Annotated in this window: 44 protein-coding genes and 1 rRNA gene; 35 read left to right on the top strand and 10 right to left on the bottom strand. The window is 54.3% G+C overall.

Annotation, left to right across the window (positions count from 1 at the left end; translation table 11 throughout):
- The first annotated feature begins 103 nt into the window (after window positions 1-103).
- The 5 genes from ftsE (at window position 104) to IDH45_RS16860 (ending at window position 6,139) form a co-directional block, all read left to right on the top strand.
- The gene (gene ftsE / locus IDH45_RS16840) at window positions 104-790 is read left to right on the top strand and encodes a cell division ATP-binding protein FtsE (RefSeq protein ID WP_190929287.1); all 687 of its coding nucleotides are present in this window, start codon (window positions 104-106) and stop codon (window positions 788-790) included.
- Window positions 780-1,697 (top strand): permease-like cell division protein FtsX, encoded by a 918-nt coding sequence (gene ftsX, locus IDH45_RS16845; RefSeq protein WP_190929288.1) that lies wholly within the window; start codon window positions 780-782, stop codon window positions 1,695-1,697. Before ftsE ends, ftsX begins: the two co-directional genes overlap by 11 nt.
- 38 nt (window positions 1,698-1,735) lie before the next feature.
- Window positions 1,736-2,920, top strand: coding sequence for a murein hydrolase activator EnvC family protein (locus tag IDH45_RS16850; RefSeq protein WP_223836722.1), 1,185 nt, complete (start codon window positions 1,736-1,738; stop codon window positions 2,918-2,920).
- A gap of 86 nt (window positions 2,921-3,006) precedes the next feature.
- Entirely contained in the window at window positions 3,007-4,461 is a 1,455-nt protein-coding gene (locus IDH45_RS16855; protein ID WP_190929289.1) for a S41 family peptidase, read from the top strand.
- A 385-nt stretch (window positions 4,462-4,846) separates the two neighbouring features.
- A complete protein-coding gene (locus tag IDH45_RS16860; RefSeq protein ID WP_190929290.1) occupies window positions 4,847-6,139 on the top strand; it encodes a PDZ domain-containing protein in 1,293 nt (430 codons plus the stop codon).
- 823 nt (window positions 6,140-6,962) lie between these two features.
- On the opposite strand, the gene IDH45_RS16865 is transcribed toward IDH45_RS16860, so the two are convergent.
- On the bottom strand, window positions 6,963-7,739 hold the full coding sequence (locus IDH45_RS16865; RefSeq protein ID WP_190929291.1) for a flagellar motor protein MotB: 777 nt from the start codon (window positions 7,737-7,739) through the stop codon (window positions 6,963-6,965).
- Window positions 7,732-8,517 carry a flagellar motor protein gene (locus IDH45_RS16870; protein WP_190929292.1) on the bottom strand — a complete coding sequence of 262 codons (786 nt, stop codon included), beginning with the start codon at window positions 8,515-8,517 and terminating at the stop codon, window positions 7,732-7,734. Before IDH45_RS16870 ends, IDH45_RS16865 begins: the two co-directional genes overlap by 8 nt.
- Before the next feature lie 167 nt (window positions 8,518-8,684).
- Between IDH45_RS16870 and uvrB the strand changes: the two genes are divergently transcribed.
- From uvrB to IDH45_RS16910, 8 genes are all read left to right on the top strand, one after another.
- Window positions 8,685-10,682: an excinuclease ABC subunit UvrB gene (gene uvrB / locus IDH45_RS16875; protein WP_190929293.1), complete on the top strand. Its 1,998-nt coding sequence runs from the start codon at window positions 8,685-8,687 to the stop codon at window positions 10,680-10,682.
- Between the two features lie 122 nt (window positions 10,683-10,804).
- Window positions 10,805-13,687, top strand: coding sequence for an excinuclease ABC subunit UvrA (gene uvrA, locus IDH45_RS16880; RefSeq protein WP_190929294.1), 2,883 nt, complete (start codon window positions 10,805-10,807; stop codon window positions 13,685-13,687).
- Between the two features lie 293 nt (window positions 13,688-13,980).
- Window positions 13,981-15,771, top strand: coding sequence for a right-handed parallel beta-helix repeat-containing protein (locus tag IDH45_RS16885; protein WP_190929295.1), 1,791 nt, complete (start codon window positions 13,981-13,983; stop codon window positions 15,769-15,771).
- Between the two features lie 128 nt (window positions 15,772-15,899).
- The gene (locus tag IDH45_RS16890) at window positions 15,900-16,787 is read left to right on the top strand and encodes a helix-turn-helix transcriptional regulator (RefSeq protein ID WP_190929296.1); all 888 of its coding nucleotides are present in this window, start codon (window positions 15,900-15,902) and stop codon (window positions 16,785-16,787) included.
- Window positions 16,788-16,892: 105 nt separating this feature from the next.
- Entirely contained in the window at window positions 16,893-17,807 is a 915-nt protein-coding gene (locus IDH45_RS16895; protein WP_190929297.1) for an AraC family transcriptional regulator, read from the top strand.
- 32 nt (window positions 17,808-17,839) lie between these two features.
- Window positions 17,840-19,147 carry an ABC transporter substrate-binding protein gene (locus IDH45_RS16900; protein ID WP_190929298.1) on the top strand — a complete coding sequence of 436 codons (1,308 nt, stop codon included), beginning with the start codon at window positions 17,840-17,842 and terminating at the stop codon, window positions 19,145-19,147.
- A gap of 180 nt (window positions 19,148-19,327) precedes the next feature.
- Complete coding sequence (locus tag IDH45_RS16905; protein WP_190929299.1) at window positions 19,328-19,891, top strand: helix-turn-helix domain-containing protein; 564 nt, start codon at window positions 19,328-19,330, stop codon at window positions 19,889-19,891.
- Window positions 19,892-20,192: 301 nt separating this feature from the next.
- The gene (locus tag IDH45_RS16910; protein ID WP_190929300.1) at window positions 20,193-20,405 is read left to right on the top strand and encodes a hypothetical protein; all 213 of its coding nucleotides are present in this window, start codon (window positions 20,193-20,195) and stop codon (window positions 20,403-20,405) included.
- Between the two features lie 137 nt (window positions 20,406-20,542).
- On the opposite strand, the gene IDH45_RS16915 is transcribed toward IDH45_RS16910, so the two are convergent.
- The 5 genes from IDH45_RS16915 to IDH45_RS16935 all read right to left on the bottom strand — a co-directional run bounded on the left by IDH45_RS16915 (window position 20,543) and on the right by IDH45_RS16935 (window position 27,542).
- Complete coding sequence (locus tag IDH45_RS16915; protein WP_190929301.1) at window positions 20,543-21,691, bottom strand: MBOAT family O-acyltransferase; 1,149 nt, start codon at window positions 21,689-21,691, stop codon at window positions 20,543-20,545.
- Window positions 21,692-21,788: 97 nt separating this feature from the next.
- The gene (locus tag IDH45_RS16920; RefSeq protein ID WP_190929302.1) at window positions 21,789-22,715 is read right to left on the bottom strand and encodes a hypothetical protein; all 927 of its coding nucleotides are present in this window, start codon (window positions 22,713-22,715) and stop codon (window positions 21,789-21,791) included.
- A 12-nt stretch (window positions 22,716-22,727) separates the two neighbouring features.
- Complete coding sequence (locus IDH45_RS16925; protein WP_190929303.1) at window positions 22,728-23,939, bottom strand: hypothetical protein; 1,212 nt, start codon at window positions 23,937-23,939, stop codon at window positions 22,728-22,730.
- 8 nt (window positions 23,940-23,947) lie between these two features.
- Window positions 23,948-24,199 carry an acyl carrier protein gene (locus IDH45_RS16930; RefSeq protein ID WP_190929304.1) on the bottom strand — a complete coding sequence of 84 codons (252 nt, stop codon included), beginning with the start codon at window positions 24,197-24,199 and terminating at the stop codon, window positions 23,948-23,950.
- 139 nt (window positions 24,200-24,338) lie between these two features.
- Window positions 24,339-27,542, bottom strand: coding sequence for an FG-GAP repeat domain-containing protein (locus IDH45_RS16935; protein ID WP_223836723.1), 3,204 nt, complete (start codon window positions 27,540-27,542; stop codon window positions 24,339-24,341).
- A gap of 231 nt (window positions 27,543-27,773) precedes the next feature.
- Between IDH45_RS16935 and IDH45_RS16940 the strand changes: the two genes are divergently transcribed.
- The 17 genes from IDH45_RS16940 to IDH45_RS17020 all read left to right on the top strand — a co-directional run bounded on the left by IDH45_RS16940 (window position 27,774) and on the right by IDH45_RS17020 (window position 46,030).
- Window positions 27,774-28,757: a PfkB family carbohydrate kinase gene (locus IDH45_RS16940; RefSeq protein WP_190929305.1), complete on the top strand. Its 984-nt coding sequence runs from the start codon at window positions 27,774-27,776 to the stop codon at window positions 28,755-28,757.
- Window positions 28,758-28,760: 3 nt separating this feature from the next.
- Window positions 28,761-29,270: a phosphoesterase gene (locus tag IDH45_RS16945; RefSeq protein ID WP_190929306.1), complete on the top strand. Its 510-nt coding sequence runs from the start codon at window positions 28,761-28,763 to the stop codon at window positions 29,268-29,270.
- Between the two features lie 177 nt (window positions 29,271-29,447).
- On the top strand, window positions 29,448-32,003 hold the full coding sequence (locus IDH45_RS16950) for a U32 family peptidase (protein WP_190929307.1): 2,556 nt from the start codon (window positions 29,448-29,450) through the stop codon (window positions 32,001-32,003).
- 129 nt (window positions 32,004-32,132) lie between these two features.
- A complete protein-coding gene (locus IDH45_RS16955) occupies window positions 32,133-33,917 on the top strand; it encodes an AfsR/SARP family transcriptional regulator (protein ID WP_190929308.1) in 1,785 nt (594 codons plus the stop codon).
- A 141-nt stretch (window positions 33,918-34,058) separates the two neighbouring features.
- Window positions 34,059-34,493 (top strand): ATP-binding protein, encoded by a 435-nt coding sequence (locus tag IDH45_RS16960; RefSeq protein ID WP_190929309.1) that lies wholly within the window; start codon window positions 34,059-34,061, stop codon window positions 34,491-34,493.
- Between the two features lie 7 nt (window positions 34,494-34,500).
- Window positions 34,501-34,875, top strand: coding sequence for an STAS domain-containing protein (locus IDH45_RS16965; RefSeq protein WP_190929310.1), 375 nt, complete (start codon window positions 34,501-34,503; stop codon window positions 34,873-34,875).
- Window positions 34,876-35,193: 318 nt separating this feature from the next.
- Window positions 35,194-36,198 (top strand): ABC transporter ATP-binding protein, encoded by a 1,005-nt coding sequence (locus tag IDH45_RS16970; protein WP_190929311.1) that lies wholly within the window; start codon window positions 35,194-35,196, stop codon window positions 36,196-36,198.
- Window positions 36,191-36,907, top strand: coding sequence for an ABC transporter permease (locus IDH45_RS16975; protein WP_190929312.1), 717 nt, complete (start codon window positions 36,191-36,193; stop codon window positions 36,905-36,907). The genes IDH45_RS16970 and IDH45_RS16975 overlap by 8 nt, the downstream gene beginning before the upstream one ends.
- A gap of 13 nt (window positions 36,908-36,920) precedes the next feature.
- Complete coding sequence (locus IDH45_RS16980) at window positions 36,921-38,312, top strand: GldG family protein (protein ID WP_190929313.1); 1,392 nt, start codon at window positions 36,921-36,923, stop codon at window positions 38,310-38,312.
- Window positions 38,309-39,232: a DUF4340 domain-containing protein gene (locus tag IDH45_RS16985; protein ID WP_190929314.1), complete on the top strand. Its 924-nt coding sequence runs from the start codon at window positions 38,309-38,311 to the stop codon at window positions 39,230-39,232. Before IDH45_RS16980 ends, IDH45_RS16985 begins: the two co-directional genes overlap by 4 nt.
- A 54-nt stretch (window positions 39,233-39,286) precedes the next feature.
- Complete coding sequence (locus IDH45_RS16990; protein WP_190929315.1) at window positions 39,287-39,475, top strand: hypothetical protein; 189 nt, start codon at window positions 39,287-39,289, stop codon at window positions 39,473-39,475.
- A gap of 107 nt (window positions 39,476-39,582) precedes the next feature.
- Window positions 39,583-40,179, top strand: coding sequence for a glycerol-3-phosphate responsive antiterminator (locus IDH45_RS16995; protein ID WP_190929316.1), 597 nt, complete (start codon window positions 39,583-39,585; stop codon window positions 40,177-40,179).
- 203 nt (window positions 40,180-40,382) lie between these two features.
- Window positions 40,383-41,717, top strand: coding sequence for a sugar ABC transporter substrate-binding protein (locus IDH45_RS17000; protein WP_190929317.1), 1,335 nt, complete (start codon window positions 40,383-40,385; stop codon window positions 41,715-41,717).
- A gap of 123 nt (window positions 41,718-41,840) precedes the next feature.
- Complete coding sequence (locus tag IDH45_RS17005) at window positions 41,841-42,797, top strand: carbohydrate ABC transporter permease (protein WP_223836724.1); 957 nt, start codon at window positions 41,841-41,843, stop codon at window positions 42,795-42,797.
- Window positions 42,798-42,812: 15 nt separating this feature from the next.
- The gene (locus IDH45_RS17010) at window positions 42,813-43,784 is read left to right on the top strand and encodes a carbohydrate ABC transporter permease (protein ID WP_190929318.1); all 972 of its coding nucleotides are present in this window, start codon (window positions 42,813-42,815) and stop codon (window positions 43,782-43,784) included.
- Window positions 43,785-43,838: 54 nt separating this feature from the next.
- Window positions 43,839-45,176, top strand: coding sequence for an alkaline phosphatase family protein (locus IDH45_RS17015; RefSeq protein ID WP_190929319.1), 1,338 nt, complete (start codon window positions 43,839-43,841; stop codon window positions 45,174-45,176).
- Complete coding sequence (locus IDH45_RS17020; RefSeq protein ID WP_190929320.1) at window positions 45,170-46,030, top strand: HAD-IIA family hydrolase; 861 nt, start codon at window positions 45,170-45,172, stop codon at window positions 46,028-46,030. The genes IDH45_RS17015 and IDH45_RS17020 overlap by 7 nt, the downstream gene beginning before the upstream one ends.
- Before the next feature lie 242 nt (window positions 46,031-46,272).
- On the opposite strand, the gene IDH45_RS17025 is transcribed toward IDH45_RS17020, so the two are convergent.
- From IDH45_RS17025 to IDH45_RS17035, 3 genes are read right to left on the bottom strand one after another with little or no spacing between them, the layout of a single operon-like run.
- Window positions 46,273-46,890 (bottom strand): class I SAM-dependent methyltransferase, encoded by a 618-nt coding sequence (locus IDH45_RS17025; protein WP_190929321.1) that lies wholly within the window; start codon window positions 46,888-46,890, stop codon window positions 46,273-46,275.
- Between the two features lie 27 nt (window positions 46,891-46,917).
- A complete protein-coding gene (locus tag IDH45_RS17030) occupies window positions 46,918-47,424 on the bottom strand; it encodes a dihydrofolate reductase (protein ID WP_223836725.1) in 507 nt (168 codons plus the stop codon).
- The gene (locus tag IDH45_RS17035; protein WP_190929322.1) at window positions 47,421-48,215 is read right to left on the bottom strand and encodes a thymidylate synthase; all 795 of its coding nucleotides are present in this window, start codon (window positions 48,213-48,215) and stop codon (window positions 47,421-47,423) included. The genes IDH45_RS17030 and IDH45_RS17035 overlap by 4 nt, the downstream gene beginning before the upstream one ends.
- A 253-nt stretch (window positions 48,216-48,468) precedes the next feature.
- Between IDH45_RS17035 and IDH45_RS17040 the strand changes: the two genes are divergently transcribed.
- The 5 genes from IDH45_RS17040 to IDH45_RS17060 form a co-directional block, all read left to right on the top strand.
- Window positions 48,469-49,008 (top strand): PspC domain-containing protein, encoded by a 540-nt coding sequence (locus IDH45_RS17040; RefSeq protein ID WP_190929323.1) that lies wholly within the window; start codon window positions 48,469-48,471, stop codon window positions 49,006-49,008.
- A gap of 230 nt (window positions 49,009-49,238) precedes the next feature.
- Window positions 49,239-49,928: a heptaprenylglyceryl phosphate synthase gene (locus IDH45_RS17045; RefSeq protein ID WP_190929324.1), complete on the top strand. Its 690-nt coding sequence runs from the start codon at window positions 49,239-49,241 to the stop codon at window positions 49,926-49,928.
- Window positions 49,929-49,942: 14 nt separating this feature from the next.
- Window positions 49,943-52,267, top strand: coding sequence for a DNA helicase PcrA (gene pcrA / locus IDH45_RS17050; protein WP_190929325.1), 2,325 nt, complete (start codon window positions 49,943-49,945; stop codon window positions 52,265-52,267).
- 113 nt (window positions 52,268-52,380) lie between these two features.
- Window positions 52,381-54,384, top strand: coding sequence for an NAD-dependent DNA ligase LigA (gene ligA / locus IDH45_RS17055; protein WP_190929338.1), 2,004 nt, complete (start codon window positions 52,381-52,383; stop codon window positions 54,382-54,384).
- Between the two features lie 1,051 nt (window positions 54,385-55,435).
- Window positions 55,436-55,522, top strand: a 16S ribosomal RNA gene (locus IDH45_RS17060); the annotation flags it as partial.

The raw sequence follows: 55,522 nt of genomic DNA on the forward strand, positions 1-55,522 counted from the left end.
CCGGGCTAATCTGAAAGAATATGTAGAAAGACAAAGTTTTCTAGAGGATTTCGGGACCAGGTGTCGAACTCTTACATGTTAACTATTAACAGGATGTGATCGTGTGATCGAAATGCAAGATGTATGGAAGACGTATCCAGACGGAACCCATGCATTGAAAGGCATCAATGTGAAAATCGACGCCCACGAATTTGTATATGTGGTAGGCCCGTCCGGTGCGGGAAAATCCACGTTCATGAAATTGATATATCGCGAGGAGAGGCCGACCAAAGGCCAGATCTTCGTAAACGGTTTTAATCTAGAAAAGCTGCGCCAGCGCAAAATTCCTTATGTCCGGCGCAACATCGGAGTCATTTTTCAGGATTTTAAGCTGCTGCCGAAGATGACGGTGTATGAAAATGTCGCATTCGCGATGGAGGTCATTGAGGCGCCCAAGAAGCTGATCAAGAAGCGGACGATGGAAGTGCTGGAGCTGGTCAGGCTGAAGGACAAGGTCGGATCGCTGCCAAGCCAGCTGTCCGGAGGCGAGCAGCAGCGCGTGGCGATCGCCCGCGCCATCGTGAATAATCCGGCCGTCATTATCGCAGACGAACCGACCGGTAATTTGGACCCCGATACATCTTGGGGCATTATGAAGCTTCTCGAGGAGATTAATTTCCGGGGCGCTACGATCGTCATGGCAACGCACAACAAAGAAATCGTCAACACGATGCGCCAGCGCGTCATCGCCATCGAGAAGGGGAATATTGCCCGCGACGAGCTGAGAGGGGATTACGGCTATGAGGATTAGCACCTTCGGTCGGCACATCCGGGAGGGCGCTAAAAATGTTGTCCGCAACGGCTGGATGACGTTCGCCTCGATCAGCGCGATATCGATATCTTTATTTGTACTTGGCATCTTTCTTGTCTTGGCGCTTAACGTCAACAACTTGGCCGATCAGATCGAAAGTCAGGTCGAAATCCGCGTGTATCTCGAAGTGAATACGTCCGAGCAGCAGAAAAACGCCGTACAGCGGGATATCGCCTCCCTCGCCGCCGTCAAAAAGGTTACTTACGTATCCAAGGAGGAAGGGCTCGAGCTGCTGCGGGACAAGATGGGCGCGGAGGGCAAGGAGCTTTTGGAAGGCTTCGACGGGGAGAACAACCCGCTGAACGATTCGTTTACGATTGAAGTGAGCGATCCGCCGCTGGTCGGACAAGTGGCCGAACAGATCAAGGCGCTCGACGCACAGAACAACCCTCCGCTTATTTACAAAATCAACTACGGCAAAGGCACCGTCGACACGTTATTCAAAATTACCGACATCGTCCGCAACGTAGGTCTTGTGTTCGTTCTGCTTCTCGCGTTTACCGCAATGTTTCTTATCTCGAATACGATCAAGATTACGATTGTCGCACGCAGGCGGGAGATCGGCATCATGAAGCTGGTCGGAGCGACGAACAGCTTTATCCGCTGGCCTTTTTTCATAGAAGGCGCTCTGCTCGGCATCATCGGATCGGCGATCCCTGTAGGCGTTCTGCTGTGGGGATACGCGGAGCTTCTCACGTATACGAAAGTACAGCTCGGACTGATGCTGATCACACTGATCCCGGTTCACGAGCTTATTCTGATCATTCCCGCACTGCTGCTGGGTATCGGCGTGATGATCGGCATATGGGGCAGTATTTTGTCCGTTCGCAAGTTTTTGAGAGTGTAACAATCGGTCGGCCCAGACGCCAAGGAGGAATTCCTGTCTTGAAAAAGGTAAAAATATCGCTTATCGCCGTCTGCAGCTTATCTATGCTGCTTATGTCCGCGCCAAAAGAAGGGTATGCTATTACCAATGCTGAAATCGACCGCCAGCTCCAGCAAATTCAGAAAAAAGAGGCGGAAACCGCCAAAAAGCAGCAGGATGCGGACAAGCTTAAATTGGATATTGCCGCACGAAAGGAGCAGGAAGCGAGCAGCATTCAGGAGCTGTGGAAGCAGATCGAGGAACAGGGCGACAAGCTGAACGAAATTCAGAAGCAGATCGATACGTCGGCGACGCATCTGATGAAGACGACGGAAGAGCTTCAGGAAGCGGAACAACGCGTCGAGACGCGCGATCAGCTGCTCAAGTCCAGAGTGCGGCTCATGTATACGAACGGGTTCGTCTCGTATATGGACGTATTGCTCGAATCCACCAGCTTCAGCGACTTTTTGGACCGGTACCACGCGCTCAAATCGATCGTCAGCCAGGATAAGGATATTCTGGAGGCGAACAAACGGGATCGCGAAGCGGTGGCCCAGAAGAAAGTTCAGGTGGAGAATCAGCTCGAGGAAATCCGGCTGCTGTACGCCGAGAACGAAAAGATCAAAAACGCGCTCGTAGTGAAAGAAAAGGATAAGGAAGTACTGATCGCAAGCCTGGCCAAGCAGGAAAAGGACCTCGAGCATATCAGCGAGGAAGCGGAAGCGCAGCTGAACAACCTGGCCAAGGAGAAATCGAAGCTTTGGGCGGAGCGCAACAAAAACAACAGCAAGCAAACGTTCGTGTATAGCGGTGGAACCTTAAGCTGGCCGTTGCCAGGCAGAACGACGATCTCGTCCGGCTACGGTTACCGGGTCGATCCGATCAACAAATCGGACGCCAATCATAAGGGGATCGATATTCCGGCGCCTGCAGGAACGCATATCCAGGCGGCTGAAGCCGGAACGGTCATTATCGCCCAGTGGGTGAACGGATACGGCAATACGGTCGTCATCGATCACGGAGGCGGCTTGCAGACATGGTACGGGCATAGCCGGAAGCTGCTGGTAGAGGAAGGCGATCAGGTGAAGCGAGGGCAGTCGATCGCCGAAGTAGGCTCTACGGGGCGTTCTACAGGCAACCATCTGCACTTCGAGGTACGCAAAAACAATGCGCCGGCCGATCCGCTCCCTTATTTGAAAAAATAACGAACCGTGCTTATATTTGAACGGCTGGCATCATACATTGGAAACAGCGCAGACAGACAAGCCATAAGAGGCGGTGAGAAAGCACGATGTTCTGGAAAGGTCGCAATCTGTATATTTTCGTGGCGTTTATGCTGCTGGCGATGTTCGCGAGCAGCGTGCTGACGCTCACGATCGTCGGTCCGTTTTCGTTTGCCGAGCAGGGCAAGAGCGTATCGGGAGGCAAGGCGGAACAGTCGGGATTTACTGCCCAGGAGCTGAAGAAGCTCTCCACGACCTACGAATTGATCAAAACCCAATATTTGCACGAGGTCGATAAGACGAAAGTAATCGACGGCGCCATCCACGGCATGCTGGGCTCCCTGAACGATCCGTACACGACGTACATGGATCAGAAGGAAGCGCAGCAGTTCAACGACATGCTCAACTCCACGTTCCAGGGGATCGGAGCCGAGGTGTCGCTGGAAGACGGCAGAGTAAAGGTCGTTTCCCCGATCAAAGGATCGCCGGCGGAGAAGGCGGGCATCCGGACGAACGACATCATCATGTCGGTTAACGGAGAGAAGCTGGACGGGCTGACGTTGTCGGAAGCTGTAATGAAAATCCGGGGCACCAAAGGCTCTCAGGCGAAGCTGCAAATTATGCGGGCCGGAGCCGAGCCGATCGAGATCGTAGTCGTACGCGACGATATTCCGATCGAGACGGTGCACTCCGAAATGATGGACGGTCAAGTCGGCAAACTCGACGTCCGGGAATTCGTGCAGAATACGGCGAAGACGTTCAAGGAACACTTGAAGGCTCTCGAGGATCAGGGAATGAAAGCTCTTGTCATCGACGTCCGGAACGATCCGGGGGGTATGCTGAACGCGGTAGTGGACATGCTCGATCCATTCGTGGCCAGCGGCAAAACGGTCGTCCAGGTCGAGGACCGCAACGGACAGCGGGAGAAGACGGTGTCCAAAGGATCGAGCAAGCCGTATCCGATCGCGGTACTGATCAATAACGGAAGCGCGAGCGCATCGGAGATTATGGCGGGAGCGCTGAAAGAATCGGCCGGCGCTACGCTGGTCGGAGAGAAGACGTACGGCAAAGGTACCGTTCAGGTTACTTACCAGCACGAGTTGGGCGACGGCAGCAATATTAAGATGACGGTCATGAAGTGGCTCACCCCGAACGGGAACTGGGTGAATGAGAAAGGAATCGAACCGGATCTGACGGTGGATCAGCCTTCCTACTTCAAAGCGTCGCCGATGTCCAAGAAAACGACGCTCAAAACCGATACGCTCGGGGACGACGTCAGAAACTTGCAAATGATGCTTGAAGGTCTCGGCTACAAGCCCGGACGGATAGACGGCTATTTCAGCGAAGCTACCGCTCAGGCGGTCAAGTCGTTCCAAGGCCAGCACGGTCTGCCGGCTAACGGTGATGTGGACGTCGCAACGGCTAACAAAATCGAAGAAGCGATCACTAAAGAAATCCGCGATCCCAAAAACGACCTGCAATTAAAAGCGGCGGTCGAAGCGATGAAGAAGGCGGTCAAGTAGGAGCCGGAAGCATGCGGGCAAGCGGCCGGATATCGGAAAACGCTGGAAAGCTGCGGGAAACGGCAGGAATTCGCGATCGCAACGTCGAACCAAGAAGGGGAGGCTGATGGTTTATCAGCCGTCCCTTCTTTTTTTGTTGAATTTGGTGCGGACTCCCTTTTCAGTGCGAGTTCAAAAAGTCCGGTTTTCAGCACCGAGAAGATGGGATGAAGCAAGGAAATGAGGAGCGGAGCGTAGTGAAAGCTACGAGAGCACCGGAAGTTCCGGCTGAATTCCATATTCGATGTCGAGTAGGCTTCCTGTATCTGCTTCGTGATCAAAAGTGGACTTTTTGAACAACCTCTTGCAGAGGGAGATAGTTTATGCATAAAGGAGCGGTGCCTGGATGGAGATCGTGGCCGAACTGGCGCGAGGCGTACTGCGCGCTTTGCTTCAGCTTGCTGCTCAGCCGTTTTACTATATCGGGATTTTGTTCGTTATTTTGCAATATCACAAACAGATCGTGCTGGAACGCAAGTTGTTCTCCACCCGGCTGCACTCGATGCTGGATACGGCTTGGAAAACGGTCCTTTGGGGCATAGCTGCAGGGATGGCGGCATCGCTCGTCATGGCGTTCGTCGGCGCAACGGTACCGGCCGGCGCCTTGATCTGGTTGTGGGTATTGTCGGCGCTGCTGGCGGTATTCCGGATACGGTTTATATGTCTGGCCTACTCCGTCGGGGTATTAGGAATGCTGCACGTCATTACAGGCTGGTTTCCGGGGCTGGCGGAGATTCCGTACGTGGGCGCGGCCGTTAAGCCGCTTCAGAGCTTGCCCATCTCTTCGCTTCTCGCTTTAGTCGGCATTTTGCATTTGCTGGAGTCGTTTTTCGTCAGAAAGCAGGGGGCCGACATGGCTATGCCGTTGTTCGTGGCGGGCAAGCGCGGCAAGGTGATCGGCGGGTACCAGCTCCAGCAATTCTGGCCCGTGCCGCTGCTGCTGCTGGTGCCGGTTCAATCGGCCGGTGCTGCGGCAGCGCTGCCATGGACACCTTTGTTCGGAGGGGATATTTGGAACGCGGGCTGGACCTTTTCCGCGCTGCCGGTGATGCTCGGTTTCGCCGAGCGTACGGTGACCCGACTGCCGCAGCAGAAGGCGAAGCGAAGCGCGTCGCTCCTGTTCTTCTACTCGCTGGCCGTATTGGCCTTGGCGGCGGGGGCCGAATGGCTGCCCGGATTCGTGCTGATCGGTTCGGTTCTGGCGATTGTTCTGCACGAAGCTTTACTGTGGTGGAGCGGGCGGGAGGAGGCGGAGAAGCCTCCGTATTACGTGCATAACGAGCAAGGGCTGCGAATATTGGCTGTACTACCCGGCAGTCCGGCCAGCGAGATGGGGCTTGTTGCCGGGGAAATCATTCATAAGGTGAACGGTATACGGGTCCGGACCAAGGAACAGCTGCATGAAGCGCTCGGCGTCAACGGGGCATTTTGCAAGCTGGAGGTGATTAATACCGAAGGGCACAGCAAGTTCGTTCAGAGAGCTCTTTATTCGGGCGATCACCATTTGCTGGGCGTCCTGCTTGCTCCCGACGAGAAGGTAATGTATTACCTGGAAGAGCGGAACGTCAACTGGTTTACGAAAGCAGGACGGCGGAGCCAGGCGGCACCTTCCGCAGCGAAGGAGAGCGGAGCGCTGTAAGCGGCTGGACTCGGGCATTCGTCCGTCGAACGGTTGCATTTTGGAAGTCCGGCTGGCCGAGTTCTCCTGAGATTAACGAAAAACTCCAATTCCACCGACCATGGAACTGGAGTTTCTTGCTTCTAGTGCCTGACCTCGAAATTACACCAACAGATAAATCTACCAGCGTATGGGCAGCGGAGATCGGTGTCCGGATCCGGCAGCTTTTTTGCAGGGTGAAGCGATTAGCGGAAGAAAAACTTCCGCTAATGCGCCTGAAACCGTCCAGAAAGGTGGATAGCGGAACTATTACTTCCGTTATTTATGGAAACTTGCTTGAAATACATAGAAATCCTTCGTATAGAGGAAATAAAACTTCCTCTAACGCCCCTAAAAGAGTTCCATCGACGAATTAGCGGAATTAAAGTTTCCTCTATCTTCATTTGCAGGGAGCAAAACAAGGTTGAACCGTATTCTTTGCCAAACGCCATTGCTCGCCTGTTATATGAGGCTGTCGACTCCATGTGGACAACCAAGTGGAAAGGGAAAAGATTAGCTTCTGGCGAGTTTTGTCTGGGTTCCCCCACCTTACCATCCTTATTTAATCAAGGGATTCCGGACAACCTGTTTGAGCAGAAGAAGGTAACTTTTCACTTGAAACGGCCTGCTATCACTTCTACACATTGAATCGACAGCCTCTATATGCCGACTAGTACATCCTATCGCCCCGTCTGCGCAAACTCGCCGCTTCGGTAAGATCTGCTCGTACAAGTGTTGGGATTTTTACGTAGTAGCGTTGCATTAGTACTTCAGAGCCGCATCCAGCTCAGAGTTTATACTTGGATTATTTCTGATCGTTCCGCAGCACGACGATTTCGACTCTGCGGTTTTTTTGCCGGTTCGCTTCGGAATCGTTAGGCGCAACCGGCTTCGTGTCGGCATAAGCTGAGGAGATGAACGTACCGGTGTCCAGCTTGGCCGTATTGACGAAGTAGCGGATGACCGACACCGACCGGGCTTGCGAAAGTCCCCAGTTGTCCTGATAAGCCGATCCTGTAGCGAGCGGCAGGTCGTCCGTATGCCCCTCGATGCTCACTTTCGTATCCAGGGTGGGAAACAGGCTTGCCAGCTTCTCCAGCACGGGATAAGCCCCTTGCTTCAGCTCGGCTTTGCCAAGATCGAACAGAAACAGGTCGTTCAGCTTGATCGCGATGCCGCGGGGGGTATCGCTGGCGGACAGCTGCTCCTCCAGATGCTGATCGGCAATATATTGCTGAACGATTTTCAGCAAATTTTGCAATTCCTTCTCTTTTTCTTTCTCGGGATCGGAGTTTGGCTCCGTCTTGGATTCCGGCGGCTGCTGCGTCTGGTCGCCGGACTTCGGGTCCCCGGGAATCGCCTCGCCCATAATGCCGGTCCCTTTCGGGATGACCGAGGAGCCGTCGTTGAACTGCATCTGCAGCGCTCTGGACAACGTGTCGTATTTGGCCGAGTCGATCTTGCTCATCGCATACAGGATGACGAAAAAAATCATCAGCAGCGTAATCAGGTCGGCATAGGTGATCAGCCACCGCTCGCTGCTGGAATGGGAACCGGACGGCTGCTTGCGTCTCCTAGCCATCGGCGTTCGCTTCCTTCCGAACTTGCGCCTCCGTGTCGAGCAGCAGGAAGGACGTCAGCTTTTTCTGGATCATCTGCGGGTTATGTCCCGCCTGCAGAGCGAGCAGCCCTTCGAGCATCATCTCCATCTCGGCGATTTGCTCTTCGCTGCGGACTTTGATCTTGCTGCCGATCGGCAGGTAGATGACGTTCGCGCTGGCGACGCCGTACAAGGTGGCCGCGAACGCTACGGCAATCGATCCGGCGAGCGATTCGGGGTCGGACATGTTGCTCAGGACGTGGATCAGACCCATGACCGTACCGATAATCCCCATCGTCGGAGCGTAACCTCCGGCGGCTTCGAATATTTTCGCATAGCTGGCATGCAGCTTTTCGTTCGCTTCGATCTCAACTTCGAGAATTTGCCGGATCAGATCCGGGTCCGTGCCGTCGACCACCATCTGCAATCCGTCCCTGAGAAAAGCGTTCGGGTGCTGCTGAGCGCGGTCTTCTATGGCAAGCACGCCCTCCCGGCGGGCGATAACCGCCATCTCGACCAGCTCCTCGATCAGCTGCTCCGGTTTTGTTTTCCTTTCGCTGAACGCCATGCGGAGTGCTTTCGGAATCTGCTTCAGCTGCGATTTCGGGAAACTGACGACAACCGCGCCGATCGTGCCTCCGAACACGATAATGGCGGCGCTTAATACGAGCAGACCGTTGATATGGCCTCCATCCAGCAGGAAACCTCCCACCAATGCCAGCAGGCCGAGTATTATGCCTAGAATCGTAGTTAAATCCATGAAACAGACCCACACCCTTTGTTTGAAAATTTGCAACAATTCGGAAAAAGAAGTATAATATCTGATGAGAACAAACATTCGGTAGACCCTGTCGCATGTCACACCATATATCGGTAATTGAAGAAAGAGTCAATAGAGTCGAAAGACCCAGAGCGAGGGATAAAGCGATGAGCGATATCGTGCTCCACAACAAACCGTTTCAACTGGTTTCTCCATTCCAGCCTCAAGGCGATCAGCCTGGGGCTATTGACGAGCTTGTCCGCGGACTGCAGGAGGGCAAGCGATATCAGACGCTGCTTGGCGCGACCGGCACGGGGAAGACGTTTACGGCCGCCCAGGTGATCGCCCGGACGAACCGTCCGACGCTTGTTATTGCGCATAACAAGACGCTGGCGGCTCAGCTGTGCAGCGAGTTCCAAGAGTTTTTTCCCCATAACGCCGTGTCGTATTTTGTCAGTTATTACGACTACTACCAGCCGGAGGCGTATATTCCTTCGAGCGATACGTACATTGAGAAAGATTCCAGCATTAACGATGAGATCGACAAGCTCCGCCACTCCGCAACCAGTTCGTTGTTCGAACGCCGCGACGTAATCATCGTTGCCAGCGTATCGTGCATTTACGGTCTCGGTTCCCCGATGGAGTACCGGAATCTCGTCTTGTCGCTGAGGACGGGGATGGAACGACCGCGCAACGAGATTTTACACAAGCTGGTCGATATCCAGTACGCGCGGAACGATCTTAACTTCGTCCGCGGGACGTTCCGCGTTCGGGGCGACGTTATCGAGATTTTCCCGGCTTCGAGAGGCGAGCAGGCGATTCGCATCGAGCTGTTCGGCGACGAGATCGAGCGGATTACTGAAATCGACGTGCTGACCGGAGAGATTCTCGGCGAGCGGGATCATGTCGCGATCTTCCCGGCGTCTCACTTCGTCACCCATGAGGATACGATGAAGAAGGCGCTGGTGGACATCGAGCGCGAGCTGGAGGAGCGGCTCGAAGAGCTTCGTTCCGAGAACAAGCTGCTGGAGGCTCAGCGGCTGGAGCAGCGGACCCGGTACGATCTGGAGATGATGCACGAGATGGGCTTCTGCTCCGGTATCGAGAACTACTCCGGGCCGCTTACATTCCGCGAACGCGGCGCTACGCCGTATACGCTGCTGGACTATTTCCCCGACGATATGCTGGTTATCGTTGACGAATCACATGTATCGCTTCCGCAAATCCGAGCGATGTACAACGGCGACCGGGCGCGGAAGGAAGTGCTGGTCGATCACGGCTTCCGGCTACCGTCGGCGCTGGATAACCGGCCGCTGCGATTCGAGGAGTTTGAGCAGAAGATCAGCCAGGCGATCTTCGTCTCGGCTACGCCGGGCCCGTATGAGCTTGAGAGCTGCCCGACGATGGTGCAGCAGATCATCCGGCCGACAGGTCTTCTCGATCCGATTATCGAGGTGCGCCCGACGAAGGGACAGATCGACGATCTGATCGGCGAGATCAACGAGCGGATCGCCAAGGACGAGCGGGTGCTCGTCACGACGCTGACGAAGAAAATGTCGGAGGATTTGACGGATTATTTCAAAGAGCTCGGCATTAAGGTCCGTTATCTCCATTCCGATGTCAAAACGTTTGAACGGATGCAGCTGCTGCGCGAATTGCGGCTCGGCACGTTCCATGTGCTGGTGGGCATCAACCTGCTGCGGGAAGGGCTGGACTTGCCGGAAGTATCCCTCGTCGCCATATTGGATGCGGATAAGGAAGGGTTTCTGCGTGCCGAACGGTCGCTCATTCAGACGATCGGACGGGCGGCGCGGAACGCGAACGGCCGGGTTATTATGTACGGGGACAAGCGGACAGATTCGATGGACCGGGCCATCCGCGAGACCGAGCGGCGGCGCGCGATCCAGATCGAGTTCAACGAGAAGCACGGCATCACGCCGCAGACGATCCAGAAGCGGGTGCACGATGTTATCGAGGCCACGAAGGTGGCGGAGCAGAAGGCGGACTATCTGGCCGGCGTGAAGTCCGAGAAAATGTCCAAGAAAGACCGAGCCTCGCTGATCGAACGTCTCGAAGCGGAGATGAAGGAAGCTGCCAAAAGCTTGCAGTTCGAACGTGCCGCCGAGCTGCGCGATGCGATATTGGAGCTCAAAGCCGCCCTGTAACGGCGGCTCTCTTTCGCGGCGGAGCTGGAGAATGTTTCAACCGGGCGGCCGGTTCCCAGTCGTTTTTAACGGTGTTATGATGAAGGAATGAATGGCTATACCCACGGAAAGGATGGTTCACAGTGGCTCAAGACCGCATCGTGATCAAAGGAGCGAGAGCTCATAATTTAAAAAATGTTGACGTAACGATACCGCGCGACAAGTTCGTCGTGTTGACCGGGTTAAGCGGCTCCGGCAAATCGTCGCTCGCTTTCGATACGATCTACGCGGAGGGACAACGCCGCTACGTCGAGTCGCTTTCCGCCTACGCCAGACAGTTTCTGGGCCAGATGGACAAGCCGGATGTCGATTCGATCGAAGGATTGTCCCCGGCCATCTCCATCGACCAGAAAACGACCAGCCGCAACCCCCGGTCTACAGTCGGCACGGTTACGGAAATATACGATTACCTCAGGCTGATGTTTGCCCGGATCGGGAAGCCGCATTGCCCGGATCACGGCAGCGAGATTACCGCACAGTCGGTCGAGCAGATGATCGACCGGATTATGGAATATCCCGAGCGGACGAAGCTGCAGATCTTGGCGCCGATCATATCCGGACGCAAGGGCGAGCATACGAAGCTGCTGGCCGATATTCAGAAGCAGGGCTTCGTTCGCGTCCGCGTTAACGGAGAGATCCGCGATCTGTCCGAGAAGATTGAGCTGGAGAAAAACAAGAAACATTCGATCGAAGTTGTCGTCGACCGGATCGTCGTGAAGGGTGATATTCAGGCCCGGCTCGCGGATTCGCTGGAGACGGCGCTGAAGCTGGCCGACGGCCGGGTAATCGTCGATGTGATGGAGCAGGAAGAGCTGCTGTTCAGCCAGAAGCTGGCGTGCCCGGAATGCGGCTTCAGCATCGATGAGCTTGCTCCGCGGATGTTCTCGTTCAACAGCCCGTTCGGAGCTTGCCCGGATTGCGACGGTTTGGGAGCGAAGATGATCGTTGATCCGGACCTTCTCGTACCGAATCCGGCGATGACGATCGAGGAAGGCGCGTTCGAGGCTTGGGCGGGAAGCACGTCCAACTATTATCCTCAGTTTCTGGCTGCGGTGTGCGAACATTACGAGATCCCCCGGAACGTTCCTGTTGCCGAGCTGTCGGCGGACCATATGAAGAAGATTTTGTATGGAACCGGCGGCGAGAAGGTCAAATTCCGTTACGAGAACGATTTTGGCCTGTCCAAGGAAGCGCTCGTTCCGTTCGAAGGAATCGTCCGCAACCTGGAGCGGAGATACCGCGAGACCGCGTCGGACGGCATCCGCGAGCATATCGAGCAATATATGAGCGCGAAGCCGTGCCAGGGCTGCAAAGGCCAACGGCTGAAGCGGGAGACGCTGGCCGTCACCGTCGGCAATAAAAATATTGCGTACGTGACCAATCTGTCGATCGGAGATGCGGCCGATTTCTTCGGCGGACTCGATCTGTCGGAGAAGGAGCGGACGATCGCCCATCTCGTACTGAAGGAAATCGAAGCCCGTCTCGGCTTTCTGGTTAACGTTGGTCTCGACTACTTATCCCTCAGCCGTTCAGCCGGTACGTTATCCGGCGGCGAGGCGCAGCGCATTCGTCTGGCGACCCAGATCGGCTCCAGCCTGATGGGCGTTCTGTACATCCTGGACGAGCCGAGCATCGGTCTGCATCAACGGGACAACGATCGTCTCATTCGTACGCTGGAGCATATGCGCGATCTCGGCAATACGCTGATCGTCGTCGAGCATGACGAAGATACGATGATCGCCGCGGACTATATTATCGATATCGGACCGGGTGCCGGCATCCATGGCGGACAAGTCGTGGCGCAAGGAACGCCGAAGGAAATTATGGAAGATCCCAACTCGCTTACCGGTCAATATTTGAGCGGGAAGAAGTTCATACCGATCCCGAGTCCGCGGAGGAAGCCTAACGGAAAGTGGCTGGAGGTCAAAGGCGCCAAGGAGAACAATCTGCGAGGCGTCAACGCCAAAATACCGCTCGGCGTATTCACTTGCGTCACCGGCGTATCCGGATCGGGCAAAAGTACGCTGATTAACGAAATCTTGTACAAATCGCTAGCGCGCGATCTGAATAAAGCGAAGACACGCCCAGGCGAGCATAAGGAAATACTCGGCCTGGAGCATATCGAGAAGGTCATCGAGATCGACCAGTCGCCGATCGGAAGAACCCCGAGATCGAATCCGGCCACGTACACAGGGATGTTCGACGATATCCGCGACGTATTCTCGGCAACCAACGAGTCGAAGGTGCGAGGGTACAAGAAAGGCCGGTTCAGCTTTAACGTGAAAGGCGGACGCTGCGAAGCGTGCCGCGGAGACGGTATCATCAAGATCGAGATGCACTTCCTGCCGGACGTGTACGTGCCGTGCGAGCAGTGCAAAGGGAAACGGTACAACCGCGAGACGCTCGATATCAAATACAAAGGCAAAAGCATCGCCGAGGTGCTGGAGCTGACGATCGAGGACGGCTGCGAGTTTTTCCGCAACATTCCGCGTATTCACCGGAAGCTGCAGACGCTGCTGGACGTAGGCCTCGGCTATATGAAGCTGGGCCAGCCGGCAACGACGCTGTCCGGTGGCGAAGCGCAGCGGGTGAAGCTGGCCGCCGAGCTGTACCGGCGCAGCACCGGCAAGACCATCTACATTTTGGACGAGCCGACAACGGGTCTTCATATCGACGACATCGACCGTTTGCTTACCGTCCTTCACCGTCTGGTGGACAGCGGCGAGACGGTGCTTGTAATCGAGCATAATCTGGACGTGATTAAGACGGCCGATTATTTGATCGATCTGGGGCCGGAAGGCGGTACTCGAGGCGGCACGATCGTGGCGACGGGAGCGCCGGAGGAAGTCGTCCGGGTACCGGAGTCTTACACCGGCAAGTATTTAAAGCCGATTCTGGAGCGCGACCTGGAGCGTACGGAGCAGCAAGAGAAAGAGCGCGAAGCTAAGGAGAATGCGGTCGTATGACCGCTCCAACAACCAACCCTGTTCGAACGACGGCGTTCGTAACGGGGTTGGTTTTTCTTTGCGCGCTTTAAAGTGGGAATCGTCCTTCTTAGTCAAATAAACCGGAATTTTCATGAATAAGGGAAAAGAAGCCGCACGATTGATTTGGTACGCTAAGCGCAGGATCATGGAGGGAGCGAGAGTGGGAACATTTGTGGTTGTGACGATAGGGGGGATTTCGGTATTGTGATGCATTGCAAGCCGGAGTAATTCAGTTAGACCATCATGCTCATTAGATGAAGGAGGCGCAGGAGATGAAGGCAGAACACGAAGAGAAGATCCATGAAAACAAGGCACATTCCACGGACGGGAGAGAGTGGGAAACGAGCCTTACACCGAAGCGAATAAGCCGGAGGAAGTTGCTGGCGTCCATCGGTCTGGCCGGAGCTGGTGCGTGTATGACGGTTGCAGGAGCCTATGGGGCAAGCGCTTCTTCCGTCGCGGAATCGGTGTATGCACGTTCAACTCCGGAGAACGATTCGAGATTTCATCCCAGGAAGCCGGGCCCGTGGATCGACATCACGCAACCTCCGTATAATGCCCGCCCGGGCGGCAGCTACGACAATTCGGCTATTTTTCAACAAGCGGTAAATGATGCAGCGGGTGAGGGCGGCAAAATATACGTTCCCTTCGGAGATTACTTGGTGGCGAACGGGTTTACGATCGATAAAAACTATTTGTCGCTGGAAGGAACGGGGAGGCTCGTGCTGGGCCGTCATATCTCGCTGCTTGCCGACGGCTTCCGGTGCAGCGGGCTGCGGTTCAAGGCGCTGAACACGTCAAGCCAAATTCGAGGCATTCAGGCGGAGACCGCCTTGATCGGGAGAAGCATCGGACGGATAACGATACAAAATTGCGAATTCGAGCAGTTTTTCTATGCGACTAACTTCCGCGGGACCGAGTCGTATCCGATCCGGGATATAGTGGTGGAGGGCTGCCGATCAACTGCTCCGGTTGGGGTAAACGCCGGCCATTTTCAAAACCTGTGTACTATAAATACTTATTACAGCGGAAATGCCTGTTACAACGGCCAAAATGCAACCAGCTACAATTTTTTCGGGGGCAACGGCAAAATCAAAATTGTCGGCAATTATGATTTCAACAATTCGTACGGCTCCTGCGAAATAGAAAATTCCCCCGGGGCGGAAGTAGTCATTTCCTCCAACAATTTCGACAGGCAGCTTTGGATCGACGACAGCTCGACTGTGGTCATTGACGGGAACATTATCAAAGAGAGGATCTTTGTAACGGTTCAGGATAACGATTGTGAAAACGTGATCATCTCCAATAATATCGCAGATCGGATCTATGTCGATAAGTTCAGCACCTACCGGGCTGGTAAAATAAAAAACCTGGAGATTTGCCACAATGAACTGATCGGTCCGGGGGGCTGGGGGATATTTATCCGCGGGACGTATACGGAAGCTTGCCGAATTGTCGAGAACCGGATTGCTCCCGGCTTTACGAGCGGATCGATCGGGATCGTACGAGACCCGGGTCTCGATCTGGAGATCTCCCGCAACGAAGTGAACGGATTGGTTTTATTCAGCAGCACCGGCGGGGCGATCCGGTTATACGGAAACCGCAATTATACGTTGTCCGGCAAACACGATGTTCCCACCTTGGAACGTTTGTACCAGTCTTCGGGGACAAGGTTGAACGTAGCAGACAGGAAAGTTTTTCAGTCGCAGACAATCCGTGCGGTATCCGGTTCCGCCGGTTCCGCTTCGTTTGCAATCGACCCTGCCGCTGCAGGATCGGGCAAAGCCGTCAAATTGACTTTCACGGGATGTGTTCAGCATCCGACGCCACTTTTCGATGCCGCGGAGCAGACGGTGATCCTCTCCAACCATTCTGGAGCGTTACACGTATCGGCAGGGTCTTTAACCAAAATATCCGGGAATGCGGCGACCGATTTCACTACACACTTCCAGTTAAACGCCGAGATGATGGAGCTGCTTGTAACGATAACGAACACAGGGACAGCGACATTGGCAGTGAGCGTTTCTTGTATCGAGCATGCGGCCGTCCATGTTCCCGTTTAGAAAAATTCGGTAGTGCCCGAATCAACTATGGAAAGGTATGGAGGGCCGATATTCATCTGGGCAGCAGTCTATCCGGGCAAAGCCACCTGTGGTAATATGGAAAAAAATCGCCACTGGGGGGATACGGCATGCCAATCGAGCGGCCCTCTTTGTTTCATGAATTCGAATACCGTTGCTCCAAGCCGCTGTATACGGAGGAGGTCCGGCATCCGGCTCTTTACGAGCTTTTATATGTCCACGAAGGCAGCGGATTGTCGAATGTCGGCGATCGTGCGATTCCGCTCGCTGCCCGTGATCTTCTGATCTCGGATGGAACGAAACAGCAGGGATTACGTGTGGATGACAAGATCGGATGCATCTATACCCGGATATCGATTCGCCCGTCGTCACTGAGGAAGATGAAGTCGCCGGTGAACGGAATCGATCTCATGCTGCCTTTTGAAGTGCTGGGGCATCATCATATTCACATGTCGGAAGAAGCCGGCAAGGAAATGGAAGCTTTGTTGCTTCGAATACACCGGTTTAGCCAAAGCGGCAATTGGGTAGATCTCAATCGGCTCGTAATGGCCTTTTTTGATTTGCTGATCGTGGTGTACGCTGTCTGTGAGCCGGATCTGAAGAAGCAAAACTATACGATTAGTGAGAAAGAGCGGCATGTCCGCAAAGTAATCCATTATATTGAAAACGCATTCAACGAAGATGTCACGTTAAATGATATGGAGCGGGAGCTCCACTTAAGCAAGCAGTATATGTCGAGAATTTTCCGTGAAAGTACGGGGATTACCATATTCGATTACTTGTACCGCAGACGGATTGAACAAGCGAAGCAACTCTTCTATATGCATCGTGCATGTTCAGTGACCGATATTGGCTTGCAGGTCGGGTTTAAGAACGTATCCCATTTTAGCCGAATGTTCAAAACCCAGGTGGGAGTTACGCCGGAACAATATCGAAAGGTTATGGATCATGGAGCGGCCGACGGCGGCAGCAACCGCAAATCAAATACAGTCAAATGAGGAAGGGGGGAAGTTAACAAGAGGAAAGCACCAGATTGGTACCCGTGCTACATTAAATACAACGGCGGCGGGGACGTTTTATCGTCGGGAAGGAGGGGGAGTCGATTGATCTTAACGCGGCGTTATCCGCTGTTTAACGAATATTACTATTTATGCAATACGCCTTTTGTGAAAACGTTTCATACCCATCCGCAATACGAGATTTACTACTTTCATAAAGGCAAGTGCGACTATTTGATCGGGGATCAGGTGTTCGAGCTGGAGTCCGGGGATGCGATCCTGATGAACGGGATGACTTTGCATGGTCCGATCGTGGATCGGGATAACGAATACGTACGGTCGATGTTCTCGTTTTATCCGGAGATTATCCGCATCTTTCATCAGACACTTGGGCCGCTTAATCCGCTGCGTCCGTTCGAGGTGCTGAAAAATTACCGGATTCGGTTGAGCGGAGACCGCAAGGTTGAATTCGAGGATATGCTGCGCCGGATGAACAAGTATTACTACTGCCAGAACACGGTTGAGTTTAACCGGTCTTTGCTGGCTTTTTTCGAGCTGCTGTGGTTTCTGTACGGGGAATGCGAGGAAGCGATGGAAGAGCTTGAACAAAGCGGGCCGGCAAACGGGATGGAAAAGGAACGGAACGTGCAAACCGTCATTTCGTTGATCGAGCAGCAGTACCGCGAGCCGATCTCGCTGGATACGCTGGAGAAAAGCGTCTATATGAGCAAGCATCATCTGTCCCGGATATTCCGCGAGCTGACGGGGATGACGATCATCGATTATTTGTACAAATACCGGATCAACCAGGCTAAAATATTGTTTTACTTGGATCGGACCAATTCTGTTACGGATGTGTACAAGGAAGTCGGATTTCATAGTATGGCGCACTTCAGCCGGTTATTTAAAAAGTTCGTCGGGATTCCCCCGGAGCAGTACCGGAAAATGGTGCAGCCGTTTTTGCTGGAGCCGTTCGCCTTCCCTCCCCGCGAGGTTCAGACCGTTCCGAATGAAAAATAACGAGGGTTGTGTGATCAAGGAGGTCATTGGATTTGTTAAACAAGAGATGGACGATTGCGGCATGCATGCTTGCAGCTGTAGGAACGATATCGGCGTGCGGGGGCGGCGCGAATCCGAAAGCGGGGAATGACCAAGCGGGGGAGACCCCGTCGGTGGACCTGACGAAAATACCGGTCCATCTGGTCATCCATGATACGACGGGTGAAAAAGTCGAACTGCTGATGGATAAGTACGGCAACAAGCTAAAGGAAAAGTTTCCGAACTGGACCTTTGAGATCGTCCCCAAAGTGGACAGCAAAACGCTGCCGAATCTGATTGCAGGAGGGACAACGATCGACATGGTCGTGGAGTCGACCGGGGTTTCGACGATGGAGTACGACCTGCAAGGCGACATAAGCGATCTGATTGCCAAGCACAAATACGATCTGAACCGGCTGGAGCCGACTGCGGTTGAAATTCAGCGAAAGATGGCAAACGGGGGCATATACGGGCTGCCGACCTGGACCCGCTCGATGATTTTATACTACAACAAGGATCTATTCGATATGTTCGGAGTCTCGTACCCGAAAGACGGGATGACGTGGGACGAATTGTACGACGTGACCCGGAAAATGACCCGGACCGAGGGCGGCCAAAGCTACAAAGGGCTGACGATGGCGTTCGAATTCGGGCTAATGCTGAATCAGCTGGGCGCACCGAGTCAGGATGCGAAAAGCGGTAAAGCGCTGTTTCTGGACGATACATTCAAGAAAGCGTTCGAGAATCAGTCGAGATTTTACCAGATTGCCGGAAACGGCTTGCCTGGCGACAGGTTTTATTTGGACAATCAGCAAAATCCCTTTTACAAAAACAAGACGGTTGCGATGTTTCTCACACTTAGCGGTGCCGAGAAGATATACAAGGACAGCGTAAACTGGGACGTAGCCGAATTCCCGGTGTTCGAGGACAAAAAGGGAATAGGCTCGCAATCGTACCCTACGTACTTCTTTTTAAGCAAGGCAAGTAAAAACCGTGACGCTGCGTTCCAGGTATTGAGCTATTTGACGTCGGATGAGTATCAAAGCTTTGCGTCCCGCTCCGGCATCATTACGATCCTGAAAGACACCTCCGTAATGAAGCAATTCGCTGCCGACCTTCCGTACGTGCAAGGGAAACGCATACAAGCGATGATTCCGGCGAAATATGCCGAGCCTACTTTAAAAACGAAGTATAACGCGATTGCGAACAAGGAGCTGCTAGCCGCTCTCGAAGCAGTTGCCAAAGGCACCGATGTCAATACGGCACTTCGCGAGGCAGCGGAACGAAATGATAAGCAAGTAGGGGCCGAGCAGGGGAAATAGTGAGGTGAGCCCAGGCCGCAGGATGAACGGTTTGTTCTTCTGCGGTTTTTTTTGAAGAAACATGCAACTACAGGTTGCATCGTGATACTTCCTATTCAACAACGAGGACTATTTCTATCCCGTCTGGCCTGTGATAACGTAATAGACGAGATCAGATTGGGTGGGAAAGGCGGGTAACGAATGATTGATGCACAACGGATTGGGGCCGTCATAGCCTTGTTGAGAAAGCAGCATAAGATGACGCAGACCCAGTTGGCAAGCGAGCTGAAGGTGACCCATCAGGCGGTATCCAAGTGGGAACGCGGCTTATCGCTGCCGGATTTGGAGTTGCTTGCTTCCATGAGCAAATTATTTCAAGTAAGAGTGGACGACTTGCTTGGGCTGACGGGAGCAAGCGAGGATGAAAAAGGGGCAGTCCCGCCGGAACAAACCGAGACAAATCATTTTCCAGCGCCGGTTGAGGTTGCCGAACATATGGCATATGTGGATATAGATCAGATTTGGGAGGGGGCGTGTGACATCATCAAGAGGCAAATCTCCAAACCAAGCTATGATACGTGGATTCGAAACCTTCGTGCCCTATTCGAAAATGGATCTATAGTGATCGTAAGCGCAAACCGTTTTCAAAACGAATGGCTAAAAACTCGATACTCCAAAATGATCCGCATAGCGCTCGAGCAGGTGACCGAAATGAATGAGGTAAAGCTTGATTTTAATATACGCCCGGAGTTGCTACGCAGATAGCAGCACAATCATTTTGTTTTGTGTGGAAGCTGACGAAATTGAAGCCAAGCACTGGATTTCCGCTTGCGCCTAGTTATAAATGTTAGAAGAGATGGACATCTTATACTTGCGGGGCAGGTTGAAAAACACGATTCATACGAATCGTAGCCTATCGTGATACTAGCCAAATCATGAATGAACCGGAAAAAATCGTGACAAACTTGTTAACAATGAAGAAATTGCTTGCAACCGTTGACGAGGCACGATAACATAGAAAAAGATGAGAAAAATGTGATCGTTATCAATAAGGAGGTCCCAAGCTATGTTTTTGGCAGAAGGTGCTGCTGCGGGAGGCGCAGCCAGTTTCCATACGTTCGATCTGTTTATCGTTGCATTTACGATCCTGATCGCGGTCGGCTTGGTAAGATTGCTGGCTGCACCGGTAAAAAATAAATTTGCGGTCGGATTTGCGGGTGTCAGCTTACTCGTATTTCTAATTGTAGACGTACTGATGGTACAGAGCTGGATGTCTTGATCTCTTTAATGAGCGGAAAGGGCCCAAGCCCTACATAAGAACGAAGAACAAGGAACCCCCTTGCCGGCCGGCAAGGGGGTTGTTAGTTTGCACGCTGTGTTGGCGAAAGCGGGCTGGCATGGTATCGAAATCGCCCTTTACCAGTTTAGCAGCCCTCGATAGATCGTCAACACCGTCTCCTGGCTGCCGCTGTACACGATAACCGCCGCTGTAACGAGCAGCTGGGTGCATACGCACCGGAAATAGAAGTACGGACGGGACACCTTCTTTTTGTTCACGAGCGACAGTTTGAGCAAGCTTTCCAGCGCCATCAATATCCCGTGATACAGCCCCCATAGCAGGTACAGCCAAGAAAAGCCGTGCCACAAGCCGATCAGCACCATGATGACGATGGACAGCAAGGCGGCTGCCCCTCTGGAGGTGAAGGAGCGTGAGAAAATCATAAAGATATGGTCGCGGAACCAGTCGCCCAGCGTCGCGTGCCAATTGCGCCAATATTGCGTGAGTGTCGGCGACAGGAACGGCTGCTTGAAGTTTTCCGGAATCGTATACCCCATCAGCCGGCCGAACCCGATCGCGATATCGGAATAACCCGAGAAATCGAAGTAAATGAGCGCATAAAACCATACCATCAAAAACAGGCTGTGGTACACTTGCAGATCATTCTCCAATACGTCCTTGAAGACGATCGTCATCCCGGCGACCAGTACGACCTTTTTGAACAGACCGAGAATAATCCGCTTAATCCCGGCTTCAAAATCGGCCGCTCCGACCGTATACGGCTTTTTGGAATCGGCTATGAAATCGCGAAATTTTAAAATCGGTCCGGAAGTAAACGTTGGGATAAACAGCAAATAATTGACGAAATCGAGCAAAGGCGCCTTGCCGTCCTTGCCTACATAATAGGCGAAGTAATAGGCGTCGATCACCTTAAGCACGGTATAGATCAGGCCGAATAAGTAGATAGCGTCGAACAAGGGATGCTCGAATATATGCATGCCGAGGAGACGCAGCGCCACTACGGCCCCAATATTCAGCACAATCGCCGTCCCGAAGCCGAATCTGCGCCATCTCGGCGCGTAGCAGAGCCACACATAGCCGATATAGTTCAAGAGTACGTATACGGCGGAGAACAAGAACAGCTTCCGGCTGAACAAGTACAGAAAGCATAAGTTAAACACGAGGACAAGTATTCGTTTGTTTTGCGGCCAGCGCCGCGTCAACAGCAGCACGATCACCATACCGAGCAGAGCGCCCAGCGCGTGCAGATTGAGCAAATAAGACATAGCCCGGCTCCTTTAATCGATCAAAACCCTTCGTAGATGAACAGCCCTTGCCCGGTGAAGCATACTGCCACCAAAGCAAGCATGATGACGTACAGGATCACTTCGCCGATTTTTCGAAGGAAAGCAGCCATCGGTCCACCTCCGCGGTAAATTTAGGCGCGCCGACTTCCTGGTTCAAGTGAACGATGTCGTGGAACGTATCCGGAGCGAACTTGTCCGACAAGTCCAGAACAGGCACGTCATAAGGCTGCACCATCGCATGAACGCGTTCCTTGAGCTGCTTCCAGTAGGCAGGCTGAGGGTACGCCGGGTCGGGATTCAGCGGCATCCAGATCACCTTAAGCGGCAGATTGCGCTCCTTGACGTATCCGAGCAGCCAGTCCAGCGCCTCCAGATTTCCTTTCATATCGTCCAGGCCCATCCAGTAATAATTGGCTTCATAACGGGCCAAATCTTTTTTCATCTCTTCCGCCGGCTTGTAGCCGAAATAAAGCATCTTATCGTTCCATCTCGGCTCATAGGAGCTGAAATCCAGTTGGCCCTGACGGGCCGCTGCCCACGCATTGCGAATCCACTCGCCGCCCGCATCTTGGAAATAGTCCCGGTAATGGAACAGGTACGGGCTATACCACGGTCTCGACCAGGGAAAGCGCGGATCGGTCTGCATCTGATCCAGCATCGTATGCACGTCGATGCCGACGACTAGCTGCTCTTCCACCGTATACAGCCCCCGCTGCAATATTTCCCGCAGATCGGTAATTTTTCCGTACGTCATGCCCATTTCGACGAGAGGTTTCTGGGTTTTGTGCTCCATGTATGCACCGGTCACCGCCGAGTTGCCAAAAAAAACGGGACCGGACCGATCCCATTGATGGTGGTATAACGTTTTTGTAAAATCATCCTTTTCGAACCGCAGCGAGTTCGTCATCGGGTCCCGCCAGGCGACAAACGTATCGACCAGCAGGAACCCGGCGACGAGCAGCAGCACGAAACTGTTTTTTCTCCAAAAGGTCCAGAAGCTCACGGGAATCACTCGTTATCTCGTTTTTGTTTGCCAAGCGTGGTACTGCTCGCGGAAAGCGGCAGGCCAGCCGTCTTCGTTCAAGCCGAACTGCGCGAGAAAAGCGAACACCCAGCGCTCCAGCCCGAAGCCGACGCAGCCGGTAGTAGCCGGACGTTTGCCCATCTTGATGTCGAAGGCGGAGCCAAAGGCGGTGCTGGCGAAATTAACGGAGCTGCACGCAATCGTTTTGCCGATATAGGGAATACTCAGACGCATCTCGTACTTCATTTCCTGGTTGCGCTGGAACGAGGCTTTAACTTGGAAATCGTTCGTAAAGAAAGGGTCGTTCGCATTTTCGATAATACAGTCGATTTCCCATTCAACCGCCAGCTGCTTTAAATATTCGACGGCCTTCAGACGGTTTTCCCGGACGAATTCCGGCTTGCCGACGAATATGATCTCGCGCATGCTGAAGTCGAGCAGTCGGCCGAAGTCGCTGTGGTTTTTGGATTCATAGCGGTGGCACTTGGCTACCGCCGTAACGACGATGCCGTCGCCTTCCAGCGTCTCGCCCTGCAAGCCCTCGTAGCAGTGGTAGCAGGTGGACGGGTTCATCGCAAAACGAGGCTTCGGCATCGTTTTGTTCAGGTCGAGCGGAGCGTCTTCTTTCCAGCCGCCGGCCTCGCGTACCGATTCGGAGAACGACTCGATGACGTCCAGATCGTCGCGCAGGTGGTTCAGGAAATGGAGATGCTCCGGAAACGATGTAAAATGGTTCGTCTTATCGAGCGTCGACAGATGAATGACCGCCGGATACGATTCCTGCTTCGCTCCGAAAGCGTTCGCGATCCGTTGTACGAATGTATCGTCGAGAAACCGGAGCAGGCTCGAAAAAGGCTCGCGGAAGATGAACAAGCCCGGCTCCAGCACTTTAATCGCCTTGGACTCGATCAGTTCGGCGATAATATCTCCCCGGTATGGAGCAGGTCCGCGATGCTCGAAGAGGATATGCTCTTTAAATCCGAAGTCGCCGTGGGAGAAACGCTCGATCAGCTTCTCGACGCCGGCGGCAATCCGCTCGTTTCCTCCCGGAGACCGATGGGCGATTACAAGCAAACTGCCCTCGAGCCGGACTTCGTCGATATGCTCGTCCACGAAGGCGGACGCGTATTTGACCTGGCCGTGCTGGCTCGGGTCAAGGCGCTCGAGCGAAACGGTATATGTAACAGCATGGGGACTGCTCATAGCATGGATTACCTTCCCTTCTTGCCCGCGATAAAGGTGGCGATCTCGCGGATCGTGTTCAGCGGATACAGCATCAGGTCCTGATTGGTCACTTGAATGCTGTACGTCTTCTCGATATGGGCGATTAAAGCCGTCGCTCCCAAGGAATCGATAAAGCCGTAGTCGAACAGATGGACGTCGGTCGTAAAGTCGTCATCGCTATCGTCGATCTCGTAGCGCTCCCGGATGTGTTGTTCCAACTCCAGTATGATCTCTTCCATGCAGGTATCTCCTTCAGGTTTAGTCATATTCCCGGGCGGTTACGCAGCCGGCCGGGATCGGATCGGCGAACCGTCCGAACCGCCGGCTTTCGTAAGCTGCTCCGGATTGAGGATGCCGCGTGCGTCACGTAACGGATAGTTACGGCATCGTTACGGTAATGCTCGTTTTGGCTCCGTAATGGGTTACGGTGGTATACAAATTGTTCTCCGGATCTTGCTCGATCTTCAGATCCTCGCCTTCGATGACGAGAGGACGCGGGCCGTACAGCTTGATCTGCTGCATGCCGTCGGAATTCAGGTCGATCGTCCATGCCGTGCCGTTATCCTGAATCCGCACAGGCACGTTGGAGCGTACGATATGGAACGGCTCGGCGCCCCAGTTGACGGATACGGACGTAAGCCGGCGAAGGCCGAGACCGACGTACAGCTTGCCTTCGTTTTTCAGGAAAGCCGGCGAATCGGTAGCGAACGGATAATTGGCGTACCGCTCTCCGGGCTCGAAGACGACTCCCGCGGTGTCGCGATACTCGGCGGCCATATCCGGCACGTTGCTCGTATCGGACGATAACGATAAAGTCAGGTGCAGGCCGCGTCCGAACTTCGTCTTCAGCTTGTCGATCGCATAGACGAGCCAAGGCCGTTCTACGGTTACTTCCGTTTTCATCGCAGCCAGGAACGAACGCGCCATTTGCGGCTCCGACATAAAGTTATAGTTATAGTCCGTGCGCAGGGTGTCGAAAAACTTCACGAACTTGGTGAGATCACCGGTTTTAGTAGGATTGTCGAACTGGTACTCGATATGTTCGAAATAATCGATCGGCAGATCCAGATTCGCATACGAGCGGTAAATGTCCGTTGTGTCCGGCTTGCTCCCATCCGGCGCTTCCGAATAGCGGAATCCGGGAGCGTACAGCATCATTGGCGATTTCAACTGGTTGTCGTCAAGCAGGAAAGGGAAGCTCCATATGAATTCCCGTCCCCACTGAGGCTCGGTCGGACTGTCGGACGGCTTGAAGCCGAAATTAAACCAGATATCGGCGTCGTTCTCGTTGCGAAGCGTCTGCAGCCGGTCGGACTGATTAATCCGCCAAGTGTGCTGGTTCGTGCCCGTTTTGGTCCACGGCAGCCCGAGCGCATCGAACGCCTTCCGCTGAAGCTGCAATTCGAGCTTCTCCTGTTCGGAGCTGACGAAGCTGTGCACATAGACGTGCGGGATGATCTCCAGCTTGTTGGATTTGGCGTAATCGAGAAACTCCGTAAGCTCTTTTTTATAAGGGAACGTCGGGTCGTCGATCGGCACCGGCCTGCTGTATTGGACTTGGCCGACGATCAGATCTTCCTTGCCATCATGGTTCATATCGGCCCAGAGCGGCACGGAGAACTGTCCGCCGACGAGCGACTTGGACCCCATCTGATTGTTCGTCTTGCCCTTAATCGAGCCTTGCGGATTCCACTTTCCGTCGGCTTGTACATACACGAGCAGGTCGCCTTCATTGTTGCCGATGACGAGGTCCGGCTTCTTGTCTCCGTTCATATCGCGGATCGAAGGGGCGGCATATTTGGCCCCGATCTGGAACAGCGGCTGCGCTTTCCCGAACTGCAGCGGCTTGCCCGCGATACCGTAGTAGGCCGTGAGCTGGCCGGTAGAATCTCCGACGACCAGATCCGGTATGCCGTCTCCGTTCAAGTCCCCGATCGCCGGGGCTGAGTGGGAGGCGGTCCGGATCGGTACCCCTTCCGACAGAAGCGGTACCGGCGGAGCGAATGTCCCTTTCCCTTGCTGAAGCAGCGCTACGATAGTGCCGCCCTGGCTTCCGACGACCAGATCGGCTTTGCCGTCTCCCGTCAAGTCGGCGGCGGTTACCGTAGAGTAGCCGTCGGTTTTCATTGGCTGTCTGTTCGTAAGTACGAGCTTCTCCGGAGCTCCGAAACCGTCCGGGTGAGCGAGGCCCTCCGGTACCATCTGCATAGACAGCTTGGGACCGGCGTTGGTATACCAGTACAGGTAGCCGTCGGCGCTTCCCGCGATCAGCTCGGGCTTGCCGTCTCCGTTCAAGTCGGCTAAGGCCGGATACACTCGGTAAGGCAGCTCCAGCTTCATTCCCAGCTCCAGCGTCACTCCACGCTCCGGATCGGTGGGATAGGCGGCCTGCGTAAGCGGCGAATCCCCGCTAATCAGCAGAGTGCCGCTCGAATAAAACGAGTTGGGAAACTCCCCGACGAACTGCGGCTGCTCATTGGAGCCGGTATTTAAATGAACGGTAATTCCTTCATACCAGTGGTGCCATTCAAAAGCGGAACGGATCAGCGAGAACGAAGGAATCTGATTGTACTGCTTCAGCAGCTCGGCCCAGCCGATCGCTTCCTTGTGCAGGAAGGCGGGCATCGCCTCGAAATGGTTCTGGTAAGCCATCGCCGGTCTTCCGTATGGCCCAAATACCTTCTTCAGGCTGTAGCCCAGCGTTTCTTTGGATACGAAGGATACGTATTCGCTCCGGAACAAATGATTGGCCGCCGAGAAAGCAAAATGAAAATAAGGCTCCAGCGGCAGGCCGGTCTTGAAGCTGTAGTACATCGACATGCCCGGCCGCTGAATCGACTCATTATGCTTGCTTGCTTTCGTCAGAAACCCTTTGGACGGGTCCATGCCGCTTTGCAGATCAAATCCGGTAATAAAATAACGATTAGGCAAAAAAGCTCCGGCGGCGAAAACCGTACCTTGTCCGTACCGGTTGATGGTGTAGACAGGCTGATTGTTAAGCGTAACGATCGTCTCCGCTGTGGAAGGCACGATGGCTTGTCCCCAGTCGAAGCCCGGCATCATATCGTCCAGATTGTTCACGTAAGCATGCGATGTAAAATTGTCGGCGAATTGCCGGAACACATTTTGCAAGCCTTGGAGATTTCCGCGGACGGCCGGATAACCGAACTGCGGGTATAAGGTTGGGGCGACCGGAGCAATAGCTTCGGCTCCCAGCAGCACTTTGGGTAAATCGTTCAGCAGATCGTTCTCGACGAACAGGTGGCCGCCTTGCTTCACATAGGTTTCCAGCAACGGAACGGCGCTTTTTAGCGTGTCGGACTGCTTCAGAGAGACGTCCAGATAGATCGCGTCGTAGGACTGAAGCTTGTTGGCGTCGAGTCCGTCCAGACGGGCTTTTTTCACTTCGGCGTTAGCGACGATCGTTTGTTCGAAATTCAGATAAGCGGACCGGTCGTACGTATCGCCTCCGCTCGCATACAGCAGACGCACCCGCTCCTCTTTATGACCGAAGACGAGTACGAACAGAGCGGCGAGAAGGAGAAGTCCTGTGAGCCAGACCGCTTTTTTGCGCAATGACAAGTCGATCCCTCAAAACTGGTTAGATGTAGGTCGTTGATTATAGTCAACAGGATTGGTTCTGTATACTATAGTCATTATAGCATTTAGACGGTTCCTTGTTAACTTTTGACGAAAGAGAGAGAGGAAAGGTTGCCGGAACTTCGGGAATCGTGTCGGAACGCCGGGACGGCTCCACTTTTCCGCCCGATTTCGTTATACTCTTGGTAAATACCGTGTTGGAGGAGGAATCGTATGAACAAACGCACCGTCGTATGCCTGGGCGAGCTGCTGATCGATTTCGTGCCGCAGACGAACGGCCAGCCGCTGGCGCAGGTGGACACGTTCCGGAAAGCCGCAGGCGGAGCCCCGGCAAACGTAGCTGCAGCCGTTGCCAAGCTGGGGGGGAAATCCCGGTTTATAGCCAAAGTAGGCCGCGACGCCTTCGGCGACTATTTGCAGGAGGCGCTGTATGAAGCAGGTGTCGAGCCGGTTCTCGTCCGGACGGACGAGGCGCGTACGGGGCTGGCGTTCGTATCGCTGCGGGAAGACGGGGAGCGCGACTTTATGTTCTACCGCGATCCGGCGGCCGATATGCTGCTCCGTAAAGAGGAGATTAAAGACGACCTGCTGAGTGACGGAGCGATATTTCACTTCGGTTCGGTGTCGCTGATCGCAGAGCCGTGCCGTACTGCTACCTTGCATGCGGCCAGACGGGCGAGAGCGTTCGGTGCTTTGATCTCGTACGATCCGAATGTCCGGCTGCCGCTGTGGACGAATGCCGATTTTGCAAGACGGGTCATCGTCGATCAGCTGCCGCTCGCGGATCTTGTGAAAGTTAGCGAGGACGAGATTGCGTTTTTGTTCCATGGAGCGGATATCGAGGAAGGGGCGAGGCTGATGCTCGAGCTTGGGCCTCGTTGTATCGTTGCAACGCTCGGTGCCGCCGGCTGCCGCGTCTTTACGAAAAAGGGCGGCATCGCCGTTCCCGGCGTGCCTGTAGAACCGGTCGATACGACCGGCGCCGGGGACAGCTTCGTGGGCGGGCTGCTTTGCCGGCTTGCTGAAGCGGGGATCGGTGCGGAACAGCTCGAAGAGGCGATGGCGGAGGAGTCGTTCGTACGGGACGTATGCAGCTTTGCGAATGCGACAGGGGCGCTCACCACGACAAAACGCGGGGCGATCCCCGCCTTGCCGACGCGCGCCGAAACGTTGGCGAAGCTGGGCCGGGAGGTGTAGGCGGTGGCGGGCGTATTTATGATTTCAGACCACCACTTCGGTCATAAATCGATTATCGATTTCGAATCGAGGCCGTTCGCGGATGCGGACGAGATGACCGAGACGATGATCGACAGATGGAACGCCGTCGTCGGCAAGGACGATAAAGTGTTCCATCTCGGCGACTTCTCGTTTCTGAACCGGGAGAAGACGACGGCGATCGTCAGCCGGCTGAACGGTTATAAGACGCTGATCCTCGGCAATCACGACCGGGGCCGCTCGCGCGCCTGGTGGCTGGAGACGGGCTTTCAGGAGGTAAGCGAATATCCGATCGTTTACGGCGGTTTCTTCTTTCTATCGCATGAACCGATGTATATGAACAAGCATATGCCCTACGTCAATATTCACGGTCATATTCACGGGCAGAAATACGAGGGGAACCATTACTTCAACGTTTGTGTGGAACATTGGGACTATACGCCGGTAGCGTTCGAGGAAATCGTTCGGAGAGTCGTGCCGAGCGAGGAGCAGTAGACGTATAGGCTTCATGGGGCGTTATATAGTGGCCTGGAAACCCTGGAAATCCTATGAGATATCTGTTCGCCATGCTCCAAATCGCTCCAATAGCGCCCGGCCCCCCTTTTCTGGTACACTAGTAAGCATAAAGGGGCGGCAGGGGCCGCACCGGGTAAGCAATGGAGGAAACGAAACATGCGCGAAGACATTCGCATCGAACATATCGAGCTGCTGGCTCCAGCCGGCGATTGGGACTGCCTGAGGGCGGCTGTGGCGAACGGAGCCGACGCCGTCTTCTTCGGCGTGGACAAGTTCAACGCCCGCGTCCGGGCCAAAAATTTTACGATGGACGAGCTGCCGGACATTATGTCCTTTTTGCATCTGTACGGGGTCAAAGGGTTCGTTACGTTTAATATTCTCGTATTCGAAGAGGAGCTGAACGACGCCAAGCGACTCATCGAAGCTTGCATCGATGCCGGCGTGGACGCTGTCATCGTTCAGGATCTCGGGCTCGTCAAGCTGATCCGCGACATCTCCCCGGACTTCCCGATTCACGGCTCTACGCAAATGACGATCACCTCGCCGGAGGCGGTCGAATTTACGAAGCCGTTCGACATCGAGCGGGTCGTGCTCGGACGCGAGAACAATTTGAAGCAAATCAAGCAGATCGGCGACCGGGCGAAGCTGCCGATGGAAGTGTTCGTTCACGGGGCTTTGTGCGTATCGTATTCGGGCCAGTGCCTGACGTCGGAAATGTGGGGCGGCCGTTCGGCGAACCGCGGCGAATGCGCGCAGGCTTGCCGGCTTCCGTACGATTTGATGGTCGACGGCGAGCAGAAGCCGATGGGAGATATCGCCTATCTGCTGTCGCCCAAAGATTTGGCGGCGCTGGAGCTCGTACCCGAGCTGATTGAAGCCGGCGTTACTTCGTTTAAGATCGAAGGGCGGCTGAAATCTCCGGAGTACGTAGCGAACGTCGTCAGTAAATACCGCAAGGCGATCGACGACTACTTCGCCGGACGCGATCCGAAGCCGTCCAAGGAAGAGCTGCGGGAGCTTCAGCAAAGCTTCTCGCGAGGGTTCACCTACGGCTTCCTGAAAGGGACGAACAACAAACAGCTCGTCGAGGGCACATTCCCCAAAAGCCGGGGCGTTTATCTGGGCCGGGTGAAGCAGCTGCTGCGAGACGGCGTATTATGCGAGCTCGAGGCACCGCTCAAGCGGGGAGACGGCATCGTATTCGATGCCGGTGACCCGACCAAGCCGGAGGAAGGGGGACGGGTATACGATATCCGCCGCAAAGGAGTCAAGCTTGAAGGGGAAGCGGGAGGCGAACTCATCGAGATCGTCCCGGGACGCAACGACGTCGACCTGAAGCGGGTCCACGTAGGCGACCGGATCTGGAAGACGAGCGACCCGCATCTGGACAAAAGGCTCCGGCAGACGTTCGAGACAGACAAACCTTACCGTGTCTTCCCGGTAACCGTCCACGTATCGGGGCGGCTTGGCGAGCCGCTGCAATCGGTATGGACCGACTTGCGGACGGGTAACCGCGTGGAGGTGCAGTCGGAGCTGCATCTGGTGCAGGCGGAGAAAAGACCGATGGACCGCGCCTTGTTCGAAGAGCAGCTCGGCCGTCTCGGCGGCACGATTTTCGAATTAAGCGGCCTCGAGGTCACGATGGAGGGTTCGCTCATCGTCCCGATGCGGGAGCTGAATCAGATGCGCCGGCGTGCGGTTGAGCTGTTGGAGACGGCCCGCCAGCAGCCGCGCCGCTACCAGAAGCGTAGTGTAGACGTGTACGCGGATTCGGCCCGGCAACTGCCGGCCGGTGTATTCTCCGACGAAGCGGGAGTCTCCGTTGCCTCCAGCGCGCTCACCGGACGGGAGGAGCCGCGTCTCATCGCACTTTGCCGGAACCTTGAGCAGGTCGAAGCGGTGCTCACCACCGATGTTCAATGGATCTATGCCGATTTTGAATTTATCAAGCAGTTTCCCGCCGCGATCGAAGCGGTCCGGGCTGCCGGCAGACGGATCGCTCTTGCGACCCCGCGGATTCATATGCCGGGAGAGACCGGGTATTTTCAGAACATGCTGAAGCTGCGTCCTGACGCCATCCTGGTCCGCAACACCGGCGCGATGTACTTTTTCATGAAACACCTGGCAGAGAGCACGGACGGCTACAAGCCGGAGCTGATCGGAGATTTCTCGCTGAATGCGGTCAACCACAAGACGGTCGATCTGTTTGTCGACGCAGGCTGCAGCCGGGTAACGCCGTCCTACGATCTGAATATTCAACAGATGGTCGATATGCTGCGGAGGACGGACCCGTCCAGGCTGGAGCTTGTCATTCATCAGCATTTGCCGATGTTCCATACGGAGCACTGCGTATACTGCACATTTCTGAGCGAGGGTACGGACTATACGAACTGCGGCCGGCCTTGCGAGGAGCGTCGCGTATCGCTTCAGGACCGGATCGGCATGTCTCACCCGGTCCGCGTGGACGAAGGGTGCCGCAACACGGTCTATAACGCGATCGAACAGTCCGGAGCGGAATATTTACCCCAGTTCCGGGAGCTTGGGCTAACGACGTTCCGGGTCGAGTTTCTGGAGGAGACGCCGGATAAAGTACGCGAGGTGCTTGATCTGTACAGCCGCGCCTTGAAGGGGACGATCAGCGGTACGAGCGTGTGGCGGGCGCTGAAGGCGACGAACCAGCTTGGCGTCACCCGAGGACAATTGGTCAAATAAAGAAAGTTGCAGCGGAGCGCGCAAGCCGGTTATACGGATTGCGGGGCTCCGCTTTTTTCTTTGGGGCGGTGGAGAGGGAAACGGCTGCTGCCGACGAATTAGTACGGTATCACATAAGAGCAGCGGTGATTGACGTTGAACGAGGTCAGACGATGGATCGATCAGAGAGATTATGCGATGGCGGTCATCCGGCTGGAATGCGCCATCCTCGAAGGCGGGCGGCCCGATGCGGAGCTGCTCGCCATGCTGCCGGACGGCGTGCTGAGCGGGTCGCCCCTGCTGCAGAAAGCTTACGGGGAACGGCTGGCGGATGCAGGGCGGCTGGCGGAAGCGAAGGAATTGCTGCAAAAGTCGGTGAAAGGGTTTGCGCGCCAGACGTTTCAGCAGGAGCTGCTCGCTGCGATGGCCTCGCTTGCTTACGTGCACATGCGCATGGGCGAGCTTCACGAGGCGGAGACGCTGCTGATCTTTCTCCGGAACGAATACGAGCGCGAAGAAACGGCGCAAGGCGGGCACGTTCCTCTCGCCATTGCCAGGGGAGCGCAGTTGATTGGCGAAGAAAGCAGCCGGAGGTTATACTACCAGGCGGCCTTTGACGCATTCGACCGGGCCGCAGATCCGGAGAACGGCAGCCGGGTTTTACTCGAAATGCTGCTCGATCTCGGGCCGGCGCTAGGCAGCCGGATTCAGGAGTCGCATGCGCTGCTGTGTCTGCGCTTAACCGCCAGCCCTGCCGTAGCCGACTACGAGGCGGCTTATGCCGCAACGGCGCTTTACTTCGAGGAGCGGTGGGAGGAAGCCTCCGATGCGTTCGCCGGGCTGTCGCCTAACAAGTTGCCCGTCGTGTTGGACGCAGCATTGCGCTGCTGCGGATATATAGCGATGCTCCGCTGCGGCCAGGTCTTGCCGGAGGAAGGACTCGAGCGGCTGAGAGACGACGTCAGACGGTTTGCAGGCGATGCCACGATCCAGTTTCAGTATGCCTGTCTTGGGTTTGAGCGCAAACGGGAGGAACGGAATGAAGCGGGGGCGCGCCGGGCGCTTGTCCAGGCCGAAGCGCTGGCGAAGCTGTGCGCATCCGCTCAGGCGAGAATGAAAGTTCAGGCGATGAAGCGGGCACTGGATGCGTTGGTTTGGGACCGTGACGAGAAGACGGAGCAGGGGGAGCTGCTGTGGAACGTAACCTGCTTTGGCATGATGAAATTTACCCGGGGCAACACCGAGGTGGCGGACTTTCGCTGGAAACGCCGGAAGGCGCAGGAGCTTTTGCTGTATTTGCTGTTGCAGCCGAACTACACGTGCCCGCGGGATCAACTGCTCGAGAAGCTGTTCGCCGACAGCGACTCCGACCGGAAGGCAGGCCAACTGTACGTAACGATCCATAGCCTCAAGCAGGTCTTGCGGGAAGCTTTGGGATGCGAGGACGCGATTATCGCACGGGGCGGAGTAGTCAAAATCGGCGCGCTTCTCGAACAGGCCGATGTGGAAAAATATCGGACGCTCATCCGCGTAGGCGACCAGCTCTGGCCAAGCGACCGCGAGCTGGCTGCGGAGCTGTACGAGCAGGCGGTTCAGATGTACGAGGAGCTTGTGCCGGAGCTTTCTTACATTGACTGGCTGGACGGATTTCGCAATCACTACGCGGAGGTCCAGGCCGTAACGTTAAAAAGGCTGGTTTACTTCGCTATGGAGAAATCGCGGTATGACGCGGCCGAATCCTATTGCATCGGCTGGCTGCAGGTCCGGCCCGCCGAGGAGGAAGCCTACCAGGGGATGATCCGGCTGCTGATGCGGCAAGGCAAAACGGCCGAGGCGAACCGGTGGTACCGGAAGCTGGAGGCGGTATGCCGCGAGGAGCTGAATGTGACGCCTCTGCCGGAGACGACGCGGCTGCTGCAAGGCGAGGGAATATAAGCGGGCTGCTCCCCAAGGACGGTTCGTGTGCATGTAAGTGTTTTGTAAGATTCGTAAGCTATATTGAGGATACGGAGATCGGCGCCTGCACGGCGGAAAGTAGGTGGAGGGTTGACGGGTGAAGCGGGAGTTTCCCGGCGGATGTACGGGGAATGGAGCATGCGAAGCAAGCTCGGGCAAGAACGGCGGATACTTGCACTATTGGCCGGTTATCTCAACGGCTTTGCCCCGCTCTCGCACCGGCTTGACGATATGGCGACGGTTGTTGCGGAAGCTTGTCTGAACGCGGCCGAGCACGGGAACGGGCTGGATCTTCATAAGCGGGTCCGCATCCGGCTGCAAGTAGACCGGGAACGGGCGGTATGCCGGATCCTCGACGAGGGGAGCGGCTTCGACTACGAGGGCTGGATGGCCGCCAAGGCAGATTTGCCGCGAGCGGAGGATAAGCTGGAGGAGGATAATCCCCGCGGCTGGGGGCTGTTTCTGATCCAGTCGTTGTCCGACCGGGTCCGGTTCGGTTATGAGGCGGGAACGTTTTATACAGAGGTCGAGTTCGTATCGAATGGGGAGGGGTAAGACGGCGATGGACAACCAGTTTCAGATACAGAGGCGCAGCTTCGGACACGGTGTTATTCTCGATATGAGCGGCGATTTGACGAAGCAGGCCGAAGAGACGCTGCTTGGCATGAGGGCGTGGGAGACCGGCCTGGGGTCGCCGGGAAGTTACCTGATTTTGAATTGTACGCGCGTTCCGTATATTAACAGCGCGGGAATCGCTGTTCTGATCCGCCTCGTCAGGGCCGGGCTGAAGGGAAAGTTTCGCACCTTCGCCTACGGCGTTACGCCGCATTTTCAAAAATTGTTCCGGATGGTCGGACTGACCGAATATTTGATGATTTATCCGGACGAATATTCGGTGCTTCAACGAATCGAAGATCTGGAGCAGGCGAAGATGTAAACCCGGCTCCCTCCCATTGCATACAGCTTTCGGACTTGACGGCACTTATTTCGGACAGGAGTTCGTCCAACAGGCAAGCTTCCTTGCACCTTATTGCAAGCAGAGCTTGCCTTTTCTGTGCCCCGGGACATGGATGGTTTCATCACTCTAACTCGTTCACAATTTAGACACAAAATTTTAATCTAATTTTCATATTTGTTTAAGGTTTGATTATTGTTTGGTTAGTATATTGTTTCTGGTAAAATGAGTTAGTCTGGGATATGCATCCGATAGATGAGCCTGGGGATTAAGGTCTCTACTGAAGAGGAGGGAGTCAAGGTGCTGGAAGTCAAACAGGTGAGCAAGCTGTACGAGAATAAGAGAGGGGTTCACAACATCGATTTTTCGATGAGCCGAGGCGAGATCGTCGGCTTTTTGGGTCCGAACGGAGCCGGCAAAACGACTACCATGCGCATGATTACAGGGTACTTGAATCCGACGAAAGGGTCGATTCTGGTGGACGGCCTGTCGATGGCCGATCATCCGCGCAAGGCGCGAAGAAAGATCGGGTATTTGCCGGAAACCCCGCCGCTTTATCCGGAGATGACGGTCACCTCGTACTTGAAATTCGTCGCCAGTCTCCGCGACGTGCCGGTGCGCGAACAGAAGCAGCGGATCGGCGAAGTAATCGAGAAGCTGGGTCTGCAAGGCCGGGAGAGGCAAATTATTCGCAGCTTGTCCAAAGGGTATAAGCAGCGTCTCGGTCTCGCCCAGGCGATCGTGCACAAACCCGATCTGCTCATCCTGGACGAGCCTACGTCAGGGCTCGACCCGAAGCAAATCATCGAGATCAGGCAGCTTATTCGCGAATTGGGCGAAAATCATACCGTTTTGATCAGCACGCATATTTTGCCGGAAGTGAACGCGATCTGCAACCGGGTGCTGATTATCAATCAAGGCGTCATCGTACTGGATGAGCACCCCGACCGGATCGGGGGCACGATGGGCGAGACGTTCGAAGTCAGCCTGGAGATTAAAGGGCCGAAGGAGGACGTCATGCGCGAACTTCAGGAGCTGCCGGACGTAGGAGTGGTCAAAGAACTGGACCGCGAACGCGTTGAAGCCGGGGCGACCTTGCTCCAGGTGACGGCCAAGGATCGTACCGATATCCGCGAAGCGGTGTTTTACCGGATGGCGGAACGCGGCTACCCGATTCTCGGCATGAAGAAGGAAAGCCTCAGCCTGGAAGACATCTTCCTGAAGCTGACGACTGACGAGAAGCAACCCGAGGAGCAAGAACCGGCGGAGCCGCAAGAGGAACCGGAGGTGGAGAAGAATGCGTAGAGCTATGGCCATTTGCAGCAAGGAGCTGCAGATGTACTTCTACTCGCCGACCGCCTACGTCGCGTTTGCGATTTATGTGCTGCTGTCGAGCGTGATGTTTTATTGGAATTTTGTCCTGACCAACTACAGCATCGTAGATGCCCGGGTTGTCGTCGGAAACACGACTTTCATTTATTTGTTCATTATTCCGTTATTGTCGATGCGCCTCGTCTCCGAGGAATTCCGCCAAGGTACCGACGAGATGCTGCTTACGTCGCCTGCCGGAATCGGAGAGATTGTGTTCGGGAAATATATGGCGGCGCTTACACTGATGTTTATGCTCGTAGTAAGCAGCTTGATCTATCCGTGGATCATGTCGGCTTTTGGCGATTTGGACGCGTCCGTGCTCTGGCTGTCGTATCTCAGCATGTTTTTGCTGGGCGCTGCGATGATGGCGGTCGGCTTGTTCGCCTCGACGCTTTCCAGCAACCAGATGGTTGCGGCGATTGCCGCTTTTGTCATCCTGCTCGTGTTGTGGCTGATCGACTGGGCGGCGGAAGGTTTCGGCGGCAAGTTTAAGGAATGGATCATTCAATTCTCGCTCACCGGCCGTCAAATCAATTTGCAAAAAGGGATTTTCCAATTGGCCGATGTGCTGTTTTATGTGACGCTGATCGCCGTGTTCCTCGTCCTGAGCATTCAGACGCTGGAACGCAAACGTTGGAGATAAGGGGGGAAGAGACGTGAACAAATGGATCAAAGGCACGAATGCGACGGTTTTATCGATTGCCGTGATCGGGATATTTATTATCGTAACGCTCTTCCTGAGTTCCTTGAAGGGCATCCAATGGGATTTGAGCAAAAATAAAAAATACTCCTTGTCCGAAAAAACGGTCATGGTGCTGAACGATTTGAACAAAGACGTGAAGGCGACGATGTTCACGGGAGGCACTACGGCGGACGACTCGATCATGTACCGGGATATCCGCGATATGTTGAACGAATATGCCAAGCGCACGGGCAAGATGTCCTTCGAAGAGGTAGACCCGACCCGCGAGCCGGCCAAAGCTCAGCAGTATCAGATCGATCAGGCCGGAACAATCGTGTTCGAGATGGGCGACAAGCAGAAGAAAGTATTCAGCTATGAGCTGTTCGGCCCGGGGGCGGCGCAAGGCTCCTATACGTTCAGCGGCGAAGAAAAGTTCACTGCGGCGATTATGGGCCTAACGTCCGATGTGAAACGTCCGGTGTACTTCTTAACGGGACACGGCGAGATGCCGGCCGGACAAATCTCGACGCTGCGCTCTACGCTGGAAGGAGAGAACTACGAAGTCAAGGAGCTGAACCTGTATAAGGAAGGCAAAGTTCCCGACGATGCGGAAGCCGTATTCCTCGTAGGCCCGCAAACCGATCTGGACTCCAAGGAAAGCACGCTGCTCAAAGAATATGTGAGAGGCAAGGGCAAGCTCTTTATCGCACTCGGTTTCTCCAAAGATTTGGGCACATGGACGAATATCGACGATTTGCTGAATACGATCAACGTCAAAAATTCCCGCTCGATCGTTGTGGAGACCGGCCGTACGCTGCTCGGAGATCCGCTTACGATCGTGCCGAGCTACAACTACCATGATATTACGTACGACTTGTCCGATCAGAACCGGGTAACGATTCTTCCGGTTGCGCTCGGGTTAATGACGGATGCCAACAATACCGATTGGAAGACGAGAGCGCTGCTGAAATCAACCGACAAAGCTTACGGCGAAACCGATATGACGCAGTTGACGACCGGCAAGACCAAGCAGGACGAGAACGATCCGAAAGGTCCGCTCGACGTCGCTTACGCGATCGAGAACAAGGACGGCAAGCCGAAGGCGGTCGTGATCGGGAATGCCCAATTCCTGCACGATCAGATTATTCGCGAGCAAGGCAACCGCGACTTCGCCTTGAACAGCGTCAACTGGCTGCAGGAACAAGAGAACCTGGTCACCATCCGTCCGCGTGAGGAAGAAGCGATGCAGCAGGCGTTCATTATGCCGAATCAGGCACAGTGGATTTTCTACGGCACTATCGTAGCATTCCCGCTGCTTATCCTGGCGCTTGGCGGGGCGATCTGGTGGAGGAGGAGAAAAGGATGAAACGGTTCATTCCGACGATCGTGCTTCTCGTCGTATTGATCGGGGCGTTCTGGTATGCATCCAGCCAATCGTTTTTCAAGAAGGAAGAGGAGGAGCCGGTTTCCAAGCCGCTCGTCACGATGAAGCAGGAGGATATCGCGGGCTTTAAGCTGAAAGAGGAAGGCTTGGAGTTCGAGAAGAAGGACGGCAAGTGGACGATGGTCAAGCCGGCGGCGATGCCGGTCGAGACGAGTACGGTGGAAAGCTGGCTTGGCAGCTTTACGGCTCTGAAGCATGATGGCGAAGTCGAGGCCAATCCATCCGATCTATCGGTGTTTGGCTTGAGCAGCCCGACCAAGGAATTTGAAGTGACGCTGAACGACGGCACCGTCAAAACGGTGCAGATCGGATCTCCCTTGCCGATTGCCGGACACTTTTATACGAAGCTGAAAGATAGTCCTGCCATTTACAAGCTGGCCGACCAGCAAATCACAACACTGCAAAAAGATTTGATGAGCTTTATGAACAAAAGTCCGTTTAAGCTCAACTATCTGGACGTGGTCGGTGTGGAGCTGCAATGGAAGGGCGCCAAAAAATCGGTCGTCAAAACGGACAAAACCAAATCGTTCAACGAATCGGCCTGGACGCTTGACGGCAAGGAAGTGAAGGCGGGCGATGTCGAGCCGGCGATCGACAAGCTGCTGTTTGCGGTAACCGATCAGCTCGTGCGGCCTGCTTCCGAATTGAAGCTGGACACTGCCGAGCTGAAGCTCGAAATCAAATTCAGCAAGGAAGGCAAGGAATCTTCCGACGTATACGCCGGCAAGCTGGACAACGGGCTGGTCTGGATCGTGAAACAGGGTGATTCATGGGCGTATGCGCTCGCCGAAACCGACGTTCAAGTGATCTTCGATGCATACAAAAAAACGGAAGCCAAGTAAAATAGTTCAGTCGCCGCTAACGATTAGCGGCGGTTTTTCTTTTGGCGGAGGTGTGTGGATCAAGCACGGGTAATCTGCACAAATCGCACAATCGGGGAAGGCTACGGACAGCTGGAGCGGTTTATGAAGGAGAACGGACACGTATCCTTGCGCAATGCCTGCGCGATAGAAGTTTTTTATATCCGAGAGGATGGGGAAGAAGAGCAGGTGGAAATCTGGAGCCCGATTGACGTCGCGAAATGACGATGCAGGGAAGCGGGCCGACTTGCATCCACATTAACAAATACTAAACAAACAAGAAGAGATCCGTATGATATACTGGCTTCAGTAGGCATCTAAGGGAGTGGAAGATGACTTTACTTCATCGAATCGGGAGCAAGCCGATCATTGCTGCAGTACGCAAACTGTCGGAGTTAAATGCCGCTCTCGAATCCAAAGTGGATAACGTGTTTTTTATGGGCGGCAGCGCTTCGGAGATCATTCCGGCCGTCACGCAAGTGAGGAACGCGGGAAAACATTCCTTCATCCATCTGGATCTAGTTCGCGGACTGTCGAGCACGGACAAGGAAACGATCGAATTCGTAGCGGACCATCTCCGGGCAGACGGCATCGTAACGCCCAAGAGTCATATGGTTAAAGCGGCCAAGCAGGCGGGGTTGTACGGCATCCTTCATTTGTTCGTCATCGATTCGCTTGCCGTGGATAACGGGCTCAAGATGATCGATCAGCTTGAACCGGACGGAATCGAGATTATGCCGGGCGTCATTCCGAAAGTAATTGAGACCTATGCAGCGGCAACCGATACGATTCCGATCATCGCCAGCGGACTAATCCGGACCATGGACGAAGCGCGGACTGCGTTGAATGCGGGGGCTACCTCGTTATCCGTATCGGAGACGGCGCTGTGGCGCAAAAGCTTTCAAGATTTTTTCCCTGACGGGATGTAACAATAGAATACAACCAACCTGAGTTTGTGTGATGAGAGAAAGCTCAAGGAGTTGCAACTTCCGCCTATGACGGGGGCTGCCTCTTTGCGCCTTCTCTTTTTTTATTTTCCATTGAGGGGGGTGAGGCCTGCCGGCTCGACTGCAATTGCATTTTATTTCGATTTTCTTCTACTACCATTACTTTAAGCGGGAGGTCTATCTGAATGTTTCGTCGTTTTCGATTTGCTAAGCTGGCATCCGTCACCTTGATCGCTTCCGTCGTGTTGTCCGCCTGTGGCTCGTCCCAGGCCCCGTCCGGCTCGAAAGATAGTCAAGGCTCGGCGGACGTTCCGGCCTGGACCGGGGAGATAACCGTCTGGGACGGCCCGAGATGGTCGGATGATCAAAATAATAAATATTTTTGGATCGAACAGAAGAAAGCCGAGTTTGAGAAGCTTCATCCGGGTGTAACGATCAAGATCGTACAGACGCCATGGGCGGAGATGGAAGATAAATTAAATGTCGCCATAGCGGGCAAAGCATGGCCCGACCTCGTATATAACGTCAGCAACCGGATTGCCAGCGTCAAGAACATTCAACAAGGTGTCGTGGAGCCGATCGACCCGTTCTATACCAAGGAAGAACTGAACGATTTCTTCCCGAACACGTTAGCCGAGTATGAATATCAGGGCAAGCATTACGGCGTTCCCGTCAGTTCCCGGGTGCACACCCTGCTGCTCAACCTCGATATGTTCAAAGCCAGAGGAGTAGAGCCTCCCAAGGACGGCAAATGGACGTATGAAGAGTTCGTAGACAAGATGAAGAAGCTTACCGGAGACGGGAAGCACGGTTTCTCGACTTATATAATGCCAAGCTACTACGAGTCATGGCCGTTCATTATGATGGATGGCGGGCGTCCGTTAAGCGAAGATATGACCCGGTATACGTTCGACTCGCCCGAAGCGATCCGCGGACTGCAAAAGTTTCTCGATCTGAAATTCAAGCACCAGGTAGCCCCTCCCGATATGGGAACGTCTAACGTCGGCGATACGTGGAAGCAATTTGCCGCGACGGACAAACGGTTGATGGCCGTTCAGCCGTGGAGCTCGTGGGCGATCGCTTCGGCTCAGAAAGATCCGTACAAGATGAACTTCATGGTTGCGGAATACCCGAGCGGTACAACCGATAAATCGACTACAATCGGCGACGTTCTAGGCTGGGTTATGTTTAAGCAGAAGGATGACGGGAAGCGCAAGATGATTGCGGAGTTTATGAAGTTTTTAACGACGACGGACGAAATCTATACGACGGCCAAATATTACGGGGTGTTTCCATCCAAAAAATCGGCTGCACAAAAACGTCCATTCGAAGATAATCCGCAAATGGAGCAGGCGCAAAAAATATCGGAAAATGCCGTTATGGTGCCTCGTCATCCCCAGTGGGCCAAAATCGACGAGCTGATTCAAAAAGAGCTGCAGCTAGCCGTGAACGGCACGAAAAGCGCGGAACAAGCATTAAAGGACGCAGGCAAGCAAGTGGAGCCGATTTTGAAAAAATAACAAGGAGTACCGGTTGAATAGCTGCTTTTCGAGAGCTCAGCGAATGAAGTTTCGAAACGAAAAGAAGGTCAGGGGCTTCCGCGGATACCGGGAGCTCCGACCCCTCATAAGGAGGACTGGGGCTTGGAATCTTACATGCAGCAGATGAAGTCCGGCATAACGTTCAGGGAAAAGCTCAAGCGCAGCTACAGCCGGTATGCGTCCGCTTATTGGTTTTTGCTGCCCAAGTTGCTGTTATTTGCGCTCTTCACGATTATCCCGGTTTTTTGGTCGCTGGTGCTTTCCTTTCAAAAGTTTGAAATATTCGATGCCCATTGGGTCGGACTGGACAATTACATCGAGGCTTTCCGCAGCGAGATGTTCCGGGTTTCCTTATGGAACACGTTTGTATACACGATTGTAACCGTACCTGTATCGGTATGGTCGGCCTTAGTTATCGCGTCTCTTGTTTTTCCCCTCCGGGCGGTATCCCGGACGTTTTTCCGCGCCGCCTTTTATATCCCGTCGGTCACCTCCATGGTTGTAATCGCGATGGTATGGCGCTGGATGTTTAATTACCGGTTCGGCTTGTTCAACGGAATGCTGGAATGGATCGGGTTGCAACCGATCGATTGGCTGGGGCAATCCTCGTCGGCGCTGTGGTCGCTAATCATGATGAACTTGCTTATACCGCCCGGTGCGGGGATTATCATTTATTTGGCGGCCATGGGTGCCCTGAATCCGAATCTGGTCGAAGCGGCCCGTATAGACGGAGCGTCTTCCTTTCAAATTTGGCGGCAAATTACGGTTCCGCTGCTGAAGCCGACCACGTTTTATTTGCTGATTCTAACCTTGATCGGCTCGTTCCAAGTGTTCACCCAAATCGTCATGATGACAGGCGGCGGTCCAGGCAACGCTACGGAAACCGTTGTGCACGTTATCTACAAAACCGCGTTCCGCGATTTCGATTACGGTCTTGCTTCCGCGCAATCCGTCATCTTGTTCCTGATCATTATGGTGTTCTCGATCATTCAGTACCAATTATCCGGCGACGACGACAGACGGCGCTTCAAGTTTCGCTTAAGAAGCAAAAACAGCTGAGAGAGGAGGACCCTCATGACCTATACCGCACGCAATCGTCTCGGAAAATGGATCGTATACGGGCTACTGCTCGTTATGGCGGTCATATCTCTGCTGCCGCTGTACTGGATCTTCATCACATCCTTTCAGCTGCCGTCCTACCAGAATGAAGAGATGGAGCAGCCCGTATCGTATGTGGAATCCGATCCTCCCAAGCTGTATCCGTTCGGAGTTGTGGAGTACTTCTCGCAGTGGCAAAAAAAGCGGGAAGCCGAGCAGGCGGGTCAGGAGCAACAGGTACAGTTTCACGAAGAGAAAATGCAGGAAGTGGTCCGTTCGACGTTCTCGTCCTATGTATATTTATTTAAGAGCACCGAAATTATCCGATGGCTGATCAACACGATCGTTGTTGCCATCATAGGCGCTCTCGGATGCATATTATTCGATACGATGGCGGGTTACGTACTGGCTAAAAAGCAGTTTCCGGGGCGGATGGCGGTGTTCTGGATCATTCTCGCCACGATGATGATCCCCGAGCAGGTTACGCTCGTTCCCACGTTTATGATCGTGCAAAACCTTCAGCTGTACGATACTTTATGGGCGGTGATCCTCCCTGGGCTGGCCGGAGCGTTCGGTGTATTTCTGATGCGCCAGTTTCTGGTCAGTACGCCGAACGAGCTGCTGGAAGCGAGCAAAATTGACGGAGCGTCCGAGTGGAAGACGTTCATCCATGTCGTCGTCCCGTTGGCTATGCCGGCAATGGCTTCGCTTGGGATCTTCACCTTTGTGGCGCAGTGGAACTCGTTCTTATGGCCGATCATCGTCTTGAACGATGTTAAATGGTTTACTTTGACCGCCGGCCTCAAAACGCTGCAGGACGCCAATCTGGCCAATTTCAAACTGCTGATGACAGGCGCGGCCGTAGGCGCTTTGCCGGTTATTGCGATGTTTTTAATGCTGCAGAAATATTTTATTCAAGGATTGACGCTGGGCGGTCTGAAAGAGTAGCCGGCTTCTCTGAGCCGGAGCGCGCCAAGCGGACCCTAGGAAGAGGTGTCAATGATGAACAAAGCGAACGCCGAACTGCCCCGCGTTCTTGTAATCAGCATAGACGGGTTGGGGTATAACAACTGGAATCGGAGCGGCGTACCGATGCCGAACCTGAAAAAGCTTGCCGAGCGCGGCGTCGAAGCCGGGATAAACAGCATTACGCCTTCGGCTACGTGGGCCATTCATACGAGCCTCGTGTGCGGCACCTATCCCCGCAAGCATGGCGTTCTGGGCAATTGGGTCGTGGACCGCGGGACGAACCAAGTCGGGGAGCACTTTGGAGAGCGGATGTACCCGAAGGAAGAGTCCGTTCATGGTCTGACGATTTACGATGCGGTGAAACAAATCGGAGGCACAACAGCCGCCTTATGCTGGCCCAAAACATGGGGCGCAACAGGGCTCGATTTCGTCATACCGGAATGTTACGAGCAGGAATTGATGGAGGCGGGAAGCACGGCTTCTTTATGGAGGGAGCTTGTGGAATTGGGTCTGCCTATGCACAGGTATGCATCATGGAGCAAAGATCATGCCCGCGGTCCTATGCAGGACTGGCTGACGACCGAAATCGCCAAGCATCTCATCTGGCGCCATTCACCCCATTTGCTGCTTGTCCATTATTTGCTTCCGGACAGCTATCAGCATGATTATGGCACGCATTCCGAGGAACTGGACTGGTCTCTGACCTATATAGACGAGCGAATCGGGGAGCTGCTCCAGGAATTGGAGGCGTCCGGCGGGCTGGAGGAGACGTATGTGGTCGTCATGTCCGATCACGGCTTTGCCGACGCAGCCCGGACGTTTTATCCGAACGTGCTGTTTAAGCAGTTAGGCTGGTTTGACGAGGCATGCCCGGAGCGGAGCAGGGTGATGGCCGTATCCAATGGCGGCAGCGGATACGCTTATTTGCTGGAGCCAGATCCTGAGGAAAAGGAAAAGCTGCGGGAGCAGGTTCGTTCCCGGCTCCGGTCCGTGGAGGGTGTCCGGCTGCTGGTGGAGGACGATGCGGATTTTGAAAAATGGGGGCTCCCCGCAGGAGGCGAACATAGCCGTTTTAAGCCGGACTTCGCTTTTGACATGCATCTGGACTGGTTTGTCAACTTTGGGCATCAAGGCGGCGAGGTAACGGCAGAGCGGTCCAAATTTACCGGAATGCACGGTTATTTCGCGGACCGGGACGAGATGAAGGCATTCTTTGTCGCGGCAGGCCCGGGGATCGAGCGGGGAGTGCGTTTGCCGGACATCGGACTTGTGGATGTAGCGCCGACGGTTGCCAGCTGGTTCGGCATCGTGATCCCGGACGCGGACGGAAAGAAGCTGATGCTGGGAAGAAGGGACGGAAGGTCATGTTAATTTTGGAGGATGACGAACGAAGCGTATCCGCAGCTCTGGAGCTGCTGCTTCAGGCGGAAGCGGTATTTTTTGATCTGGACGGCTGCATCTATTTCGGCGATCGGCTGGCGGACGGGGCTTTGGCGCTGCTGGAATGGCTAAGCCATAAAGGGAAGCAGGTTCGCTTCGTAACGAATAATTCTACCGATACAGGTGCGCAGGTGGCTGCCCGCTTAGTCCGGATGGGCCTAAAGGCCGGGTCTGAACAAATTATGACGGCTACGGAGCAAATAGGGCTGCACCTGATGAGGCTGTACGGCAGAACGACGCTTAAAGTGATCGGTAGCCGTTCCCTGCATAGCGCGTTGGAACGGGCCGGGCATCGTTTAGTGCCGCTGTACAGCGACGAACGGGCCGATACGCTCGTGATTGGCCGGGATACGTCCTATGATTACGCGAAGCTACAGGCAGCTATGGAAGAAATAGACGCGGGTACGCCGGTGCTTGCAACCAATCCGGATTTGTTTCATCCGGGGAGCCGGGGCGAAAAGGTACCGGAGACCGGAGCTCTGTATAGCGCACTTGAGGCGATGACGGGCCGGAAAATCAATTATTTCGGCAAGCCGGCTCCTTATATGTTCGAGCTTGCTATGGAAAACTGCGGCGTAAAATCCCCTGAATTATGCGTGATGGTCGGTGATAATCTGCATACGGACATTGCGGGCGGCCGTTCTGCGGGCGTGAAAACGATCTGGCTGTACGATGCGGCCAATCTTCCGTCGTCTGAGGAACCGCTCCCTTTCCATTTGCGGCCGGATGTTGCGCTTCCGGATCTGCAGTCTCTTTCGGCTCGCGTGGGATTTGGCGGTGTATAATGAGAACGTTGCCGTTTGCTAGCGAAAAAAAGCTTCTAAACGAAGCCTTCTCCACGATGAATGACCAATCACTTTTTTTAAAAGCAACGCTTTAAGGCCTTGCGACACTACAAACCTTGAGTTTCTGCAACGATGAAAAAAGCGGTCCGGTTATCCGGCCGCTTCTGTGCGTTAACGGTGCATGTTGGAAGAGTTCTATTGTTCATAGAAGCACCGGTGTAACTGGTTTATTAAGCTGCCGCTCACTGTCTTGGCTGAAGAATCAGCGATTGAAAATGAGGATTGCCCTCTCCTTGCGACACGGTGTCGAAATATACGATCCGGAACAAGCTGCTGACTGCCTTCAGCAAGTTCTCATCCGTGTACATCGCGAAAAACCGTTTCGGTTCATAAAAGTCCTGCTCCCATACCCCCTCCGAATCGCGCCCGCCATACACGCCCATGTAAAGCAGCCCGTCCGGCTTCATTACCCGCCGAATCTCCTTCAAGGCGGCTGGGAGCCCCGCCTTCGGCACATGCAGCAGGCAGTTTAAGGCGTATACGGCGTCGAACGATTGATCCGGGAAGCCCAAGTCGTCAAAGCTTCGCACCTCGGCCTGCAATCCTTTCTCCCGGCAAATCCGTACCATCTCCGGGGACTGGTCGGTGCAGACCACTTCAAGCCCGGCGGATGCAAAAAACAGACCGTCCCGTCCCGGTCCGGAGCCGACCTCCAGCAACGTCCTGGTATCGTTCTTCCTAAGGGTTTTCAGAAAATGCTCTCGTTCGCGAACTTTCCATTCGGCCGTTCCCGCTTGGTCCCGCTCTTCAGCGTGACGGTTGTAGGCGGCTACTAAATCGGCTTTATATACACCGGTCACGGGTTCCCCTCCTTCAGCTGGTGTTACTCAGGCAAGCTTGCGCTCATAAGTCAGAAACGTATGAGGGTGTGCGTTTTTCTCATCGACCTCGCCCGCCACGCTCGAGGTAACTTCCCATTGATCGGGATCGAGTTCGGGGAAAAAGGCGTCCCCTTCGAATCGTTCCTCGATCGAGGTAACGTAGATCCGGTCAGCGTAGCGGAAAAACAAGCCGTACACCTCCGAGCCTCCGATGACGAACGGGCTTTGCCCGGCAGCGGCCTCAAACGCCTCCTCCGGCGTATGGACGACCCTACAGCCGTCGGCGGCATAGGAGGCATCCCGGGTCAGTACAATATTCAACCGGCCCGGCAGCGGCTTCCCGATCGATTCGTACGTTTTACGCCCCATTATCACCGGATGGCCCATCGTCGTTCTTTTGAAAAAGGCAAGATCCGCCGGGAGCCGCCAAGGCAGTTTGTTATCTTTGCCGATTACGCCGCCTTGCGCCATGGCGACGATCATCGAGACGGAAGCAGGCGCTTGTCCGCTCATATCGCGACCTCCCCTTTAATGCGCGGATGCGGATCATAGCCGATCAGCTCGAAATCTTCGTAACGGAAGTCGAAGATCGACCGGACATCCGGGTTCAGCTTCATCGCCGGCAGCGGCCGGGGTTCGCGGGTTACTTGGAGACGGATCTGCTCCATATGATTCGAATAAATATGCGCGTCGCCCAAGGTGTGGACAAAATGGCCCGGCTGCAGTCCGGTAACTTGAGCCATCATCAGCGTCAGCAGCGCATAAGAGGCGATATTAAAAGGAACGCCCAGGAAAACATCCGCGCTCCGCTGATACAACTGACACGACAGCTTGCCGTCCGCCACATAAAACTGGAACAGACAGTGGCAGGGGGCCAGCGCCATCCGGTCCAGCTCGGCGGCGTTCCACGCGCTGACGATCATCCGGCGCGAATCGGGATTGTTTTTGATTTGATCCAGCACGATCGCAATCTGGTCGACCGCGCCGCCGTCAGGCTTGGCCCATGAGCGCCACTGCTTGCCGTACACCGGCCCCAAATCGCCGTTCTCATCAGCCCATTCGTCCCATATAGATACACCGTGTTCGTGCAGATAGCCAACATTTGTGTCCCCGCGCAGAAACCACAGCAGTTCGTGAATGATCGAGCGAAGATGCAGCTTCTTCGTAGTCAGCAGCGGAAAACCTTGCTGCAGATCAAATCTCATCTGGTATCCGAATAGGCTGATTGTGCCTGTGCCGGTCCGGTCCGACTTGTGCACGCCTTCGTTTAATATCGTTTCGCATAGCTGCAAGTATTGCTTCATTTAGTAAGTTCCCTCTTTTCTTTTCCGTCGTTTGCGGAACTTCCGCTGTCCATTTCAACCATTTTATATTACCATAAGGAAGGGTATGCCCGATACGAAGACCTGTCGGTCGTCCCCGACTTAAGTCCAGTCCGAATACCATCTTCGGTCCGTTTTGGATGGGCGTCCGATTTTCTATACTAGAAGCATAAGGTTGCATCGCTGCCAAGTCCGGTATGCGGTGAGCCAATACCATACAAAGGTGTTGTCCGACATGAAAAAATTGTACCGGTCCCGTAGAGACAGCAAGTTGTTCGGTTTATGCGGCGGGCTGGCCGAACTTCTTAACGTCGATTCTACGCTGCTGCGTGTCGTCTTGCTGGTGACGGCTTTCTTCACCGGAGGCACACTGATCCCGATATATTTTATCGCCTGCCTCGTCATTCCGAAGGAACCGGCGTTCGATCCGTTTTATAATCCGACATACGGGTATCCGAACCGGCCGGAATACGGCCCCGGACCCTATCATTCGGATCCGCACTACCGCGGCGGTTCGTATTATGGCAGCTCCAGCGGAACGACACATCAGCCGTACGGAAGTTCCACTTATTCGAGCGGATACGGATCGAAGCCGCCCAGCTACGGCACCGGCTATCAGCCGCAGACGGAAGCTCCGCCGTCCGCCGGTCCCGCTCCGCAGAAGCCGGCTCCCAATCTGGACGAGATGATGCGGGACGTCGAGAAGAAGGCGCTCCAAAAAGAGATTGAGGAACTTCGCGCCAAGCTGGCGCAGTATGAGAAGAGCGACAAATAAAGCAGGTTGGTATCAGCCACGGAACTTTAGCTTCCGTGGTTTTATTTTTTATAGGGAATGCTTCCTTATTGGAAACCATTGCGAACATACATTCGCTTTTGGTATGATGGAAGCAAACGCCTAAGCAAACGACACTATGAACCATTTGACACCCCCGGAGTGCTGACATAGACTGAGATTAGTTTTTATTTTGAAGGGAACAACGCCCGGATAGTCGGAGGGTTACACGGTTGAACATCGACATTGGACGGTGGAAGCACGTCTTCAAGCTGGACCCGGACCGGGACATAAGCGACTCGGCACTCGAGCGGGTATGCATGTCGGGTACGGATGCCGTTATGGTTGGCGGCACAACGGGAGTTACGTTTGATAATACGGTAGATTTGCTGTCCCGGATTCGCCGGTTCGAGGTGCCTTGTGTGCTGGAAATATCCGATCACGATGCGATCGTTCCGGGATTCGATATGTATTTGATCCCCGTCGTGCTGAACGCGGGCAATCCGGATTTTGTTGTCGGTCAGCATCACCGTGCGGTGAAAGAATACGGTCCGATGATGCAGTGGGATCAGATTGCAGCAGAGGGATACGTGATTTTGAACAGCGGCTCCAGTGCGGCCCGCGTAACGGAAGCCCGGACAGAGCTGCAAGCGGACGATGTGGTCGCTTATGCGAGAATCGCGGAGAAGCTGTTCCGGTTTCCCGTATTTTACGTCGAATACAGCGGTATGTTCGGCGATATGGATCTGGTGAAGCGCGCTGCAGCACAGCTCGAACGTACCCGGCTGTTTTACGGGGGAGGCATCGACGGCCCCGACAAAGCGAGACTGGCGTCGGAAGCGGCTCATACGATCATCGTCGGGAACGCCGTATACGAGAATCTGGATCGTGCCCTGGAGACGGTTCGGGCGACACAAGAATAGAAAGGTTGACCGGAATGAACGGAAGCATCGATATCCATGCGGCAGTGGCCAAACTGAATAAGGAGCAGCGGGAGGCGGTCGAGGCGCTGAACGGCCCCGTACTTATTATGGCGGGAGCGGGTAGCGGCAAGACGCGCGTTTTGACGCACCGGATCGCTTATTTGATCGCTACGCGGAAAGCGGCTCCCTGGAGCATTTTGGCCATCACATTTACGAATAAAGCAGCCCGGGAAATGCAGGACAGAATCGGGAAAATCGCCGGACCTTCGGCGTCCGACATTTGGGTGTCCACGTTTCACTCCATGTGCGTGCGCATTTTACGGCGGGACATTGAGCGGATCGGATATTCATCCAATTTCTCGATTCTCGATTCCACGGACCAGCTGTCGGTTATAAAGACTTGTATGAAGGAACTGAACGTCGACGCCAAAAAGTTCGAGCCGAAGGCAATCCAGGCGGAGCTCGGTTCAGCTAAAAACGAACTGGTCACGCCAGAGCGGTACGAGCGTAAAATCGGCGATTTCTTTCAAGGCCAGGTCGCCAAAGTATACACGCTTTACCAGAAGAAGCTGAAGGCCAACAATTCGCTCGATTTTGACGACCTGATCATGAAGACGATCGAGCTGTTTCAGCAAGTTCCGGATGTGCTGGAGTTTTACCAGAACAAGTTCCAATACATCCACGTGGATGAGTATCAGGATACGAACAGAGCTCAATATATGCTATGCAGGATGCTTGCGGACAAGCATCATCATATATGCGTCGTCGGCGACAGCGACCAGTCGATTTATCGTTGGCGCGGAGCGGACATTGCAAATATTTTGAATTTTGAGAAAGACTACCCGGAAGCCCGCACGATCTACCTAGAGCAAAATTACCGTTCCACCTCCAACATCCTGAATGCGGCCAACGCCGTCATTAACAACAATACCGGACGCAAGCCCAAGCGGTTATGGACGGACAAAGGCGACGGAAGCAAGCTGCAGCGGTATGAAGCGGGCTCTGAGCACGAGGAAGGTTATTTTATAGCCGGGGAAATCGTCAAAAACTATAAGCAGGGCCAGAAGTATTCGAACCACGCGGTGCTGTACCGGACCAATGCCCAGTCTCGGGTAATCGAGGAAATTTTGATCAAGTCGGATATCCCGTATCAGATCGTAGGCGGCATCAAGTTCTATGACCGGAAAGAAATTAAGGACATCCTGGCTTATCTGCGTCTGATCTCGAATCCGGATGACGATATTAGTTTAAGAAGGATCATTAATGTACCGAAGCGCGGGATCGGCGATACGACGCTGGACAAGCTGGCTGAAGCTGCGGCGGCGCGGGGAATTTCCATCTTTGCCGCGCTGGAGCAGACGGACAGCTTGGAATTAAGCGCGAGATTTCGAGCTACCTTGGCCGAGTTTTACGGGTTGATCCGCAATTTAAACGCAATGCTCGACTATTTGTCCGTTACGGAGCTTACCGAGAAGATGCTGGAGCTGACCGGCTACCGTGAAGAGCTGCTGCGGGAAAATACGATCGAATCGAAGTCGCGATTAGAAAATATCGACGAGTTTCTGTCCGTTACGCTTGATTTCGAGAAGCGAAGCGAAGAGAAATCGCTCGTGTCGTTTCTGACCGATCTGGCCTTAATCGCGGACATCGACACGATGGACAAGGAAGACGACGGCAGCGACAAAGACGCGATCATCCTGATGACGATGCACAGTGCCAAAGGACTGGAGTTCCCGGTCGTCTTTATCATCGGCATGGAAGAAGGAGTATTCCCGCACAGCCGTGCGTTTCTGGACAACGAAGAGCTGGAGGAAGAGCGCCGGCTCGCTTATGTAGGCATCACGCGTGCGGAGGAGAAGCTTTATTTGACCTGCGCACGGATGCGCACGCTGTTCGGGAAGACGGCGGCGAACGCGCCGTCGCGGTTTTTCAAAGAAATTCCCGCAGAGCTGGTCGAGAATGCGGGAGGTTACGGCGTCATTGGCGGCAGCGGGTCCTCTTACAGCTCCCGGAGCGGGGGATACGGCGGCGGCACGTCGGTATACGGATCTCCTGCGAGGGGAGCATACGGTTCGCCGGCGGGAAGCTCGATCGGCGCAGCTCCTTCGGTCGCCGGCAGAGCCGCTGCAGGTGTGCAGCAGCGCCAGGCCGGAGCTGCCGGAAGCGGCGCGGCGGCATCGTATGCGAACGGTGATAAAGTGAGCCATGGCAAGTGGGGGACCGGCGTCATCGTTGCTGTAAAGGGAAGCGGTGACGATACGGAGCTGCAGATCGCTTTTCCTGCTCCTGTCGGGGTGAAGCGGCTGCTCGCGAAATTCGCCCCGATCTCCAAGCTGTAAACGGCTGACACGAAACTTCCGTCCTGCCGGCAGTGTGCGGACAGGATCGCGTGCAGGATTGCGGACTATTTAATCCGTTTATGAGAGGATGAAGTTGAATCGTGGCAGATGCGATGGAAACGATGAAGAGCTTGATCGATGAAATCGGCAAGCACAATTACCAGTATTATACGCTGGATCAGCCCATCATTAGCGACAAGGAGTACGACGAGCTGTACGACCGGCTCGTTGCGCTGGAGCGGGAGACCGGCGTCACGCTGCCGAACTCTCCGACCTTGCGCGTCGGCGGAGAGCTGCTGGACGGCTTTCAGCCGCACAAACATCTGGCGAGACTATGGAGTCTGGATAAAGCGCAAAATGTAGATGATCTGATGGCTTGGCATACCCGGGTGCTCAAGCTGATTAACGATTACAATACCCGTAATCCGGAAGATCCGCTGCCGGAGCCCTCCTTTGTCGTAGAGCTGAAGTTCGACGGACTTTCGTTGAATCTGACTTATGACGGAGGTCAGCTCGTTCAGGCTTCCACGCGCGGCAACGGGGTCGTTGGCGAAGGGATTCTTCCGCAAGTGAAGACGATTCGCTCCATCCCGCTTGAAATTCCTTACAGGAACGGAGTTATTGAGGTGCAGGGCGAAGGCATGATGTTCTTGTCGGTCTTCGATGCCTACAACAAAACTGCGGCGGAGACTCTGAAAAATCCGCGTAACGCTGCAGCCGGCGCGCTCCGCAACTTGAATCCGAAAGCGACAGCCGAAAGAAAGCTGAACGCTTTCATATATAATGTCGGATATTCGGATGAAGTCGGGTTTAAGGACCACCGTGAAATGGTGCAATTTTTGAGGGATAACCGTTTTAAGGTGAATCCGTACGTCCAATTTTACGACTCGATTCAGGACGTCGCCGAGGAGCTGCGCAGGCTGGAGACCGTGCGGCATGATTTTGATTATTTGATTGACGGTGCGGTAGTCAAAATTAACGATATGCGTACACGTGAAGTGTTCGGCTATACCGATAAATTTCCACGCTGGGCGGTAGCTTTCAAATTCGAAGCCGAAGAAGCGACGACGATCCTGCAATCGGTATCGTGGGAATTAGGGAGGACAGGCAAGCTGACGCCTGTCGCCGCCGTCGAGCCGGTAGATATCGCCGGCGTTACCGTGTCCAACTGTACGCTTAACAACATAGGCGACATCGAGCGCAAAAATTTGAAGTTCGCACTCGGAACACCTGTCTTTATCCGTCGTTCCAATGACGTGATTCCGGAAATTCTCGGCAAAGTGACCGAGGAGCAGGACGGAATGGAGGTCGTTTATCCTACCGCATGTCCATCTTGCAGCACCGAACTGGAGCAGCGGGGCGCTCATCTGTTCTGTCCGAACCGGCTTGGCTGCAAGCCTCAACTAATAGGCCGGATCACGCATTTCGCCTCGCGCGATGCGATGGATATCGAGACGTTCAGTATTATGACGGCCCAGCAGTTGTATGACGAGCTTGAGGTGCGCGATCCGTCCGACTTGTTTTATTTGCAATTCGAAGATCTGATCAAGCTGCAGCGATTCGGGGACAAGAAGGCCAGGAAGCTGCTTGAAGCGATCGAGAAGTGCAAGACATGCGATCTTCCTTCGTTTTTATTCGCGCTTGGTATCCCCAATACGGGCAAAACGACGACGAAGTCGCTGGCCGAGCATTACGGCAGCCTCGATAGACTGATGACCGCTACGGCCGACGAGTTAACTGGTATCCCGGATATCGGCGGCATCGTTGCGGAGAGCATCGTGAACTTTTTTGCCGACCCTGTCATGGTGCGCAGCATCGAGCGGATGCTGGCGGCAGGCGTAACGCCGCAAGCGGAGGAACGGGCGCAGCCGGCCAATACCGAGCATCCGCTGTTCGGCAAAACCGTGGTGCTCACCGGTACGCTAACCAGCATGGGGCGGGACGAGGCCGCTAAAAAGCTTGAAGCGCTCGGTGCCAAGGTAACCGGCAGTGTATCCAAGAAGACCGATCTTGTCATTGCCGGCGAGAGTGCGGGCAGTAAGCTGGCCAAAGCGAAAGAACTAGGCATCCCTGTAATCGAGGACGAGGCAGAACTGCAGCGGCTGCTTGAGGGATAACCGAATAGAAGCTATCGCTTACGCCGGGCATGCATTGTGTTAGATTTTTTTCTTAAATGGACACAATGCCGGACGTTCATCGTAGCATCTTGGACCTTGTGCTCCCGCTCAGAGGGAAGAGAGAACCGAATAAGAGTGGTTTGTACCCTTAATTTTGTTCGAACACTCGCCTGGACACGGAATAAGAGCGGTTTGTAGCTTCTAAAATCCGCTAAAAGGGTTATACCCCCATTAGTTGGTTGAAATAAGGGGTACAAACCACCTCTATTCGTCTCTGTCCTCCCAATATGTCGAATATAGAGGGTGCCAGAGACTCTTATTATGTGATTTAGCGTAATTTAGCCCGCTCATAATTCGTGTCAGCGAAGCCCAACCGGATCTGATCGCGTGAGAGCTGCTCATGGGTCGTATCCGAAGGCGAGCTGTTACGTTACCCTAAAAACTCACTAGCGAGCGGCTCGAGCAAGGCCCCATTCCCTTCAACGCGCGAAGGTTACATACCAAGGACCGTCCGGACGCTTTTACTGGATGGTTTTTTCCTTAAGAAAGGGTAAGTTCTCAGCGAAGCTAAGTCCTTTCTGCTCGCAAGAAAAGCTGCCTCATACGCCGGGGCATGTATTGTCGCTAAGGCTTCGTCTAGTAGTATAGAAGCTTTTCTCTTTTTGCCGAACATCTAGTTTAACCTGATCTTTGCTGCGTTGTAACGGCTAATGTGGGTGGCCTGGAACGAATCCGAAAAATAATTTAAGAAAAGAGTTGCATTTCATTTTGAAACCTGATATTATAAGTTCTTGTCACGACATGATTCGCCAAAAAAATGAGCCAGTAAATAAGGCTTATGAACCATGACGGCGACAACAAAGTTCCTTGAAAACTGAACAAATGAAACGGACCATAAAAGAAATTTCGTTGGCGCAAGCTGCGGAATTTTACAAGTCAGTACGTTTGAGCAATCAGCTCTAAAATAATGAGAAGCTTTGAAGATGGTTAGTTTGATCCTCTGGATCAATCTCTCCAACTCGTGAAGAGAAATCGAAGAAGCGACTCAACCTTATTGGAGAGTTTGATCCTGGCTCAGGACGAACGCTGGCGGCGTGCCTAATACATGCAAGTCGAGCGAGTCCTTCGGGGCTAGCGG

It is taken from the genome of Paenibacillus oceani, from assembly GCF_014705615.1.
Lineage (GTDB): Bacteria > Bacillota > Bacilli > Paenibacillales > NBRC-103111 > Paenibacillus_AB > Paenibacillus_AB oceani.

Bases quoted from the DNA above. Each gene is read 5' to 3' on its own strand.
- ftsX (WP_190929288.1), top strand. From the start codon at position 780: ATGAGGATTAGCACCTTCGGTCGGCACATCCGGGAGGGCGCTAAAAAT.
- IDH45_RS16855 (WP_190929289.1), top strand. From the start codon at position 3,007: ATGTTCTGGAAAGGTCGCAATCTGTATATTTTCGTGGCGTTTATGCTG.
- IDH45_RS16860 (WP_190929290.1), top strand. From the start codon at position 4,847: ATGGAGATCGTGGCCGAACTGGCGCGAGGCGTACTGCGCGCTTTGCTT.
- IDH45_RS16865 (WP_190929291.1), bottom strand. From the start codon at position 7,739: ATGGCTAGGAGACGCAAGCAGCCGTCCGGTTCCCATTCCAGCAGCGAG.
- IDH45_RS16870 (WP_190929292.1), bottom strand. From the start codon at position 8,517: ATGGATTTAACTACGATTCTAGGCATAATACTCGGCCTGCTGGCATTG.
- uvrB (WP_190929293.1), top strand. From the start codon at position 8,685: ATGAGCGATATCGTGCTCCACAACAAACCGTTTCAACTGGTTTCTCCA.
- IDH45_RS16885 (WP_190929295.1), top strand. From the start codon at position 13,981: ATGAAGGCAGAACACGAAGAGAAGATCCATGAAAACAAGGCACATTCC.
- IDH45_RS16890 (WP_190929296.1), top strand. From the start codon at position 15,900: ATGCCAATCGAGCGGCCCTCTTTGTTTCATGAATTCGAATACCGTTGC.
- IDH45_RS16905 (WP_190929299.1), top strand. From the start codon at position 19,328: ATGATTGATGCACAACGGATTGGGGCCGTCATAGCCTTGTTGAGAAAG.
- IDH45_RS16910 (WP_190929300.1), top strand. From the start codon at position 20,193: ATGTTTTTGGCAGAAGGTGCTGCTGCGGGAGGCGCAGCCAGTTTCCAT.
- IDH45_RS16915 (WP_190929301.1), bottom strand. From the start codon at position 21,691: ATGTCTTATTTGCTCAATCTGCACGCGCTGGGCGCTCTGCTCGGTATG.
- IDH45_RS16925 (WP_190929303.1), bottom strand. From the start codon at position 23,939: ATGAGCAGTCCCCATGCTGTTACATATACCGTTTCGCTCGAGCGCCTT.
- IDH45_RS16930 (WP_190929304.1), bottom strand. From the start codon at position 24,199: ATGGAAGAGATCATACTGGAGTTGGAACAACACATCCGGGAGCGCTAC.
- IDH45_RS16940 (WP_190929305.1), top strand. From the start codon at position 27,774: ATGAACAAACGCACCGTCGTATGCCTGGGCGAGCTGCTGATCGATTTC.
- IDH45_RS16950 (WP_190929307.1), top strand. From the start codon at position 29,448: ATGCGCGAAGACATTCGCATCGAACATATCGAGCTGCTGGCTCCAGCC.
- IDH45_RS16960 (WP_190929309.1), top strand. From the start codon at position 34,059: ATGTACGGGGAATGGAGCATGCGAAGCAAGCTCGGGCAAGAACGGCGG.
- IDH45_RS16965 (WP_190929310.1), top strand. From the start codon at position 34,501: ATGGACAACCAGTTTCAGATACAGAGGCGCAGCTTCGGACACGGTGTT.
- IDH45_RS16975 (WP_190929312.1), top strand. From the start codon at position 36,191: ATGCGTAGAGCTATGGCCATTTGCAGCAAGGAGCTGCAGATGTACTTC.
- IDH45_RS16985 (WP_190929314.1), top strand. From the start codon at position 38,309: ATGAAACGGTTCATTCCGACGATCGTGCTTCTCGTCGTATTGATCGGG.
- IDH45_RS16995 (WP_190929316.1), top strand. From the start codon at position 39,583: ATGACTTTACTTCATCGAATCGGGAGCAAGCCGATCATTGCTGCAGTA.
- IDH45_RS17000 (WP_190929317.1), top strand. From the start codon at position 40,383: ATGTTTCGTCGTTTTCGATTTGCTAAGCTGGCATCCGTCACCTTGATC.
- IDH45_RS17010 (WP_190929318.1), top strand. From the start codon at position 42,813: ATGACCTATACCGCACGCAATCGTCTCGGAAAATGGATCGTATACGGG.
- IDH45_RS17015 (WP_190929319.1), top strand. From the start codon at position 43,839: ATGAACAAAGCGAACGCCGAACTGCCCCGCGTTCTTGTAATCAGCATA.
- IDH45_RS17020 (WP_190929320.1), top strand. From the start codon at position 45,170: ATGTTAATTTTGGAGGATGACGAACGAAGCGTATCCGCAGCTCTGGAG.
- IDH45_RS17030 (WP_223836725.1), bottom strand. From the start codon at position 47,424: ATGAGCGGACAAGCGCCTGCTTCCGTCTCGATGATCGTCGCCATGGCG.
- IDH45_RS17035 (WP_190929322.1), bottom strand. From the start codon at position 48,215: ATGAAGCAATACTTGCAGCTATGCGAAACGATATTAAACGAAGGCGTG.
- IDH45_RS17040 (WP_190929323.1), top strand. From the start codon at position 48,469: ATGAAAAAATTGTACCGGTCCCGTAGAGACAGCAAGTTGTTCGGTTTA.
- pcrA (WP_190929325.1), top strand. From the start codon at position 49,943: ATGAACGGAAGCATCGATATCCATGCGGCAGTGGCCAAACTGAATAAG.
- ligA (WP_190929338.1), top strand. From the start codon at position 52,381: ATGGAAACGATGAAGAGCTTGATCGATGAAATCGGCAAGCACAATTAC.